Here is a 57671-nt window from a genome sequence, read left to right on the forward strand (position 1 = left end):
TCGCATGGTGGAATTCTCTGTGGTTGGGATGTATGGTGGTCTACTATTACAAACGTATCTATTTCAACAGCTGTTTCATCCACGTATAATTATAGTAAGGCGTGCCTTGTTTTTGTTGTCCTTTATATTCCTTGTATTTTCATTATGGAAGTTTAGTAAACGAAGGAGCTTATTAACTCTTATTATTGGAGTCATAGGAATTTATCTTTGGTTAAATATTCAATAAGGAGAGAAAAATGGCAACACCTAAACATATCGTGTCAGCAGCAACCATCGTATTGAATGATAAACATGAATTGTTATTAATTAAAGGGCCAAAAAGAGGTTGGGAAATGCCAGGTGGTCAGGTAGAAGAAGGTGAATCCTTAAGTGCCGCGGCCATTCGGGAAACACTCGAGGAAAGCGGTATACTTGTTGAAATTGAACGTTTTTGTGGAGTATTTCAAAATGTTGAGAAAAGCATATGCAATACTTTGTTTCTAGCAAAGCCAATAGGCGGAGAATTAACAACCTCACCAGAAAGTGTGGAGGTAGGATACTACAAAGTAGAAGATGCCCTTCAAATGGTCAAATGGAGCAATTTCAGTAAACGAATTGAAATGTGTCTTGACCCAACACAGGATCCATTCTTTATAGAATTTTAACTGAGAACGTGAAAAGAGCTTCCTATTTTTATTGGAAGCTCTTTTAGTAGAGTAGCCTGTCCCATGAATTGGTTAGGGTGATATATAGTGTAAAAGAGCTGAGGAAGGAAAAAAATATACTAATAATCTTACTAAAAAGTGAAATCGATTTTGTATCAATAAAAAGCTTTAGTGAAAAATAAAAAATGATGATAACTAGTAAGACAAATAGGGTAAGAAATATAAATTCAAATAATCCTAAAGGCAAGCTGAACATGTTATCGAATAGGTAAAAAGAAAAAAAATAAAGATAAAAACAAAGAAAAATTGAAATAAGAAAAAATAAGTAAAACGTTCATTGTAATTCTCCGTAGTTAGGCATATACGTAAAGTATAATGTATGACCATTAAAGGTGAAACAATTTTTTAGTAATACTATAAAATCAGACTATTTCAATTTATATTTTCCTAAGGGAGTGAGCAGGAATGAGTTTACTATCCGGATGTTTTTTATTTTTATTAGGAATTGCTCATATTCTATATGGTGAGAAGGTTCAGCTCCCTCAACTGAAAGCAGAAGGAGCAGGCAGTGAAAGCCTTTATTCGGTGAAGATCATGATTTTCCAAGGTGGTGTTTTACTATTATTCCTAAGTAGTTTTCAAATTCTATCTTCCTTGGGTATTTTCCCTTTCCTTATTCTTGCAACCACATTATACTCTATGGTGGTTAGTTTAAATTTTCTCACATTTATTTCTATCGCTCTTTTAAAAAGACAAGAGCTTCTTAAATCAGCCCTTCCTCAAATGATATTCGTAATTGTAGTCGTCTTACTAAACATTCTTTCTCTTCTAAATTAAAATAAAACCTTTGAACCTACAAATAGTTCTTTCATCATTCTCATTTCTCTTATAAGATAGTAAAAGAAAATGATTAACAAAGGAATGACACGATGGTGCAAGAATTAGCGAGGAAGAACATTATTTCTATTCTTCCTGAAGGTGGTACAACTAACTTACCTACGATGAAAATAGAGCAACCTTTAACCTCTAAAGATATTGTAAACAGCAGCGAAGCTGATTATCACTTTTTTATCCAACTAGAGAAACAAGGGTTTATTTAAATAAAGACCAAATCGAGGCTGTACGTCATGGCGATGGTCCAGCTCTAGTCATAGCTGGTGCTGGAGCAGGAAAAACGAGTGTACTTATTTCAAGAACAGGTTATTTAATTCAACAAATGAAAATATCCCCTATCATATATTATTAGTCACGTTTACTAAAAAAGCAGCTGAAGAGATGAAAGATCGAATTTCAATACTAACAGGTATTCAACCTAGTAGGAATGGGCTCACCATGGGTACCTTTCACTCCATCTTTTTAAAACTGCTAAGAGCTAAGGGATTTAATCAAACTATATTATCGAATGAAAAGTATAAGCACACGGCTATGAAAATGATCTTAAAAGGTAGTGGAGTGGCTAGAGATATGGAACCGGAAACTCTGCTATCTTTACTTTCTCATTACAAAAGTCATGATAAAAAAGTGGGAGACTTACCAGAACGAACTAGTACTGAGAAAGAGATAAAGAGAGTTTTAATACAATATGAAAAGTGGAAATCTGAACAAAATTATATGGATTTTGATGACATTCTAGAACTCTCATTAGACCTCTTACAGCAGGATGAAACGATTCTACAGCAAATGAGAGCTAGATTTACCCACATCCTTTGTGATGAGTTTCAAGATACTAATCCTGTTCAATATGAATTAATTAAACTGCTAGCTGAACCCACTAAAAATTTATTTGTAGTTGGAGATGATGATCAAACCATCTATTCATTTAATGGTGCAAATCAAGAGCACTTACTTAATTTTCATCGTGACTTTCCTGGGTGCAACGTTAAGAAGCTGACCATCAATTATCGTTCTAGCAATCATATCCTTACTTTAGGTAATGAGATTATTCAAAACAACACGTATAGACATCAAAAGAAATTAAAGGCGATTAGGGAGGCGGTTGAAAAGCCTTTATTCTTAAGGCCTGATACTACAGACGAAGAGGCTGAATGGGTTCTTGACCAAATAAGAAGCGATGTAAAGTTAAAGGGAAAGAATACCGTGATTTTGCCATCCTTTATCGAACAGCAAGTAATAGTCGCTCCATGTTTGAACAATTTGTACTAAAAGAGATACCCTTTAGTACATATCAAACCCAAGAATTATTTTACCAGCAAAGTACAATAAAAATAGCCCTTGATTATTTAAGACTAAGTTTGTACCCAAAAAACCTAGAGGCTCTAAGAAATATCCTTCCAACACTGTATGTGAATCGGGAAAAAGCCTTTTCCTATATTTCAGATAGTCAAAGACGAAACCCAATTGATTATCCACTTGAACATCTACTAAATTGGGAAGGGATTCGAGAGTTTCAACGCTTCAAGTTAAAAGAAAGAATTTCTTTAATCAATAGTTTATCAATCTATTCACCCCTTAATGGAATCAAGAAGATACGAGAATTTTATGATCGATACCTTGAAGCGGACGAGGTAAAGGTGTCCACCATTCACCAAGAAACATTAAAAGAAATGCTTGCTGAACTAGAATCTTCTGCTAAGCGATTTGGTACTGTAGCTGAACTATTAAGCTTTGTTGATCATTTGATTGAAAAGCATCAAACTCTTATAAAGAATCAAAACGGAGAAGGGGTTCAACTGCTGACCATTCATAAGTCAAAAGGATTAGAATTCAAGACCGTTTTTTTAATTGGGGCATCTGAAAAGATCCTTCCTCACAGTTCTGCATTGGATATAAATAATCGAACCGATTTAGTCATAGAGAAAAAGAAGGAATTAAAACAACAATTATTAGCCATAGAGGAAGAGAGACGGCTCGCTTACGTTGCGGTTACTCGTGCAATAGATGAATTATATATAAGCTCACCAAAAGTTTATAGAGGAGAAAACTTGAGGTTCAAGATTTTTTAGGGAACCATTTCGTGGTGGGGATAATGTTTCAAATTTGAAAAATGGCACCAAGTCGAGTACATCTACAAATCTATCGACTGAGAAGGCAATTGTTTGGGACTGTCAAAACATGGAGTGTATAGGATGGAAACGAATAACAGATGAAGTGACTTCTCCAACCTGTGCCCTTTGCCATTCAAGTATGGTTAAAAAAGAGAGAATGATCAGGTCAAGAATATGATGGCAGCGTTAGGTAAGCGAGCCAACCTATTGGTAGCTTTCCATATCATCTTGTAATAATATCTGAATAAGTTCATCAATACAGTCATAACTACCTATCCTATGTTCTTCCGTATATAAATTGAATTGATGGTGGGAATAGGATACCTTAACTGATTGACCACTTACTGATTTTTTACAAGTAAAAATTATATCTGACTCAGGATTTTGAATTAATATAGATAGTGAAGTTTTTAATTGATCGTAGGTCATGTCTTATTCCCCCTTTATTAGGCAGTAGGTTAACTAGTTGTTACTAACTGTTCAACATTCTTTTTGATGTTGGTATGGTCATTATATCATGTATAAATGTGGGAGAAAATTAAGTTAAGGTAACGAATCAAATAAGTTTATGACGAAACTTGTATAGTAATAATGAATAAAGAAATCCACTAGACCTAAAATCTAGCGGATTTCTTTATTTCTTTTCTTGTTTTTCTAAATCAAACCAAAGAGGATCTTGTATATCTACATCCCCATTGTAGTTAATTAAAATTTCTTCTCCCTCAGAGATGTCACGATATGCGTAGAACTCAAACGTGTGATGATCAAAATTAATTTCATAATAGGCATTTGGTGTATAGGAGTGGTTAAAGAGCATTCCATACCCTAACAAAATAGCGCTATGATTAATTCCATATTCAAAAGCATAATCACTGAGTAAGGTTTTCTCAATATGCTCATGTTCCTCGTTTGGATAGGCAAGGACAGGAGCTTCATGAATCAACGTATTCTTGGGAATAGATACAGTTGCAAATACTCCCCGATTAAATTCTCCATCGCTTAGAGGAGAGTTTTTTATTTCGATCAAACGATCACCTGCTTTATGTAAAAATAGTTACGATTATAATAAATACCATTATACAATGAAAATAGTATTCGTTTTCGATGAACCATACTATAGCATAATAAAGAATAAAAAGATAGGAAAGAGTAAGAGAACGTGCTTTTGTTAAAATTATAAAATAATATTAATTTTCTGTAAATTACTGTTATACTATAAGTACTGTTGAATGGAGGGGTTCGATGAAGGAGAAAAAAGCTCGCGAAATGTTCGAAGAAGGGTGTCACTATTTTAGCCGAATAAAAGTACAACTAAATATAGAACATGAAAAAAATAATAGAGTAAAGCTAATACTTCCTCAGCCGCTACAAAATGGTCAACGAGAATTAGGCTTTATTGCGAATGAAACAAAGGAATTAGTACCACGGAAAAAAACAGGTATCATCGTTCATCTTAATTATGATAGTTTAAAAGCTTTAAACATGGAGAAAGAATTAAAAAAAATAAATGAACAAATTTGGAGAGGGCCTAAGACTCAAATGTACGAAGCGTAAAGACATGGAAGAGGTTAAGAGAGTATGCTCAATCATTGAAAATGGGTTCATCTCTTACTATGGCCATGATTTTTTATGGGTTTCAATTAACGATCAATCAAGCGACATTACTCTTAAAAGATAAAGTGAAGCCTTACAGTCAACAAGAAGCTAGTAAAATAGTATCTGATTTATTGGTAGAAAAGGGTACTTTGTGAGTAGGAGTTTCAAGGTCATTCAAACTATTATTTAACAATCTCCAATGGGAAAGATAAAGCGAATATACTTGTGAGAAATCTTCAGCATGATCCTTCTTATAAAACTTCACCTCATCCCGTATATAAAATTGATGCTTTCTCATCAAGGGCAAGCCAAAATACGAAATATCCACTTTTAGATTTTATTGTAGGATATAATATGATGGACGAAAGTTTTGCCTGCTTACCCATTGAACAATTTAAAGTCAAGCGAAGTAAAATCGTTCATTCGAAAAATGGCCAAAACCATGAATTTTATCATTCATGGAAAGAATTAGATCATTTTTTAAGAAAACATGCTGTTTCACAGTAAGGTGGCCTAAACGGGCTGTGTTGAACAATGCATCACTAGTAATTGAATAGTAATAGGAGAAACCATGAACATAAATATATTAAAACTTAGAGATATAACAGAAGATTTACTCCATACATTCGATCGTTACCAAGAAACATGTAAGGTATACAGAGTAATAGATGGGATAGAAAGCGAAACGAAGGATTTCTTTGTAGAGGAATGGAGCGTAGAGAAAAAGCGTGAGATTTGTGCTCATATGAAATGAACACTAGCTCATCAAGGAGCCGTACTAACTATAGAAGATCAAAAGCAAATGATAGCCTTTGCGATTTTAGAGTACAAATCATTTGGGGGTAAAACATTCTTACTGTGAACTGTCCTATTTTCATGTAACCAAATTGTCCAGAGGGAAAGGGGTAGGGAGAGAATTATTTAGTGCAGTAAAGAAAGTGGCTAAAGGGATGGAAAGGGACAAACTATATATTGGGGCTCACCCTTCTGTGGAAACGATATCCTTCTACAAAAGTATGGGATGTACACTTGCGGAAGAAATGAATCAAGAAATTTATTTGAGAGAGCCTTTAGATATTCAATTAGAATGTCTACTCTAATTGTTCATTAGGGGACAGGGACCTTGTCTTCTACCTTAGCTAATCTAACGAACCCTATGATTCTACTGCCCCCTACCACTAAAATGCTAAAACGGATTTAACAAAAAACAAAAAGCCTTGATCCGAAGCTCAAGGCTTTTAATTAAGAGTAAGTAGGATTTCATTTGAGGTTCAAGTTCTTCAGCAGGACAAAGCCCCTGTCCCCTTGTCAGTTAACGGATTCTTTGAGAGGAACAAAGGTGAAAAATAATGAATTGGAAATACAAAACTTCTAATGCCTATTTTGAATACTTTAGTTTTCATGATTGTTTATTGAAAAAAATTTACCATCTTTATGATGCTGTTGTATTTGAATTTGAGTTCGTATATATTACTGAAGGGCATCCTCTAAATCCTTATAAAGTTGCTAAATCAACTGGAAAATCGAAGTTGGTATTTAATGGAGTAAGTTTGAATAAGGCTATTATTCATTTAGAAGATGGTTCAAATCAGCAAGTATTCATTACAGACTTAGGTGAGTTAGAGATATTAACATTAAACCAGAGCCCTATTGATGATTATTATTCGTTTGATATTTTATGTACCAAAAGTGATACAGGTCATTTATGTAGTATAAAAATTGAAACAGAAAGCTTTACATTAGAGTGGAACGAATTTTGTGAAAACGCTTGGTTTGTAGGGTGGAATAACTAAATATCTCCTAATACTCCATTAAATATTCCTCTAATTAAATTTATATTTACTAAATTACAAGTGAAAATAAAAAAGTTATGGAGTTGCTCGTATAAACTATAAAGATTTTAAAACAGTTAAAAAAGGCTATATTCTTTCAGTTGGTGTGTTCATAAAAAATGTGTACGTACTTGAAGTTCTGACAGGATTTTCAGACACTCCAGAATATCATAAAATTACAAAGGACGAATTCGATATCTTTGAGGTATGGAAAGATGAACATCTTTCTGACTGTTCAAGGACTTTCATCTTCCTTTCTTTTTTTATTTTTGACCTCCAATTCATCAGCCATTTCTGTCACGTAAGGAAAGGTCACTTGCTTATAATTCCTCGTTACTTTTTCTTTTACTGTTCGAAAAGAGACAACATAGGAATAGATGAAGACCTCGCTTAATGTAAGGAGGATGGCCGCTGTAATGCTGCCCCAAGCAATTTGCATGTAACTTTCAAGTAATATACCGCCAAAAATACCAAATAATACTATACACAGTGAAAAAATGAACGATTAATGTGCTGTTACTTCCAAGCCTTTTTAAAAGAATAACTATTCCAGTTAAGTAGGTCAGGATAGTTGAAAGAACGCTAAAAGATACCACTTGAGCTAAACTTGCTTCAAAAAAAAGATCTAGGCTGATCGCATAAACAACAAGGGATAGTACAAATTTTAAAGAAAGAAGTCGTAATGTATTCAAATCGTATTACCTCCTTTTTTTAGTTTGTAACACAATCCTTAGAAATATACAGAGTGGAATGGTATAACTTGTACTTTTTGTATAAATATTTCAAATAGTATGAAACTAACTTTCAATCCAAACGTCTATTATAAGGATAACGTTTTAAAAATAGAAAATAGAGTTAGGAATTTTGTTATTAGTTCATTTAACTACTAACATATGATATGGTAGTGATGTGAATAATTTACAAATATTTGAAATAATCGAAAGGTGAATAAGGAGGTCTGATGATGTGAGCACAAATCATAACTTTCATTATGGGGTAAACACACCAAATTTGAATAAAAAAGTATACAGTATGATTGGAATTTTCATCACTTTGTTAGGGTCATCATTTGTTGCCTATTCGTTATTTTTTGATATGGAACGTCTCCCTAAAGGAGAGCTTTTAACTGAATCAGCTTCTCCAAATGGGGACTATGTGATTAGAGCCTACGTGGCAAAAAACGATTCGACAGAATCACTTAGAGGAGAGCTTCTTTGCCATCAAGAAGGAACCATGAAGACTATCTATTGGAATAAAAATGAAAATACTGCAGTGATAAGGTGGATTGAAAAAGACACCGTCATCATTAATGGTCACATTCTACAAGTACCTAATGAAACTTATGATCACAGATGGGATTAATTCCAATCATAATGGAAAGCGAGGTTCTAAGGTTGATCAGACAAGCGACAAGAGAAGATGCCATTCATCTGGCAATTGTACATATACAAAGTTGGAGAACTACGTATCGAGGTATTTTAGAAGATGGATATATAGATAGCCTTTCATATGAAGAGAAAGAACGATTATGGAAAAACGTTCTTCAGTCACCAACTGGATTGAAAAATACATTTGTAGCATACAACCAAGATAATGAGATCATTGGCTTTATTAATGGAGGACAAGACAGAGAAAAAGCGGATGTTAAAATTGCAGAGATTTATGCATTCTATTTAGTAGAAGAGTATCAAAGACAAGGAATTGGTACGGAATTATTTCTGGCTATGTGGGATCATTTTTAAGTTGAATCAATATTCAGAAATGACGGTTTGGGTAATACAGAATAACCCATCCATACAGTTTTATCTCAAAAAAGGTGGAATAGTAGTAGAAAAGGAGAATGTTAAAATAGGAAATTCAGAGGTAGTAGAATGTAAGGTGGAGTGGTTTTTAAAATAATACTATTAAATATTTACCATATAAATATTATGTAAACATAAAATATACTATAAGACAAATAAAGAATCTCGCTTTAAAGAGATTCTTTACGATTCTGTATAAAATTATGAAACAGGTACTAATAAATTTTCAATATCCAATTCTATATCAATAGGGTCCGTAGTACATTCATACCTTTTTATTACTTCACCTTCACTATTAATCAGGAACTTTGTGAAGTTCCATTTAATAGAGTAATCATCTGCTAAGTATTCTGGATGCTTTTCGTTAATTAGTGGAATCAGGATTTTAGCTACAGGGTGAAAAGGATTAAATCCTTGAAACGGAATCGTTTGGGATAAATAAGTAAATAACGGGTGTGCTCCCTCATCTCGAACATTTGTTTTTTGAAATAAAGGGAATGTGACGCCATAATTCAATAAACAGTTGGTTTGAATTTTTTCATTATCGTCAGGTTCTTGGTGGTCAAATTGATTACATGGGAAGCCTAGAATGAAAAACCCTTTTTCTTTGTAACGATTATAAAGTTTTTGCAAATCTTCATATTGATAGGTAAATCCACATTTACCAGCAGTATTCACAATCAGTAAGGTTTTCCCTTTATATTCTGACAATGTTTTTTCTTGACCGTTCATTGACACTGCATTAAACGAGTGTACTGACATTATTATTCCTCCAAAATAGTAAAAAACAACTATATTCACTATGCTACTAAACTACTATAGGTGTTAATATATAATTAAGCAATGGTTAGTGTGCGATTTTCAACATAATTTTATATATTTTCATTGACAGCGGATACATTTATGGTATGATTCTAACTGAAAAATAAATAATTCCGTTTTACCCACTAGGGGAGCCCATAAATGATAGGGCTGAGATCAAAGTGATTCTTTGAGACCCTTAGAACCTGATCTGGATTATACCAGCGTAGGGAAGTGGATATGTGTATCGTTATCAATTTTAGAGAGCAATTTGTCTTTCTAAATTACTTTACCTTATCACCACTTTCTTCCTTCAGAAAGTGGTTTTTTGTTTGTCTTGAAACGATAGATTAAGAGAGAGGAGGAACTGTATGCAAAGGGAGCTTCATGTCATGACAAATGGAGTAGATTCTGTCTATACAACAATTGAAAAAATTGTAGAAGTTGAATGCTGGGTCGATAAAATTCATATTCGTGAAAAAGATAAATCTGCTCGAGACATTTGCACAATTGTAGAAGGATTACGTGATAAAGGAGTACGGTTAGATAAATTAGTGATAAATGATCGATTGGATATCGCATTATTGTACGGTCTTTCCTCCATACATTTACCTTCAAATGGAATAAAGGTTAAGGGTATACGAAAAATGTTTAAACACCTTGAAGTAAGTAGGTCTGTACATTCCATCTATGAAGCAAAACAATCGATTGCTGAAGGAGCAGATTACATTATGTTTGGCCATGTGTTCCCAACAAAATCAAAGGAGTATATGCCTCATAGGGGCCTAAATGTAGTAAGAACTCTCGTTGACGAATTTGATAGCAAAGTGCTAGCAGTAGGTGGAATTCATGCTAGCAATGTGATAGATGTTTTAGAAACTGGGGTGTTCGGAGTAGCTATTATGTCAGGAATCTTAGATGCAAACAATCCTGGTGCTGAAGCAAAAACTTCGAAACAGTATGAATGAGTGGAGGCAATAATATGCAACGATTCGACTCAATTATAGTTGGAGGAGGAGTGATTGGAGCTTCTATTGCTTTTGAGCTATCTACAAGGGGTCTGTGGCAGGAGCTGGGAACCCAGTAAAAATGGCAGAAGCTATGAAGCTAGGTATAAGAGCGGGAAGGTTAAGCTATGAAGCAATGAGAATACCAAAGAAAAAATATGCATCGGCGAGTAGCCCTGTTGAAGGGATGAGCAAAGTTTGACTAGATACTCTAGACAGGAACGTTTCAATCCAATTGGAAAAGTTGGTCAGCAAAAAATTAAGAAATAAACATGTGCTGCTTATTGGGATTGGTGCTTTAGGGACATCGTTAGCAGAGGGATTAGTTCGAGCAGGAATTGGCAGATTAACCATAATGGATCGAGATTATGTAGAGTGGAGTAATTTGCAGCGTCAAAAGTTATTCACTGAAAACGATGCAATTGACCATACCCCTAAAGTGATTGCAGCAAAAAAATGCATTACAAAAGATGAATTCTGATTGCGAAATTGATGCTTATGTTTGTGATGTGGGACCAGTAGAATTAGAGCAACTTAAAGCCAAAATGAATATTGACTTGATCTTAGATGGAACAGATAATTTTGAAACCCGCTTAGTTATCAATGACTTTGCCCAAAAGTATCATTTGCCGTGGATATACGGGGCTTGTGTTGGTAGCTATGGTATATCTTATACGATCATTCCAAGAGAGACACCTTGTTTATACTGTCTTTTAGAAGCTATTCCGTTAGGGGGGGCTACATGTGACACAGCGGGAATTATAAGCCCAACTGTTCAATTAGTGACGTCATTGCAATTGGTGGAATCTTTAAAACTATTAACAGAGAATAGAAATGCAATGAGAGACACTTTGTATACGTTTGACCTTTGGGAAAATTCAACAAGAGAACTAACTATCCAACCTCTAAAGAAATCTGATTGTCCATGCTGTGGAGATGAGAAAACGCATCCCTTTCTAGACGTTCAAGCAATGTCTAGGTCAGCTGTATTATGTGGGCGGGATGCTGTACAGATTAGACCTTCTCACTATCATCAAACGGATTTAGAGATAGTGGCTAATAAGTTACGCGAAATTGGTTTGGTAGTTAAAAAGAATGATCAACTATTGATCATAGAAGAAAATCGTCATCGAATTGTTTTATTTAAAGATGGTAGAGCGATTGTCCATGGTACAACAGATAAAAATGAAGCGAAATCAATTTACCATCGTTATTTAGGATAGGAGTGGGATAGGTGATCGTGAAGAAAGCACTAACCATAGCTGGTTCTGATTCAGGAGGAGGAGCAGGAATACAAGCGGATTTAAAACATTTCATGAAAGGAATGTTTTTGGAATGTCTGCGGTGACTGCTGTCACAGCTCAAAATACGTTAGGTGTCCATGGTGTTCACCCAATACCAGTTGAAATGATTTATGAGCAAATCTCTCGTATCGAACAAGATTTGACACCAGATAGTATAAAAACAGGGATGCTCTTTAGTGTAGAAATTATTGAAATGATTGTTTTTTGTGCCAAACAATATGACTGGGATAAGTTAGTGGTAGATCCTGTTATGATTGCGAAGGGAGGAGCGTCTTTACTACAACCTGATGCGATCCAAACCATTCAGAGAAAGTTAGTACCTGTCTCCTTTTTGATTACTCCCAATCTACCTGAATGTGAAATTTTAACCAATATGGAAACTAAGACGATAACATGCAAAAAAGATGCAGCCAAAAAATTACATGATTTAGGTGCTAAATATGTCCTACTTAAAGGGGGACATGGGATGGGAGATGTATTGGTTGATCTTCTTTTTGATGGAAAGAATTTTTATGAATGGGAAAGTCAGAAAATAGAGACAAAACACACGCACGGAACGGGATGTACTCTATCTGCAGCAATAACTGCTGAGCTCGCAAAAGGCAAGGATGTGGTGAGCGCAGTTGAGGTCGGGGTAAGATTTATTCAAAATGCAATCCAGCATTCTTTACAACTAGGCTCCGGAAATGGACCAACTAATCATTGGGCGGACAGGCAGGTTTTAATTAAATGATTCATAACCGAAGTTTAATTGAGCAATTATCTCTTTATTTTGTTTGTGGTAGTCACAATTGCCTTAATGATATAGAGAATACGATCAGGGATGCCATTATGGGTGGGGTTACCATGATTCAATATCGAGAAAAAGGCGAAGGTGCCTATAGTGGAGAGGAAAAGTGATCGTTGCACAGAAAATTAAAACGATTTGCGAACAATTTTCTGTCTCTTTTATTGTGAATGATGATCTACAATTAGCAACCATATTAGATGCAGATGGTCTCCATGTTGGCCAGGAGGATGGTGATTTAATAGATATTCGTAATCGATGGAGAGGGATATTAGGGATTTCTACTCATAATGTGGAAGAAGCTCGAGATGCACAAAACATTGGTGCAGATTATATTGGTGTAGGTCCCATGTATCCTACCTTTTCAAAGGAGGATCATGCTGAAGTAAAAGGCCCTATGATGATTAATAATATACGAAATGCTGGAATAAGAATCCCTCTTGTGGGAATTGGTGGAATAAATCAAGAAAATATGCGTAACGTTTTGGAAGTGGGAGCAGATGGTGTAGCCGTTATTTCCGCCATTAGCCGAGCTTCAAATCCCTTTCAGGCAGCTTTAGAGCTATCTCTTTCAATGGAAAAAATAAAGAAAGAGAATTAGTATATCATAGTTATATTATGTAATCTTAAAAGACCAAAAAAAGAACCAATGATTTTGGTCTTTTCTTTCATTTTCATCTATTAATTGTGGACATAACTTGATTGATGAAGTTTTCGTAACCCGTGTAAATCTACTATACTAAAACCTACTTTTGAAAAGATAGGTAAGATAATAAATACGAGAACCTCTGTTAATTCCTGTGCTAAACCTAACCCAGAGGGACCTAATAGCCATGCAGTTGGATAGCATACCCATAAAACCGATAAGTAGATGGCTACTCTGGTATAATGACGTGCTAACCTTGTACCATTTGAAATAGCGATTCTTCTTAGAGGTCCAAACGTAATGACTAGGATTATAATAAGAGCGATAACGCCTAAGCTATACCAAATATATTTTGTAGTACCAATTGATAAATCTGCTACAAATCCTGTGATAATCATAAAAACATCTAGGGCTACAAGAGAAAAAAGGAGAGTTAAATTCTTTTTCCACCAAACATAGCGGTTAAGGCTAAAGCAGCTAATAACAAGGGAGTGGAAATCACCCAATCAATATACCTAGCATAATAGATGGTGGTATCATCATATTGAAATAATCCTTGACCAAGTGCAATAGACAAATAAGCAGCCCCAGACCACAACGGGATGACCATAGCGATCAAATATTCCGAAGCAGGAACCCCTTTTGGATCTTTACTTAAAAGGTAGAAATACAATGCCCCTAGTAACATAATGAAGGAATAACCATAGTGAAGTATAGAAATCATAAAAAAAATCCTCCTAATTTAACAATAGAACTAGTATATCCAAAATTCGTCAAGTTATAAGGAATAGTGGTTTTATTACTGTACCATTTATGCCTATAATGAGAGAGAACAGAAAATACACGTAGAAAGTAGGGAGATTATGACATCATTACATCAATTAACTGAGGAAGAACAAAACAACTCCTATTAGTGATTAAAAATCTTTGCAACATACTGTATCCCACGAACAAATCAACGCAGTAAAAGTAGAAAAATTAGATGTGTTAGTTCTAGCGTCTAAGCAAAATGATCAGGTACATCTTCAATTATTCAAGCTTTCAGAAATAGAATGGGAAAACGGTTCACCGAAAAATTTATCTACCCCTCTATACATAGCAACTGTTCATCAAGATAGAACAGTGACCTCTAAAGCGAATACGAATGTAAAAGGAACCAAATTCGAACATGTTATTCAATATGTCGAAAAGGTACTAAATCCTTAAGGTGCAATCAATATGAAAAGGGCCCACTTTTATAAGTTTGGGCCCTTTATACTTTGTATTTTATTCAGATATTAATTTCCACTTATCTAATAATCCTTGTGGAGGATATGACTCTTGAATTTCATCGTCCACATAATAAACTCTGATCCGATTCCCAGTAGCTATAGAATAGGTCTCTCCTTCTCTAAGTGTTACAATGGTTATATCTCCGCTTTGTTCTTTTTCAAGTAACAATTGGTCCAAACCTTTCGTTTCAACCTCTTTTGAGCTAGAGTTTTTAATTAATGTAAGAGAATTTTCGTTAATGGATCCGACAAATCCTTCTTCATAAAATCGATTGGGTTCATCCCAAACATTCTGAAAGATTAAGATAGATACAACAGGAATAATAAAACTAAGTAAAATAATGCAGACAATCAGTATTTTGGCTTTCATTCGTTACATTCCCCTTTTTTCATGCGGTCAATATTGTACATTCATAGTAACAGATTTTTAGAATATAGGACAGGAGGGAAGCGCTTGAATTATACTAAAATCGCATTTATAACTGATATTCACGGTAATCCCTATGCATTAGAAAGTGTATTAAATAAGATTGATCAATTGAATGTAGATCAAATATTTTGTGGTGGCGATCAGGTTGCCATTGGGCCATTCTCTAATGAAGTGATGGAGATTCTTACTAGTCGTGAGGATGTTCAGTGTGTTCATGGGAATCATGATCTATGTGTTCTAGCTATTTTTCATAATCAGCCATACCCTAGAAGTCATGCTCATGCGTATTCCCACCATGAATGGATAGCAAGAAATTTGGACCCAAAATGGATACCTTTTATGAATTCATGGAAACGTGAAATACAAATTAAAGTTGGAGGGAAACCAACACTTGTTACTCACTATGGCTATGTGAAAGAGCTTCTTCATGCTCCCATTGACCGTGAGCCATACAAAAATATCGTAGAACCTTCAAAAGAAAATATGGTAGAGCTATATAAAAGAAAAAAATGAAGACATCCTATTATTTGGTCATCATCATCCTCTACATTATTTTCAAGTGAATGGTACTTATTATATAAATCCTGGAGCTTTAGGATGTCACAACAAAGGTGAAGCCCCTTTTTGTATCCTTACTGGTCGTGATGTTAAGTTTTATACAGCAACTTATCCTTATGAAGCATTTATAGAATCATATAATAGATTAAACGTCCCTAGTAAAGAGGAATTGCTATCTATTTTTTTCTCTTCCCATGCAGAGTAGCTAAAAATTCCTGGCAAGTATAAACTAATCATGCATACTATTTAGAAGTGTTTGTAAGAAATCATCAGGTAGGTTTTTAAATAAATGAGCATGATAGTAGGAGGGTGACAATTTGGATTTAGAAGGTCAAAAAGTTCTCCCTGCGATCCATTCAATGAAGGATTTTGAGAGAATGCTAGAAAGTAAGTATACGTATGGAGTATTTTTAGATTTGCATATCAGTAGATTGAGATCAGTTTTTCAAATGGCTAATAGTCAAAATAAGAAGATGTTCTTACATATGGATTTAATCCAAGGACTTAAAAATGATGAATATGCTACAGAATTTATTTGCCAAGAGTTAAAGCCATATGGAATTATTTCAACAAAAAGCAGTGTGATAAAAAAAGCGAAGCAAAAAGGTGTGCTAGCAACCCAGCGTACGTTTATTTTAGACTCTAATGCGTTTAATCGAAGCATTGAACAAATAGAGAAGAACAGCCCAGATTTTATCGAAGTCTTACCAGGTGTTGTGCCTAAAGTGATTACTCGATTAAAAGAAGCTACCGGAACGCCAATATTTGCTGGTGGACTAATTGAAACAGCAGAAGAAGTAGAAAATGCAATTCATGCAGGTGCAATTGCTGTAACAAGTTCTAACCATGACTTATGGAAACTATATGATCAATAATAGGGATTTCATTGTATGATGTTATGTACCAGTATTTTTTTAGCTTATTCATAATAAGTTATAAAAATAGAACCTATTCGTACTAATGCTAATTCAGTTCAAATAGGTCATGAAGAAAGGGAGAATGTTAGATCTTAAACTTTTCATCCCGTAGTGATTATGGTATGATACAGTTAAGTTAATAAATCGGTTAGAGAATGAGAGAGACCACACGAACGCAAAGAACGTAGTACTTTGTGTTTGTTGTGGTCTTTTTGTGTTAAATATAGCTAGTAAAGGGAGAGATAATCTCATGATGTCATCAAAAAATCGAAACAGTTTACTAAATCAAATGAGTCAAAATGAATTTGATGTTGTTGTCGTTGGAGGAGGTATCACTGGTGCTGGAATTGCGTTAGATGCATCCAGTAGAGGGTTGAAAGTTGCTCTAGTTGAAATGCAGGACTTTGCATCAGGCACATCTAGTCGCTCAACCAAGCTAGTCCATGGTGGCTTAAGATATTTAAAGCAGCTAGAAGTGAAGATGGTTGCAGATGTAGGGAAGGAGCGAGCGATTGTTTATGAAAACGGTCCTCATGTGACGACTCCAGAGTGGATGTTATTGCCCATTTATAAAGGAGGAACTTTTGGTAAATTCAGCACATCCCTTGGATTACGAGTATACGACTTTCTAGCAGGTGTGAAAAAATCTGAAAGAAGATCCATGCTGTCAAAAACCGAAACTTTAAAGAAGGAGCCTTTAGTAAAACAAGAAAATCTGCTCGGCGGCGGTTATTACGTAGAATACCGAACAGATGATGCTAGGTTAACGATGGAAGTATTAAAATCTGCTGTCAGTTATGGTGCAACCGTACTAAATTATGTGAAAGCAAATGAATTCTCTTATCATACCAACAGAGTGAACGGTATTCATGCAACGGATTTAGTTAGTGATACACCATTCTCCATTAAAGGAAAATACGTTATTAATGCGACAGGACCTTGGGTAGATGAGGTTAGAAAGAAGGATTATTCTACAAATAATAAGAATCTTCGCTTGACCAAAGGTGTTCATTTAGTGTTTGATCAAAGTGTCTTCCCTTTAAAGCAAGCAATCTATTTTGATACACCGGATGGCAGAATGGTATTCGCGATTCCACGTGATGGAAAAACCTATGTAGGAACCACAGATACTTTCTATAACTCCGAAAAGGCTACACCTAAGATGACAAACGAGGATAGGGAGTATATTCTAGAAAGTATTCGTTTTATGTTTCCAGAAGTGAACGTACATGAAGAGGATGTTGAATCTAGCTGGGCAGGTATACGTCCATTAATCTATGAAGAAGGGAAGGACCCTTCAGAAATTTCTAGAAAAGATGAAATATGGGAGCACGAAAGTGGGTTAATTACGATTGCAGGTGGTAAATTAACAGGCTACAGAAAAATGGCCGAACAAGTTGTAGATCTGGTGGTTTCCAGAATGAAGTTAAATGAAGGCATCATTTACTCTGCTTCCAATACGAAAAACATACGTATATCTGGAGGAGATGTCAATGGTTCAAACGGATTTCAGAAATACATCGAAAAAATTAGTAAACGAATGCAAGAATGAGTATTTAGAAAAAAAACAAATAGAGGCATTAACCAGAATGTATGGTTCCAACATTCAACATGTACTCTCTTTTACTAAAAATATCTCTTACACTATACCGGTCGATTATTACGCTCAGTTAATGTATAGCATTGAACATGAAATGGCTTATACCCCAACTGATTTCTTCGTGAGAAGAACAGGTGATTTATATTTTAATATTGAAAAGGTCCTATTATACAAGGATCAGGTCATTACCATAATGTCTCAAGAGCTAAATTGGACAATAGATGAAACGAAAAGATATACACAAGATCTTGAACGAGAATTAACCGACGCAACCGAACCTATTAATCTTCACTAAATCAAAGGTAAGAGACTATTTCTTCAAATGGAGGAATAGTCTCTATTTCTTTACAAGTATTGTATACTAGAATAAATAATTTCAACATGAAAGAGTTGCTTAAAATAATGAGGAGGATGATAGAATGTCAACACAACAATCATATGTTAAAATGTCTGATGGTCACTCGATCTATATGACAATTTGGGATTGTAAAAATCCTAAAGGTGTCATTCATATCCTTCATGGTATGGCGGAGCATATCAACCGTTATGATTCATTTGCGAAATTTTTAGTAACTGAGGGGTACTGTGTAGTAGGCCATGATCATAGAGGTCACGGGAAAACCGCTGAAAAAAATGGGCAATTAGGGTATTTCTCAGATTCTGATGGTTTTGAACGAGTCGTTCGCGACGTTGGGGAAGTTCAAGAAAAAATAAAACAGCTATATCCAGCAAATCCGATCATTTTATTTGGTCACAGCATGGGTTCCTTCATTGCAAGGAGGTATATTCAAGTCAATGATACAGTGTTAAGTGCCTGTGTTCTTTCAGGGACCGGAGGAGATCCTGGAATCCTTGGTTTACTAGGTAGAGGGATTGCTAAAATGGAAGCGAGAATCTATTCAAAGAAAAAAGTTAGTCCACTTCTTGATGCTCTATCTTTTGGGGGATTTAATAATAAATTTAAACCAACCAAAACGAAATTTGATTGGTTATCTCGAGATGAAGAGAAAGTAAAAGAATATATTGAAGACCCCTTATCTGGAAATATTTCTACAGTAGGTTTTTTTATCGATTTACTTGAAGGTTTAAAGACCATACATAAGGATGAAGAGGTAAAAAAAGTAAATTCTTCTCTGAAGATACTCCTGATTAGTGGTGATCAAGACCCTGTTGGAAACGGTGGAAAAAGTGTTTGGCAAGTTGCCAATCAATTCAAAAAGAATGGTATCCAAGATGTAGAAGTTAGGCTTTATGAAGGAGCGAGACACGAGTTGTTACATGAAACCAATCATGAACTCATTTATCAAGATATAGTTCATTTTATAAAAAGTGTTAGTGAATTGAATAAATAATACATTGGAAGGGAATACTATATTAGTGTTTCTTCTAATGTAATGTATATACTCGAGAAGATTGATAGAAGGCAGTGAGTACATTGACAAAAGAAAAGCTACTCGTCATTATAGGTCCAACAGCTGTTGGAAAGACTGAACTAAGTATAGAAGTGGCGAAAAATTATAATGGAGAAATTATTAGTGGTGATTCTATGCAAATTTACAAAGGGATGGACATAGGTACCGCTAAAATTAAAGAAGAAGAAATGCAAGGGATTCCTCATCATCTAATTGACATCAGGGACCCTTCTGAAAGCTTTTCTGTGGCTGAATTTCAAAAAGAAGTAAGAACAAAAATTAAAAGAAATAACCTCTAGAGGGAAATTGCCTATTATAGTTGGAGGTACTGGTCTTTATATTCAGTCCGTCCTTTTCGATTATCAGTTTTCAGAGGAGCCTAGTAATCATCCTATAAGAGAATCTCTTGAACTCAGATTACAAGAACAGGGGATTGATCCATTATTTAGAGAATTAGAGCAACTGGATCCAGCCTCTGCACGAAACATTCATCCGAATAATTATAGAAGAGTCGTTCGTGCTTTAGAAGTGTATCACACAACGGGAAAAACCATGAGTGAGCATCAAGCAAACCAATTGAAGGATCCTCTTTATAACGTAACCCTTATTGGTTTAACCATGGACAGAGAGAGACTGTATGAACGAATAAATTATCGTGTGGATTTAATGATGGAAGAAGGGCTTTTAGAGGAAGTTACACGTCTATATGAAGCTGGCGTAGAAGGAGTGCAGTCCATTCAAGCCATTGGATACAAAGAGATCTATGACTATTTGGAGGGTAGAGCCACATTAGAAGATGCTATTTCTACCTTAAAACATAACTCAAGAAGATATGCAAAGCGACAATTGACGTGGTTCCATAATAAAATGGATGTTCATTGGTTCGATGTAACCAAATTATCAAATAAGGGAAAAAAATGAAATCATTTCGTCCTTTTTAGCAGGAAAGCTTTAAGAAAAAGCGAAATATACAATGTAGAGAGAATAGAGGAGGATTTTTCATGAAACAAGGGATTAATATTCAAGATCAATTTTTAAATCAGTTAAGAAAAGATAATACTTCTGTTACGGTATTCTTATTAAATGGGTTTCAAATTAGAGGGGTAGTTAAAGGATTTGATAATTTTACCGTATTATTTGAATCTGAAGGGAAACAGCAATTAGTGTATAAGCATGCCATTTCTACATTTGCACCTCAACGAAATGTCCAAATCAATTTTGAAGAATAAATCAGGGGTAAAAACAGTTGTCTTACATCAAGACAACTGTTTTTTATTTGCCGCAGCTATCTTCCTAAAAACACCTAACCTTCATAAAAAGCGGAGTGATGTCATAATATTAATTGAATCTCTACGACTTATTTTTATTATTATAGAATAGGATAATAAGAGATGAATATTTCTCGGGAAAGCGCAGGAGACGACAATTCACGCGTTATGCTAAAAAAACGTCAAAACATGTCTATTTATGCACACTCTCAAAAGGTTGGTGAGGTGAGGGATTTGGCTGATTCTAAGCGTTACTCCAATAAAAGTCAAATAAATATTGTTCTGCAAACCAAAAATAATCATGAAATAAAAGAACCTCCAAAAATTGAACGATCAAGCATACAAGACATATCTTCAGAGCATTCCATCCTGAAAGAAGTAGAAGCGGAGCTTGAAAAATTAGTAGGAATGAATGACATGAAAAAAATGATTAAAGAAATATATGCGTGGCTTTATATTAATAAAAAGAGAGAAATGTTTGGGCTTAAAGCAGGAAAACAAGCGTTACACATGATGTTTAAAGGGAATCCTGGTACCGGAAAAACGACTGTAGCGAGAATAATTGGTACACTATTCAAAAGATGGGAGTTTTATCTAAGGGACATTTGATTGAAGCAGAACGAGCGGACTTAGTGGGTGAATATATTGGTCACACAGCTCAAAAAACAAGAGATTTAATAAAAAAAGACACATGGAGGCATTCTATTTATAGACGAAGCTTACTCATTGGGGAGGGGTGGAGAGAAAGATTTCGGTAAAGAAGCAATCGATACACTAGTCAAACATATGGAAGATAAGCAGCACGAATTTATTCTAATATTAGCAGGATATGTTCGTGAAATGGATCATTTCCTTTCACTTAATCCTGGATTGCATTCACGTTTTCCTTTAGTATTTCATTTTAAAGATTATAGTGTCAATCAATTAATGGAAATTGCAGATAGAATGGTAGAAGAAAAGGATTATAAGTTGAGTAAGGAAGCCGAGAGAAAGATCATTGAGCACTTAACGGAAATGAAAGGTATTCATTATTCTTCTACTTTTTCAAATGGACGATATGTACGAAACATTATTGAAAAGTCTATACGTGCCCAAGCGATGAGATTACTGATGCTTGATCATTATGACAGAGATGATCTAATGTACTTGAGAAGTAGTGATATCGTATTAAAAGATTAAAATAAGCCTTTTGGTTGAATATATACCTACATGGGTATATAATTTACAAGCAACCTAAAGGAGGCAGAAAATATGAATAGTATAGATACGAAAGAATTAAAAACATTACTTGATAATGGGAGTCCAATTGAGCTTTTAGATGTCAGGGAGGCAGCTGAAGTTCGTGAAGGAAAAATACAAGAGGCTAAGAATATTCCCCTTAGTTTATTAGAGTTTAGACTGCATGAATTGGATAAATCAAAAGAATACCACGTCATTTGTCTCTCTGGTGGTAGAAGCCAAATGGCTTGTCAAACTTTAGAAAACCAAGGATTTAAAGTGGTAAATGTCATGGGTGGTATGATGAGCTGGGATGGCAAAACCGTTTAATAAGGGAATGGACTTTGTTAATTTAATAAAAAGAATAGAACGAGCCTTAATCTGAATAGAGATTAAGGCTCGTTCTGATTGTATTCATTATGCTGTTAATCCCCACCTAACATATCAAATGTGCGACGAAGAACACTTCCTTCTCCTTCATTTCCACCGTTATGGGGCATACTTGAGAACACTCTTGAAGCTAAACGGCTAAATGGTAACGATTGAACCCATACAGTTCCTGGTCCTTTAAGTGTGGCAAAAAATAAACCTTCTCCTCCAAATAAAGCGGTTTTAATGCCTTTTACAAATTGAATATCGTACTCTACATCTTTGTTAATGCCACTAAACAACCAGTGTCCACACGAAGCGTTTCACCTTGCTGTAATTCGACCTTATGTAATGTTCCACCTGCATGTACAAAGGCCATTCCATCTCCTTCAAGCTTTTGCATGATAAAGCCTTCTCCACCAAAGAAGCCTGTCCCTAATTTCTTTTGAAAGGCCACCCCAACGGATACTCCTTTTGCAGCACAAAGAAAGGCGTCTTTTTGACAGATCACTTTACCGCCTAATTCACTTAAATCAAGGGGAATTATGCTACCAGGATAAGGAGAAGCAAAGGAAACTTTCTTTTTAGAACCTCCATCATTTGTGAAAGCGGTCATAAATAAGCTTTCACCTGTTAGTAGCCTCTTCCTGCGCCCATTATTTCCCCATAAATCCACCTGACTGACTTGAGCCATCTCCAAAAATTGTTTCCATTTCAATAGAATCTTCCATCATCATTAAGCTACCTGCCTCAGCAATAACCGTTTCCTTTGGATCTAATTCAACTTCTACAAACTGCATGTCATTTCCATGGATAACATAATCAATTTCATGATTATTCATTACAATCCCTCCTATTCATTATTAGTGTACTAAATATGAGAGAAGATATTTGTCAAAATTTTGTGAAGAAGTTAAAGTCAACAAAAAAACCTCTAAAGTGAGGTTTTCGGTTGTTGCTCCTGTAATGTTCTGTTTGGGAGTCTCCACTTAAATGTATAACTGAACACCCTTAAAATTACTGTTAAGATAAATAAAAGATAGAGCTCTAGGGGAGAGTTTACATAGTCTAAACCAATTAACACTCCACATAAAATGGCCCATGCTGCATATATTTCTGCTCGAAGAACTAATGGCTTTCGACCAGCTAAAACATCCCGAATCATTCCACCACCGCTACCAGTTAATACAGCTGCAACAATAATGGCGCTTAAGGGATGATTCATATCAGCAGCATATAAAGCACCTTGAATAGCAAATGCAGATAAACCAATGGCATCGAAAAAATTCCCCCATCTTTTCCATGTCTTTAAGAAGCCTTGTGGAAATAAAAAAACAGCGGTAATAGAAAGAAGGGCAATTTGAAATAATAAACCTTGCTCCCATAATGCAGATACAGGCACACCAATTAGCAGATTTCTAATAGCACCTCCACCAAAAGCAGTAACAATTCCTAATATATAAACTCCTAAAATATCATATTCTTCTTCTATTGCAATAAAAGCACCAGAAACAGCAAATGCAATAGTCCCAATTATGCTCAACATTTCCCATGTCATGATCCATTTCTCCTCAAAGGTTCCACAATAATGTGATTTACATCCTAGAAAATTTTATCATGTGAAGAGCGGTTTGCAACCCTTTTCTTACAATATTTTAAAAGAACTTAACATAGTGTTATGAAAAGAAATTTGGTATGATGAATTTTAATATGTTGGAAAGAAGAGAGGGCACAATTTGAGTAGTGTACTAAATGAAAAAGTTATTATAGTTGGTGTAAATATTGGACTGGATGAAGAACGATTTCTTTATTCATTAAGTGAACTTTCCTCATTAACTAATACTGCAAATGGCACTGTTGTAGCAACGGTTACACAAAATCGCCACCGAGTCGATACGGCAACATACATAGGTAAAGGTAAAGTAGAAGAATTAGTCATTTTAGAAGAAGAGCTTGAACCAGATTTAATTATTTTTAATGATGAGCTAACTCCAAGTCAAGTTAGAAACATTTCAACCTTTGTAAAAGCAAAAGTTATAGACCGTACCCAGCTGATATTAGATATTTTTGCTCAAAGAGCGCGGTCAAAAGAAGGGAAGCTGCAAGTTGAGCTAGCTCAGCTTCAGTATTTACTCCCTCGGTTAGGAGGACAGGGGTTAGTATTATCCAGGCTTGGTGGAGGAATTGGGACAAGAGGACCGGGTGAAACCAAGCTTGAATCTGATCGGAGGCATATTAGGAGAAGAATTGATGATATAAAAGCTCAATTGTCTTCAGTTGTTAAACATAGAGAACGATATAGAGCGAGACGAAAAAAATACATGTCTTTCAGGTCGCAATCGTTGGATACACTAATGCGGGAAAATCGACATGGTTTAATATTCTTTCTTCAGCTGAATCGTTTGAAGAAAATTTATTATTCGCAACGTTAGATCCAATGTCACGAAACATGTCACTCCCTTTAGGCTATCAATGCATATTAACAGATACAGTTGGGTTTATCCAGGACCTTCCTACTACGTTAATCGCTTCATTTCGTTCAACCTTAGAAGAAGTAAAAGGTGCAGATTTATTAGTCCATATCGTCGACAGTTCTAATACCGAATTTGCACATTTAGAGCGCACAGTACTAGATTTATTAGAAGAATTAGAGATGAATACGATCCCATTACTAACAGTCTATAATAAGAGTGACCAAACGGCTGAAGGATTTATTCCGATTGCTTCAAATGATCATATTCATGTATCTGCAAAGTCTGATCAAGATCCAATCATTTTTAAAGAAGCCATTCAAACACAAGTGTTGAAACAAATGGACCGCTATACAGCATTAATTCCTTCTAAAGATGGGGACATTTTAGCTTATCTTAAAGCGGAAACCATCATAAAAGCTATGGAGTACCAAGAAGAATCCAATTCATATCAACTTATTGGATATTGTTTAAAAGACCATCCTGTAAATGGAGTTATTAAGAAATATAGTTAAGAGGAGAACAAAATGTATACGTTTTTACAACATGGTAGTAAGCTTCAATCAATCATTGAAAAAATAGAGAAAAAAATTAGAACTCCATCATAAAGATATCGATCTTCGAAGTGAGGAGAACCAGTTTAGAGTTTTAAATAGTTATAGAAAGCATAAAGTAAGTGATAGTCATTTTATTCCAACAACTGGATACGGGTATGATGATAACGGAAGAGACACGTTAGAATCAATTTATGCTGATGTTTTCGGTGGGGAGGCAGGATTGGTAAGACCTCAAATTATCTCCGGAACGCATGCAATATCCACTGCCCTTTTTGGTGTGTTACGACCTGGTGATGAACTTCTCTATATGACCGGTAGACCGTACGATACATTAGAAGAGATTGTTGGAATTAGGGGGAAAGGTACAGGATCACTGAAGGAATACCAAATTGGGTACAAATCTATTCCTCTTCTTCCAGATGGAAGAGTTGATTTTACCAGTGTACAACGTGCCATTAAACCTACTACAAAAATGATTGGTATTCAAAGATCAAAAGGATATGCTAATCGTCCTTCGTTTTCTATTGCAGAAATTCAAGAAATGATTTCATTTGTAAAAGAGATTAAACCCGATGTGGTTGTTTTTGTTGATAATTGTTATGGTGAGTTTGTAGAGACAAAGGAACCTTGCCATATTGGAGCAGATTTAATTGCTGGATCTCTTATAAAAAACCCTGGTGGCGGCTTAGCAAAAACAGGTGGATATATTGTAGGAAAGAAAGAATGGGTAGAAGCTTGTTCGTATCGTTTAACATCACCTGGAATTGGGGCAGAAGCAGGTGCATCTCTATATAGCCTTCAAGAGATGTATCAAGGTTTTTTTATGGCACCTCATACGGTTGCGCAATCACTTAAGGGTGCTATATTTACAGCAGCCTTTTTAGAAGAATTAGGGATGAAAACCGAGCCAAAGTGGAATGTAAGAAGAACGGATTTAATTCAATCCGTCGAATTCAACGACAGAGATCGAATGATTGCTTTTTGCCAAGCTATTCAATCTGCATCACCGATTAATTCTCATTTTCTACCATTACCTAATTATATGCCGGGATATGAAGATGACGTCATCATGGCTGCTGGAACGTTTATTCAAGGAGCAAGTATTGAACTTACTGCTGATGGTCCATTACGTGATCCGTTTGTTGCTTACGTTCAAGGAGGACTTACATATTCACATGTAAAAATTGCTGTAACCATAGCAATTGATCAATTACTTGAGAAAAAATTGATAAATATTTAGGTTATAGAAGTAAAAACAGGGTAGCTTATTAATGCTACCCTGTTTTATTTCAACGTGTTATATTTCCTAACATATTGTTGACATATTTTCTAACATTACATATAATAACTTATGAAAGGGAAGAGAAAGGAAGGATGCACGATGGGTGGTAGCAATATTCGTCGCACAATGCCTCTATTTCCAATGGGAATTGTGATGCAGCTAACGGACTTAACAGCTCGTCAAATCCGTTATTATGAAGAGCATGAACTAATTCATCCGGCTCGTTCTGATGGAAATCGACGCCTCTTTTCCTTAAATGATATTGACAAGCTGTTAGAAATTAAAGATTTATTAGACGAAGGAATGAACATGGCTGGCATAAAGAAATTTATGAATGTCAAGCCTACTAAAGAACAAAAGAGTGAAGCAAAAGAAAATGAGAAAGCTAGACGTGACCTTTCTGATGAAGAATTAAGGAAATTATTAAGAAATGAATTTCTTCTTCAAGGCCGATATCAAAAAGGCATCAGACCTGGGGATATGTCACGCTTCTTTCATTAATAGAGGTAGTCGTTTTTAAACAACGAAATCTACCATTTATAATTTAGAGGAGGAATTTAGGATATGGGTAAGTATACTCGTGAAGACATTACGCGCATAGCACAAGAAGAAAATGTAAGATTCATCCGTTTACAATTCACTGACATTTTAGGGACTATCAAAAACGTTGAAATTCCAATGAGTCAATTAGAAAAAGCGCTTGATAACAAAATGATGTTTGATGGTTCATCCATTGAAGGGTTCGTACGGATTGAAGAGTCTGATATGTATCTTTATCCAGATCTAGATACTTGGGTAGTGTTCCCATGGACTGCAGAAAAAGGTAAAGTCGCTCGATTGATCTGTGATATTTACAAACCAGATGGTACACCTTTTGATGGAGATCCTCGATCAAATTTAAAACGAATTCTCAAAGAAATGGAAGAACTAGGGTTTACAGACTTTAATCTTGGGCCTGAGCCTGAATTTTTCTTATTCAAGCTTGATGCAGCTGGTGAGCCTACGCTTGAGCTAAACGATAGTGGTGGTTACTTCGACTTAGCTCCAACTGATTTAGGTGAAAACTGTCGCCGTGATATCGTTCTTGAACTAGAAGAAATGGGATTTGAAATTGAAGCTTCTCACCATGAGGTTGCTCCTGGACAACATGAAATTGATTTCAAATATGCAGATGCAGTAAGAGCATGTGATGACATCCAAACATTCAAACTAGTTGTAAAAACAATTGCTCGTAAACATGGTCTTCATGCAACATTCATGCCAAAACCATTGTTTGGCGTTAATGGATCTGGAATGCACTGTAACCTTTCTCTATTCAAAGATGGGGAGAATGCATTTTTCGATGAAAAAGGCGATTTACAGTTAAGTGAAACAGCCCGCCAATTTATCGCAGGTGTTATTAAAAATGCAACAGCGTTTACGGCTGTAACAAATCCAACTGTTAACTCTTACAAGCGTCTAGTTCCTGGTTATGAGGCACCTTGTTATGTTGCTTGGTCTGCAGCTAACCGTAGCCCGTTAATCCGTATCCCGGCTTCACGTGGACTTAGTACACGCGTTGAAGTACGCTCTGTCGATCCATCTGCTAATCCGTATTTAGCAATGGCCGTATTATTACGTGCGGGGCTTGATGGTATTAAAAATGGACTAAATGCTCCAGCTCCAGTTGACCGTAACATTTATGTTATGAACAAACAAGAGCGTGAAGCAGAAGGAATTGCTGATCTTCCTGCTACATTAAAAGAAGCGTTAGTTAACTTACAAAACAATGAAGTCATCAGTGGAGCTCTTGGTGAGCACATCCTTGAGCATTTCATTGAGGCAAAAGAAATAGAATGGGATATGTTCCGTACGCAAGTTCACCCTTGGGAGCGAGAGCAATACATGCAGCAATATTAATGATAAAAAGGCTAACTCGATTGCGATTGAGTTAGCCTTTTTATTTACTTGTTTTCGACTGTCAGTTGAAAAAATAAGTTAAAAACTGACGAAGTGATAGTTTTTATTATTTTTAATGGTTATCGTATGACAACTTCTGTCCCGATAGAAATAATAGTTGCTAACTCCACAACATCTTTGTTATACATCCTAATGCATCCAAGTGAAACATTTTTTCCTATTGATGAAGGATTATTTGTTCCATGGATCCCGTAATGCTCCTTAGAAATACTCATCCACATCGCACCGAAGGGCCCGCCTGGGTTAGGAGCTTTATTAATGATAATATAGTTCCCTATAGGAGTTTCTGAGGCTATTTTTCCAACGGCAATGGGATATGTTTTATAAACGGTATTGTCCTTGTATAATGTTAAGGTATGGTCTTGCCTATTGATTAATATTCGAAATGGGTTTGACGGGGAGTAAGGGATAGAAGGAATAAGAATACGTTGACCTATGATAATCATATCAGGGTTTATTTGTGGGTTAGAGGAAAGAATAGATGAGATTGGGACTCTGTAATCTCTCGAAATCTGATAGAGAGTTTCTCCCTTCTTAACTATATGGGTAAACATAATGCCCTCCTTAGAATAAAGATACGATACTTAAATGTATGAAAGAAAGTTTAACTTAGAATAAAAAAAGACAGCTTTAGGCTGCCTCTTTTAGAAATACTCTATTAAAAAACGGTACGATATAAGCCGATCACTTTACCCAATATTGTTACATTTTGTAGAAGAATTGGTTCCATTGAAGAATTTTCAGGTTGTAGGCGAACAAAATGTTCTTCTTTGAAGAAGCGTTTACATGTTGCTTCATCTTCATCTGTCATAGCAATAACGATATCGCCATTATTTGCATTTTTTTGTTTGTTTTACAATAACATAATCGCCATCTAAAATACCTGCTTCAATCATACTGTCTCCCATAATTTCAAGCATGAACACTTGCTCGTCTATTGGAGCCATACTTTGGGGGAGAGGAAAAAATTCTTCTACATTTTCTATAGCAGTAATAGGTAATCCTGCTGTAACTTTACCGATCAAAGGTACGTTTACCACTTGTTGCTTAGGAATTAGGTCTTGCTCTAAATCTAAAATTTCAATCGCTCTAGGTTTAGTAGGATCTCTTCTAATCAATCCTTTGCTTTCTAATCTAGCTAAATGACCATGAACAGTAGAACTTGATGCAAGCCCCACGGCTTCTCCAATTTCTCTTACGGAAGGGGGATATCCCTTTCCTTTAACTTCATCTTTAATAAAATCAAGAATTTCTTGTTGACGCTTTGTGATTTTTGTCATGAAACCCACCTCGACTATTCACTTTCTATTACTATTAGTATATCATGCTATATTAATAGACACAAACATAAGTTCGAATATTTGTTGACAACAAACATTTGTTCGTATATCTTTATTATAGAAAGGCGAACAAATATTCGAGGTGATAGAAAATGTTAAAATACCAATTAAAAAAGAATGGGTTTATACTTTCATTCATAATCGTAACTGTTCTTCTAAGTATCTACATAATAGAAAAAGATAGGATTGATCAACCAAATCAATCAGAATATATTACAGTAGCAGTTAAGTCAGGAGATTCACTCTGGTCAATTGCCAACCGTTTTTCAACTCTTCATGGACTAAATTATGATCAATTTGTTACGTTAACAACTCAGCTTAATCGACTTTCAACAAGTGAAATTCAAGCCGGGCAAGAAATCATACTTCCTATCAAAAGGACAGACTATTTACAATCTGAAAAAAAAGATGTTCAATTAGTATTACAACAAGAATAGAGGGTATTTCATGAATTGCATCATTTACAGTAGGGTTAGTACTACTAAAGATACTCAAGAAACATCATTAGAAAGACAAGAACAAGAATTGTTACATTTGGCCAATATGTGGGCATTTACTGTAATTGATTGCATCCAAGATCAATCTAGCGGATATGATCTTGAAAGAGAAGGACTGTATTCATTATTAGATCAAATTAAAGAGGGCAAAATAGATGCTGTTCTCATACAGGATGAAACGCGTTTAGGCAGAGGTAATGCAAAAATAGCGTTAATTCATTTTCTCCGAAAGGAAAATATTAGACTTTTTAGTATATCTCATAATGGTGAACTTCAATTATCTGAGTCTGATTCAATGGTATTGCAAATTGTCAGTATGGTGGAAGAACATCAGAGAAAATTACATAATATTAAAATTAAAAGAGGAATGAATAGGGCGATTCAAAATGGTTATACTCCTCAAAATAACTTAAAAAACAAAGGGAATTTGGAAGGAAGAGAACGAATCGAATTGCCAATTGAAGAAATTGTGAAATTAAAGCAAAACGGACTTACGTTTAAAGAAGTAGCAGCGACGTTAAGAGGGTTTGGATACAATGTGTCGAAAGCAACCGTTCACAGAAGGTACAAAGATTGGGAACAATCTAGAGTAGATGAGTTGTCAGAGTAACTAATTTCTAGTAACATGACAACATCACGTTTTATTTGTGAACGAAAGGGTGAAAATATGCTAAATCCAGATAAGCTGGCTAGGTTAAACGAATTATCTAAAAAGTCTAAGACTAAAGGATTATCTTCTAGTGAATCTGCAGAACAAGCAGAATTACGACAACAGTATCTTTCCAATTTTAGGAAATCTATGAAAAATACAATTGAGAATACCCGAATAGTAGATCCAAACGGAAATGATGTTACACCGGAAAAGGTTAAGAAAATTCAAAACCAACGTAATTTACATTAAATAACTGTTCCTGTTACAGGAACAGTTATTTTTCTTTTTGTTATTTTAGTTGGAATTTGTCAAATTTCTAGTATTTATACCTTGATTCATAACTACATTTTTACGGGGAATACTAATTTCGTCAATCATACTAGTTGTCAGACAACTAAAAGAAGATTATAGTAAATGTAAGTTCATATTTTATGACAATGAAAGGATGTAGCACTATGTTTGATAAAATTGATCAACTTGCAGTTAACACCATTCGAACACTATCAATTGATGCAATTGAGAAAGCGAATTCAGGACATCCAGGGATGCCAATGGGAGCAGCACCTATGGCGTACGCCCTTTGGACGAAAGAAATGAATCATAATCCTTTAAATCCATCGTGGTTTAATCGCGATCGATTTGTACTTTCAGCAGGACATGGTTCCATGCTTTTATATAGCTTGCTTCATTTATCAGGATATGATTTACCTATGGAAGAAATTAAAAATTTTAGACAATGGGGAAGTAAAACACCCGGTCATCCAGAATTTAAACATACTGTTGGAGTTGAAGCAACTACAGGTCCTTTAGGGCAAGGAATTGCGATGGCAGTAGGTATGGCGATGGCAGAAAGACATATGGCAGAAGTATATAACAAGGATAATTTTAACCTTGTAGATCACTATACATATTCTATATGTGGCGATGGCGATTTAATGGAAGGTGTATCAGCTGAAGCAGCTTCATTAGCAGCACATCTTCAACTGGGTCGACTTATTGTTATGTATGATAGCAATGATATTTCTTTAGATGGTGATTTAGATAAATCATTCTCTGAAAGTGTAGAAGGACGTTTTAAAGCATATGGATGGCAATATATCCGTGTAGAAGACGGAAACGACTTACACGCTATAACAAAAGCTCTACAAGAAGCTAAAGCAGATCAAACTAAACCTACATTAATTGAGATTAAAACAGTTATTGGGTTTGGTTCGCCTAATAAATCAGGTACAAGTGGAGTACACGGTGCACCATTAGGTAAAGATGAAATCTCTTTGACGCGACAAAGCTATACGTGGGAATTCGAGCATGATTTCCATGTACCTAATGAAGTATATGATAGATTTAAACAAGAGATTGTTGAAGATGGTGAAGCAAAAGAGAAAGCATGGAATGATATGTATGAAACATACAAAGAAAAACATCCAGAGCTTGCACATCAATTTGAAGTTGCTTTAAAAGGAGAATTACCTGAAGGATGGGATTCAACTATCCCTACTTATGAAGAGGGTTCTAGTTTAGCTAGCCGTGCATCTTCTGGAGAAGTACTTAATGCTATAGCTAAAAATGTGCCTAGCTTTATTGGTGGATCAGCTGATTTAGCAGGTTCTAATAAAACCATGATTAAAAATGAAGCAGACTATACTCCAGAAAACTATGGTGGACGTAATATTTGGTTTGGGGTAAGGGAGTTTGCAATGGGAGCTGCAATGAACGGGATGGCTCTTCACGGGGGTGTGCATGTATTTGGTGGTACATTCTTTGTATTTAGCGATTATTTACGTCCTGCCATTCGATTAGCCGCTCTTATGGGACTACCTGTAACATATGTATTTACTCACGATAGTATCGCTGTTGGAGAAGATGGTCCTACACATGAGCCAATCGAACAATTACCATCACTTCGCGCAATGCCGAATTTATCGGTTATTCGCCCGGCAGATGGAAACGAGACAGCGGAAGCTTGGAAATTAGCTCTAACATCGAAGGACCAACCAACCGTTCTAGTTTTATCTAGACAAGATCTACCAACAATGAAGAATTCCGCTGTATTAGCAAAAGATGGAGTCGCTAAAGGCGCATACATTGTTGATGCAAGCGAAAAAGAAACACCCGATGCCCTATTACTTGCATCAGGATCAGAAGTAGGTCTTGCTCTTCAAGCCAAAAAGCTTCTACTTCAGCAAGGGATTCATGTTAATGTTGTCAGTATGCCATCTTTTGACCGTTTTGAAAAACAATCAAAAGAATATAAGCAGTCAGTGTTACCTAAAGGGGTTAAAAAGCGACTAGCTATAGAAATGGCAGCTCCATTTGGTTGGGATCGCTATGTTGGAGATGAAGGAGAGATCTTAGCCATTGATGGCTTTGGTGCTTCAGCTCCTGGTGAAAAAATTATGGAAGAGTACGGATTTACACCAGAAAATGTGGTGGCTCGAGTAAAATCACTATTATCTAATTAAGTATGGGAAGAAGGCTAATCCAATAGATTAGCCTTCTTTTATAGATAGGACAACCATACATATTCGACAAAAGAAGAAAAACTTTTCTGCATTCTTTGACAACCTCTTTTAAACTTACTCCGTATAATAGTAGGAAAGGATAAAAGAGGTGGAAAAATGAGAAACTATCGAATTTATTGGATAAAAGAAGAAGTCGCTCATTTCTTTCATGGTAGAGAAAGGTTATTTTTTCTTTATTTCAAGATTATGAAATAACAAAACACGAAGCTCTTCGTGATATTTTAGCAAGTCAAATTAATTATATTTCAATTCCTCTTCCATACTTACCTACTTATCGATTTATACATCAACAGTTGCACGGTTCTGAAGAATTTTCAATGAAACAGCAATCCTATGAAATACTATTTCCTGAATATAATAGCGGGGCAAGATTAGTGATTTTTGAACGTTATTTTCTTATCAACGCATGGGGATACTATGATGCAGAAGCTTACTTTTTTTGAAAAGACTAAAAAGTTTGAAGGTAAGCTCCTAGCTATAAATCTAGAGCAGGAGGAATTTGGTTGGGTAAAGCCAATTAAACAAAGAAAATTCGTATAAGGGAAGAAAATCCGAACGAACTATTGTATAATACAATAGTGTTTAGTACACTGTCTTATAGACAACATGAAGGAGGAAATAGAATGCTTTGGTTATACATTCTAGTAGGTCTGCTATCTCTTATTGCGGGTCTTGCACTAGGATTTTTCATAGCACGTCGTTACATGATGAACTATCTTAAGAAAAATCCACCTATCAATGAGCAAATGCTACGCATGATGATGATGCAAATGGGTCAAAAGCCATCTCAAAAGAAAATCAATCAAATGATGAGTGCAATGCAAAAACAAATGAAATAAGCGAAAAACACCCCAAATTGGGGTGTTTTTTACGCTCGATTGCAAACCACTTAAAATTATAGTATCTTCCCAATTATTAAACTATTTGGTAAACTTATCTAGATTTAGTTTCAAATAAATGGGGTGGATACATGAGAATATTTAAAGATTTATGGTGGTTTTTTGTTCAAGAGAAGAAAGCTTACGGTATTGGTATTCTTATGCTCCTTTGTGTGGCTCTATTAGAACTTGTACCACCTAAAGTTATTGGAATTGTAGTAGATTTAATCATTACAAACGAATTGACCACTAGAAATTTATTTCTGTGGAGTATTGTTCTCATTAGTGCAGGAATCTTCATGTACGGACTTCGATATGTTTGGAGAGTTATGATATTTGGAGCGTCCGTTAAACTTGCTAAGCAATTAAGAGATGACATGTTTTCTCATTTTACAAAAATGCCCCCCTCATTTTAACCAAAAAAAACGTACAGGAGATTTAATGGCTCATGCCACAAATGATATCCAAGCGGTTAGAGAGACGGCAGGTGCAGGAGTATTGACGTTAGTTGATTCTTTAGCAGTCGGTGGATTTGTGATCATTACTATGGCGTCCACCATCAGTTGGAAATTAACAGTCATCGCATTACTACCAATGCCTATAATGGCTATACTTACAAATTACTACGGAACACTGCTACATAGTCGGTTTCATTTTGCTCAAGAAGCGTTTTCCCACTTAAATGATAAGACTCAGGAAAGTATTAATGGAATAAAAGTAATGAAGACATTTGGGCAAGAATCAAAAGATGTGGAATCTTTTTCAAAGCAGTCAGAAAACGTTGTTGAAAAGAATATGTCTGTGGCAAAAGTGGATTCTTTATTTGACCCAACCATCTCCATTATTGTTGGGATATCTTTCTTTCTTTCGATTGCATTTGGTTCTCGTTTTGTCATGAATGATGAAATGACTCTAGGAGAGCTCATTTCATTTACAACTTATTTAGGTTTGTTAATCTGGCCAATGCTTGCGTTTGGTTGGTTATTTAATATTGTTGAGAGAGGGAGAGCTAGCTATGATCGAATCCAAACTCTTCTGAGGGAAAAATCGGATATAAAAATGGGGGAAGATCTTGTTGATAATCAACCTATTGGTTCTCTGGAGTATCAAGTTGAGGAATTTTATTACCCAGATTCAGAAACAAAAGCTTTATCCCAAATCTATTTTACTTTAAATAAAGGACAAACCTTAGGGATTGTAGGAAAAACCGGAGCAGGAAAAACAACATTATTAAAGATATTGATGAGAGAATACAGTCTTACGAATGGATGCATTATATTCGCGAATAAAAGCATTGAGCAATATACGTTACGTTCATTAAGGGAGTCAATCGGTTATGTTCCTCAGGATCATTATTTATTTTCAATGAGTGTACGAGATAATATTGCCTTCGGCGTTCCGAATTCAACGGATGAAGAAGTCTATTCGGCGTCGAAGCTAGCGCATATATATGAAGACATCCAAGACTTCACCCGCGGGTTTCATACGATGGTAGGAGAGAAGGGTGTATCACTTTCTGGTGGACAAAAACAAAGAATTTCAATAGCTAGAGCCATCCTGATGCAACCGGAACTACTTGTTTTAGACGACTCACTAAGTGCAGTGGATGCAAAAACGGAAGAAGCCATACTAACTTCTTTAAAAAATAATAGGAAAGACCAAACGACCATCATTACAGCACATCGTATGAGTGCTGTCCAACATGCGGATCTCATTATTGTGTTAGATAAAGGAAAGATTGCTGAAAGAGGTACACATGAAGAATTAATGAAATTAAAAGGAATGTATTATGATATGTACTTATTACAGCAGTTGGAATCAAAAGTGGAAGAAGGTGATCGCCATGAATAAGCAAGAGGAGCTTTCACCTAAACATCAACGGGGGGTATTCTTGAGGTTAATGACCTATGCATTACCGCATAAGAAAAGCATAGTTCTTGCTTTTGTATTATTACTAATAGCTACTTTAGGAGAGGTGGCAGGTCCACTACTAGTCAAAGTGTTTATTGATGATTATTTATCTCCTAAAAATTTCCCCTTTACACCATTAATACTCTTAAGTGGAGTCTACATAAGTATTCAGGTACTGAATTCAGTTGTCAGTTACTTTCAGTTAGTAAAATTTCAAGAAATAGCTCTTAAAATTATTCAGCAGTTAAGAATCGATGTATTTTCCAAGGTTCAAAATTTAGGGATGAGCTATTTTGATAAAACGCCTGCAGGTAGTATCGTGTCAAGGGTAACAAATGATACAGAAGCCATTAAAGATATGTTTGTCAGTGTGCTTGTAACTTTTATCCAAAGTAGTTTCTTAATGATAGGAATTTTTATTGCCATGTTTTCATTAAATAGGACATTAGGTTTAATATGCATCGTCTTATTACCTATCATATTATTAATTATTCGAACATACAGAAAATTAAGTTCGATTTTTTATTCAGATATGAGGGAGAGATTAAGTGAACTAAACGCAAAATTAAGCGAGTCCATACAGGGAATGAAGATGATTCAAGCGTTTAGACAAGAAGATAGATTAGTAAAAGAGTTTTCACAGATAAACGGCCGCCACTATGAATCAGGTTTAAAAAATATTAAAGTAGATGGATTATTATTAAGGCCCGCAATGAATTTACTTTACGTTAGTATTTTAGTCGTTATTCTTAATTATTTTGGAGTGACTCATTTACAAAGTGGTATTGAGATTGGAGTATTGTATGCTTTTGTAAGCTATATCGATCGTTTTTTTGAACCCGTAAATCAAATTATGATGAGACTTTCGCTGTTTCAACAAGCAATTGTTTCTGCATCTAGGGTGTTCAAACTACTAGATGAGAAAGAATTAAGTCCACAGCAAGAAAATAAGCCATTTGTAATTGAGCAGGGGACAATTGAATTTAAGAATGTATCATTTTCGTATGATGGTAAAAAAGATGTGTTAAAATCTATTTCATTTAAGGCGAGCCCTGGACAAACCATAGCTTTAGTAGGTCATACAGGAAGTGGTAAGAGTTCTATCATTAATTTATTTATGAGGTTTTATGAGTTTGATCGAGGAGACATTTTAATAGATGGTATATCCATTAAACAATATCCACTTCAAGAACTACGGCAAAAAGTAGGGTTGGTGTTACAAGACCCTTTCTTATTTTATGGTACAATTATGGACAATATTAAATTATATAATGAAACTATAACAGATGATATGGCAAAAGAAGCGCTAACTTTTGTTGAAGCGACTTCTTTTGTAGAATCATTACCGGGTAAATACCTTCATAAAGTGGAAGAACGTGGATCCACATTTTCAAGTGGACAACGGCAATTACTAGCATTTGCACGTACGATGGCGGTGTCACCGAGTATTTTAGTATTGGATGAAGCAACTGCAAATATTGATACGGAAACAGAGGAACTCATTCAGTCTTCTTTAAAGAAAATGAGGTATGGGAGAACGACCATTGCCATTGCTCATCGATTATCTACCATTCAAGATGCAGATGAAATTCTTGTGTTGCATAAAGGAGAGATTGTAGAAAGAGGTAATCATCAGCAATTATTAACTCATGAAGGACTATATTACAACATGTATTTATTACAAAACAAACATAAAAGTAGTACCTATTAATTTATATGGAAAGAGGCTGGTTCCTATATAGGAATCAGCCTCTTGTATTATAAGTTTACTTAAGTTGTAGGGGATAATTTTTTTGATAAGTATAGCTTATTATATTCATTAAGTAATTGATCAAGTTCTTGACTTACTTCAATAGCCGCAAGAGAAGTAAGACCTTGCTCTGCTGCTATACTCAATAATTCTTTTCTCTTGCTTTCTATTTTATCAAGAAGAATAAGTTTCGTCACAGCAAGTTTCCCTTTCTCTCAAACGAAATACAGTACAAAATCTGTAAGTATAGTATAATAGAAAATAAAAGATAGTTCAAAGTAAAATTGTATCCTTTATAAAATTGGGGAACTTGTATGACGAGGATGTCACAAATTGTTCACAGGTGATGCAGGTCTATTTTTATTTTATCTCTGTTAAAATAAAAGGAACTGCATAGATTAGGGGTGTGTATTTTTAAATGGAAAATGTATCAATCATAGTAGCTTTAGGAGCAGGGTTTCTTAGTTTTATCTCACCATGCTGCTTACCACTTTATCCAGCTTTCTTATCATATATTACTGGAATGTCTATACAAGAATTAAAAGATGAAAACCCCATGCTTAAAAAAGAATAGCTTATTACATACTTTATTCTTTTTGTCAGGGTTTTCTATTATATTTATTGCTTTAGGCTTTAGTACCTCTTTCATAGGAAGAGTATTTATTGAAAATCAAGATTTCATTAGACAAATTGGTGGTATTATTATTGTTGTGTTTGGGTTGGTTATTGTTGGTGTGTTTACCCAGGTTTTTAATGAAGGACCGTCGTATTGAATTTAAGAATAGACCTAGCGGATATTTTGGGTCGGTTTTAATAGGACTTGCCTTTGCTGCAGGATGGACACCGTGCACAGGCCCAATATTAGGGACTGTTATAGCTTTAGCTGTAGAAAATCCTGAACTAAGTACTGTGTATATGTTTTCTTATTTTCTAGGTTTTGCTATACCGTTTATCTTGCTTTCTTTCTTTGTTGGACATATGAAAGTCATTAAACGACATAGCCAAAAATTAGTCAAAATAGGTGGTTACATTATGATAGCATTTGGTATTCTGCTTTTCTTTGATCTTTTTACTACAGTAATTAGTTATCTAACGACACTTACTGGTGGCTTCCAAGGGTTTTAATGATAATTGAACCAATCCGAGGAGGATTTAGTTTAATTAGAAAAATAGGTTTGAAGTCCTGTGGTGTGTGGTGTTATAGTAAAAAAGTATTAATTGTAAGTTAGGTTAGTAATAAGGAGGATTTCATCATTGGCAAGAATACTGATTGTAGACGATGCGAAATTTATGCGACTAACGCTAAAAAATATGTTAGAGAACGGTAGTCATGAAATTGTTGGTGAAGGTGAAAATGGTCAAGAAGCAATAGATCTATACCGTGAGTTTAAACCAGACCTCCTTACATTGGATATTACAATGCCAGTTAAATCAGGTTTAGAAGCATTAAAAGAAATACATACAGAGTTTCCTGATGCAAAAGTTATTATGTGTTCTGCTATGGGGCAGCAAAAAATGGTGGTAGAAGCCATAGAAAGCGGTGCCAAAGACTTTATTGTGAAACCATTTGATCAAGCCAGAGTCTTAGATTCAATATCCCGTGTTTTAGAATAAGGTAGCTAGAGCCATAAAACGGCTCTTTTTTTATTTATTTTCCTTTGATACAATGGAGAATAGAATGTAATCAAATAAGGATGATGGACTATGTATATAGCTATTTCTAGTATATTTGCTATACTAATGGGTGTTTTAGTGTTAATTATTAGAATGAAGGCAAGTGAGAAACCAGTAAACGAAAAGAAGATTATTCTGCCTCCATTATTTATGAGTACAGGTGCTTTAATGTTTGTCTTTCCCTTTTTTCGAGTGAGTTTAATCGGTATAGCAGAAGCACTGTTAGTGGGAATGCTCTTTTCTATAATCTTAATACGTACAAGTAAGTTTGAAGTAGTAGGGAATGACATCTATTTAAAACGCTCTAAAGCATTTATTTTTGTATTAGTAGGTTTATTACTAATCAGAATTGTTATGAAGCTTTGGTTAAGCTCTCAAATTGACTTAGGTGAATTAAGTGGCATGTTTTGGATTCTAGCTTTTGGGATGATTGTTCCTTGGAGAATTGCTATGCTTCTCCAATATAAGAAAATTTTAAGATCACATAATCCAATACAACCAACCACAATCTAACCACTGTATACTCAGTGGTTTTTTTGTTGTCTATTTATCCACCTAGGTTAAGCAGCTTGTATAGCTTTTAAGGTAAATGGAAAACTAACCAAAAAGAATGCAATATAGGAGGAGAAGTTAGTGAAATCGATTTTTGGGATTCTTTTGTTACTATTCATACTTATAGTACAATCAGATGTTATCGTTGCAAAGGAAACGAAAGAGTTTGCCATTGTTATAGATGATTTAGGAAATAATATGAAGGGAACAGAAGAGATACTTCAATTGCCAACTATTCTTACTGTAGCAGTGATGCCTCATTTGGAAACAAGTAAAGAAGACGCTGAAAAAGCTCACAAATTAGGTCATGAGGTCATTATACATTTACCACTTGAGCCGGTACGGGGGAAAAAAAGCTGGTTAGGACCAGGTTCCATTACAACCGACCTATCGGACGAAGAAATAAGAAAAAGAGTACGATTAGCTATTAAAAGTGTACCTCATGCGGTAGGGATGAATCACCACTTAGGTTCAAAAGCTAGTGCAGATGAAAGAGTGATGAGAATTATTTTAGAAGTATGTAAAGAAAACAATCTATATTATCTAGACAGCAAAACCTCTACGCAAAGTGTTATTCCAAAATTGGCGAACGAATTAGGTGTTTCCTATTTAGAAAATGAAATATTTTTAGATCACGTTGGAACGATTGAACATATGGTTGGAAAAGCAAAGCTACTGGAGAAAAGGCTTGCCCGAGAAAATGAGTTAATTGCAATTGGTCATGTAGGGATTACAGGAGATAAAATGGCAGATGTATTACGAGAATTCATTCCAGAATTTGAGGAAATTGGAGATGCAGTACCATTGTCTAAGCTATTATCAGAATACGATACGATTCAAGGTCCTTTAAATAAATGACGCCCACGTTAAAGTACGTGGACGGAATTTATTTAAAAATAAACTTCATAAGGTTCAGTATTAATTTTCATTTCATCTTAATTTTTTTCGTTAAAAATTTTTGGTCTCTCTTAGGTGTGGCTAAAATATATCCTCTAATTAATAGTTCTTGTGTAATTTTATTTGCCCCTTCCTGTAAAGCCAATTCTCCTATTTTGCCTGCAATTTTCTGGCGGGCAACATCACGAAAAAGCTCAGGTACAGGACTTACTAGTTCTTCTAATAAAGATTTTTCATTCTGCCCCCATAATGATCTAGTTTCATTTACATAGTGCTCTTCCCAGTCTAAGATAGATTTACCATCATCTTTTGGAAGTCTTTTCAAAAACTTTCTGAACATAAAATAACCACCAATTGCAAAAGAAGAGACAAGCACTAGTCCCCAAAATAATATAAATAACATAAACCAACCTTGTAGCATATATAACCCCACTCCAAACCTTTTGATACTTGGTTTTATCCTTATAATTATAGTAGAGAAAAAGAGTAAACTCAAGGAGTATCTATCCCTCATTACTCTTGTATGATACTATTTTGATGAGGTGTGAAACAGTGAAAATATTTATTAGAGGGATCGTTATTATGTTGTTTTGTACATATCTTACTATTTTGTTCTATCTGTTATTTTTTTCTTAATTATAGAACGGCAGTCTCAAGTGGGCAATTTCAAGGAACGGGAATTAATTTAATTCCATTTAAAAGTATTTATGAACATATACGCACAGCTGAATCGTATCATTATACAGATAATTTAATTGGCAATATCCTTGCATTTATCCCCTTTGGTTTTTCTTACCGGTACTAAAGAAAACATATGTAATAATGATTAAATTGATTTGTATTACCTTTGCTTTCTCTGCGAGTATTGAATATTTGCAGTATGTATTCAAAGTTGGTGCTTTAGATGTTGATGATATCTGTTTAAATGTGATAGGTAGTCTAATTGGCTACACCTTTTTTCTACTAGGTGTCTATAAACTGAATGAGAGAGTAGTCAGTTAATTTTTAATATTTAAACTTTCGTGTCTCGAAGGATATTCTCTTTACCACTTGGTACTCTAATGATAAGATACTTTATGGTAACTGAAGGTTTTAAATAGTGGTAGCTTTCAGTTAATTATACCTGCACTTATGGAAGGGGATACCATCATGAAGAAAATGAAATGGTTAGGATTTACTTTTGTAGCAATTTTAATGCTAGCTGCATGTGGAAGTAACGAGGAAGAGGCTACACCAGCAGAAGAGACTGCAGAAGTTGATACAGCAGAAGTTAAATCAGCAATTATGCGTGAATACTTAAATATGACAACAATCGTAAATGGTGTGGATAAAGATTTAACAGATTATATGGTGAGTGAAGCTACATTAGAAGGTGAAGAACTACAAACTGCTAAAGACTCAGCGTCTGTTGCTGCTGCAAATGCGGCAGCTGAATTAAGAAAAAATTGAGCTTTCTGATGAACTTGGTACTTATAAGGAGCAAGTAGAAGGAGCTTTTACTACGTTAAAAGAATCGTATGAAATGAAAGCAGAAGAACTACGTAAAGATGAATCCAATATGGATGCCGCAAATGAAAAATTTGCAGAAGCAGAAAAAACTCTTGGAGATCTTCTTGAAGAGGTTGGGTTAGTTCGTACGAGCTTAGATAAAGACCTTAATAGCTAATGAAATCAAAAGCGAAAAGCGGCGGATCAGTATACTGGTTCCGTTTTTTTTTATTTATAACGTACATATCATGACGTATTGATTCACTTTGATATAATAGAATCAGTATTTTTTAATGAGGTGGAATTATGAAAATTATACATACCGCAGATTGGCATTTAGGAAAACTGATACATGGATTATACATGACCGAGGATCAAAAAATTGTATTACATCAATTGGTTGATTTAGTGGAAGAAGAACAACCTGATGCCGTTATAGTGGCAGGTGATCTTTATGATCGAAGTGTTCCACCGACTGCGGCCGTTGACTTACTGGATGAAATATTTTACAAGATAAACGTGGAACTTCAAACGCCTATCGTGGCCATTTCTGGAAACCACGATAGTGCAGAGCGTTTGCATTTTGGGAGTTCATGGTAATAAAAAAAAATCATCTATACTTGCAAGGGAAATTAAATCCTTCATTTGAACCTATACGTATCAAAGGAGTTAATTTTTATACGATTCCATATGCCGAGCCAGGATTGGTTCGGCAGCTCCTCCAAGATGAATCAATTTCAACCCATCATGATGCCATGAAGGCAATATCCGGTAGAATTGAAGAAAAAATGAATAGGAACGAACCCAATGTATTAATTGGTCATCATTTTGTTTTAGGAGGGAAAGAAACAGATTCAGAAAGGGTTCTAAGTGTAGGAGGTTCAAGTTGTGTTGGACAAGAAGTGTTTGCTCCATTTACTTACACAGCTTTAGGTCACCTTCACAGTCCCGATGCGATTAAGCATCCATCTATAAAGTATTCAGGTTCTTTATTAAAATATTCTTTTTCAGAAGCTTCGCAAAGAAAGAGTGTATCCATTGTAACAATTGAAAAAGGGAGTATCTCAATAGAAGAAAGAGAACTTAAGCCTTTGAAGGACATGCGAGTGATTGAAGGATTTTTAGAAGAACTGTTAGAACCTAGTTTTTACCAATCTCAACAAGTAGAGGATTATTTAAAAATATCCCTACTAGATGAAGGGGCAATAATAGACCCTATCAATCAATTACGCAAAGTATATCCAAATGTTTTACATCTCGAAAGAAGAATTGACCGTCTAGATATTAAGCGGAATAACGAGGTTGGAACCTTGAAAAATAAAAAGAAAACAGAACTCGACTTGTTTGAAGAATTCTATTCTTCAATGACATCTTCAGAGTTTACTACAGAAAAAAGAGAATATATTCAGCATATAATGAATCAAGTAAAGTTGGGAGCGGAAGAATGAGACCCTTACAATTGATTATGACGGCTTTTGGGCCGTATGCAGATGTAGAAAAAATCGATTTCCGTTTACTCGAAAATAGAACGATGTTTGTCATTTCTGGAAAGACAGGAGCAGGGAAAACTACAATCTTCGACGGAATTAGCTTTGCTATTTATGGGAAAGCAAGTGGAGAAGACCGTTCAGGACAGGACCTGCGAAGTCATTTTGCGAATGAAGATGTAGAAACTGAAGTAGAGCTAACATTTATGCTAAGAGGAACCACTTATCGAATTGTTAGAAAGCCACAGCAGGCAAGAAAGAAAAAAAACGGTAGAAGGATATACAACGATTCCAGCTATGGCGGAATTGTACGAAATATACGAAGGGCAGGAAAAATTACTTGCTTCTTCTATTCGAGATGTAGATGAGTTAATCAAAGAAATTATGCAATTAGATGCAAATCAGTTTAGACAAATATTAATGATTCCACAGAATGAATTTAGAAAACTTTTAACATCAGATAGTAAAGACAAAGAACTAATATTACAAAGATTATTTCATACAGAATATTATCAGCTAATACAAAACCGACTAAAAGATGAAGCAAAGAGACTCCGCGAACTAGTTGAACGCAGTCTACAGGATAGAACCTTATTATTGAAATCTATTGAACCGAGAAGAGTGGATGAACTTTCTCTGCTAGTAAAAGATGAAACTTTACATGATATAAAGATTCTATTTTTATTACAGGAAGAAATAAAAGAAGAATCAAATTTTTGAAATACCGTAAAGCTGAGTTGTCCCAATTACATCAAAAAAGAGACAATATCAATACTAAATTAGTTGAAGCTGAAGCTTTACTGGATCAATTTAAAAGAAAAAGAACACCTTGAAGAAAAGTAATAAAATCATCCAAAGTAAAGAATTAGAGATGGCCCGAAAGGAAGAGCAGTTACAAAAAGGTCGTAAGGTTCAATTACTTCAGCCTCAAGAACAGTTCTGCCTTCGACTAAAAGAAGATTTGCACCTCTTACACGAACAAAAAGGTGAAAAGCATACCTTAATGATTCAACAAACAAAAAAATGTAGAAATGGCAAAAGTAGAATTAGACGAGCAAATTCATAACGAAGATTCTAGAAACGAAATAAGAAAAAAAGTTTCATTATCTTCAGAATTTGAAAGAAGATGTCTATGCTATTTCTTCGACTAAAAAAGAAGTAAACGATGCTATGAAGCACCATCGGATCATACAAAAAGAATTAAAACAGCAACAAGAAGAACTTGATAAAGTCACGACAAAAATAGAAGAAATAAGAAAAAGTCATCAAATCACTTGATGAATACCAACGAGCGAAGATGAGGATTGAAAATCGTATAGAAAAAAAGCGATATGAATATAGAGAGTTAAGGACTATGAATGATTTACTATTTAAACAGAATGAAATTTCGAAGTTAGTAAATCAAAGAACGTTGGAATTAAATGCATCTCGTAAACAAGTTGAAGATAAAGAGGCTACGTTAAAATTTCTCCAGGAAAAGTGGCGAGATAGTCATGCCTATCAACTCGCACAATCTCTTGTAGCAGGAGAGGCATGTCCTGTATGTGGTTCTACTCAACACCCTTTAAAATCTATGGCAAAGAAAGAAATGGTTAACCAGGAAGACTTGAAACAAGCTGAATTAGAGGTTCAGGAGTTTCAAAAGTTAACTCTTGAAGCAGAACGAGAATTCACAAAAACTAGTACACTATACGATTCAATATGTGATCAGGTGAAAGATAAAGAAGAAGTTTTAGAAGGAATCATTGATCAATATACTCTCATTGACACAGAAATCTTACTTGAATCAGCCGTTTCAGCTGGTAAAGAATTAGCGGAAAAGTTAAAAGAAATTAATCTTTTCTTAGAAAAAAATAGTCGAGTAAATCAAAAACAAGCGGAATTGTCAATAAAACAATCAGAATTGACAAACTCCATTCGAGAATTGGTAGAAAATGAAAGAAGGTCATATGAAAAACTATCTTCTGTAAAAGCTACACTAGAAAATCTTGAAAAGAAGATACCTGAATCTCTTAGAAAAGAGAAGGAATATGAAACGGAAGTAACGAAAGTAACAGTAGAAAAAGATAAGCTTTTTCAGATGTTTGAACATGCGAAAATAAACTATCAAGATTCCATTGATGCATACAAACAAGTAGAATTACATTACCATTCCATCATGGAGAATATTGATAAACAAACAAAAGCTTATCATCATGAGTTAGAGAAATGGGAAAAAGCTAAAGTAGCACAAGGCTTCAAAACAGATGAAGAGTATTATCAATCCTTGAAGATTATTGATCAGCTACAATATTTAGAACTTGATATTAGTACTTATCGAGAGGACAAACGAAGTGTGGAAGATAGGTTACAAGATAGTATAAAGCGTCTAAATAAAGTGGAATATCCACATATAGATAAATTAAGAGAGTCTAAAGTAGATTGTATTAAGGAAATTGAAATGAAAGAATCTGAAGTTTTTTCTAGTCAATCAATTCTCACTCATCATCAGCAGCTCCTTACTAAAGTTACAATGATTAATGAAGAAGTAAAGGAATTAGAAACTCAATTTAGTTTAATTGGTCATTTAGCAAGCATTGCTCGGGGTGACAATGTTCATCGCCTTACATTTGAACGTTTTGTATTGGCATCGTTTCTTGAAGATATTTTAGTTGTTGCCAATCAGAAATTAACCAAAATGACATCTGGACGATATTTGTTAATGAGAAAAAGGGAGCGATCAAAAGGTAATGTGCAAAGTGGTCTAGAACTTCTTGTTTTTGATCAGTATACCTCACAAGAGCGTCATGTAAAGACTTTGTCAGGTGGAGAAAGTTTTAAAGCTTCTCTAGCATTAGCTCTAGGATTGGCTGAAGTCGTTCAACAATATGCAGGAGGAGTCTCTTTAGAAACGATGTTTATAGATGAAGGATTTGGAACATTAGACCCAGAATCATTAGACCATGCAATAGAAGCATTGTTAGATGTTCAGTCAACTGGAAGACTAGTAGGAATCATATCTCATGTACCAGAATTAAAAGAAAGAATTGATGCTCAATTAGTCGTGAATTCTTCTCAAACAGGAAGCTCTACTACATTCCAATTTATTAATTAAGAAGTAAAGCAAGAGGTGAGAAATTTGGCGAATATTGGAGTGGACGCTGGAGGTACTTTATGTAAATTAGTCATTGAAGACAATGGAAAATTACATTATAAAAGGTTTCCTACTGAACATATCAACATGATTAAGAGTTTAGTTTCTTTTGATTCATTCTCTACTATTCATATAACAGGAGGAGCGTCCCATAAGCTAGTAGATATATTTCCACGTGCCGTTCAAGTCTCAGAATTTAAGAGTATTGCGCTTGGGACTAACATACTACTACAAAAAGAAAAATGGAGTGCCAGTTCTTTCATGTTAGTAAGTGTTGGAACTGGAACCTCTATCCATTTTGTATCGGAAGAAAAAGTAGAAAGAGTAACAGGCACAGGGATAGGAGGAGGGACGCTTGTCGGCCTCGGAACTCTTCTAGGTGCAAAAGACTTTGAAGAAATAATGAAATGGAGCAGGTTAGGAGATCGAACAAAAGTGGATCTTACAGTTAAAGACATATATGGTAATGGAGAAGCGCCGTTAAATGCGTTACTTACTGCCAGTAATTTCGCAAAAACAGTTCATCAGTCGACATCGAGAAACGACCATATGGTTGGGATAATCAATATGGTTGCTGAAGTGATTCTAGTTTTAGCGTTAGAGGCAGCAAAAGCTTATGAAGTGAATGATTTTGTATTTATTGGTTCAACTTTTTATCAAAATGATGTGTTAAAAGAAAGAATCGCTATGCTCCAGACAGAGTTTAAATTTCATTCCATAATTTTAGAACAAGGAATGTATGCTGGTGCATTAGGAGCATTATGCTGGAATCAAAATAAAATATAGACCGTTCACATTTTGTACATTGTTATTTTTTAAAATAATTGACTATCATGGAATTGTTTTGGTTTTTGAAATGGAAAAGGGGGATTATGATGAAATACATAAAAAACGTTGGTTTTGTATTTGTACTTACAATCATATTAAGTGCTTGTAGTAATGGTGGATTTCATTCCGATTATCAATATGAAATAGAAGATTTTGAAGCAACAAATCAACGAGGAGAGCCCATCAATCAGAACGAATTTAAAAAACGGTAAAGTTACGTTAGTCGACTTTATCTTTACTAATTGTATAACGGTTTGTCCTCCCATGACGTATAATATGTCTCAAATTCAAGGAATGTTAGATGAGGAAGGTGTAACAGATTATCAAATTGTTTCATTTAGTGTAGACCCTGAAAATGATAGTCCTGAAGTATTATCAGAGTATATAAGTAATTATGAAGCAAATGAAGATAATTGGCATTTAGTAACAGGGTATAAACAGGAATTCATCTCACAGCTTGCGCTAAACTCGTTTAAAACAATTGTGCAAAATGATCCAACGTCAGACCAAGTGATTCATGGAGTGAATTTTTATTTAGTTGATCAAAAATGGAACCGTTGTAAAAGATTATCAAGGAAATGAAGAAGTACCTATGGATATGATTGTCTCCGATGTTAAGGCGCTTATAAAAGCCGGTCCAGTAGAGTAATTAAACAAAAGATTTAATGATTCCCTTTTACATGAATATAGGAGGCACATAAATATGTTATATACAGCTAGAGGTCGATTCGTATTGCTAAGTTATGGTGAAGCCATTTCTTATTTACTATTATTAGGAATTGCGATGCCATTAAAATATATGGCTGGTATTCCAGAAGTGGTATCTGTTGTGGGTGCCATTCATGGTGGGCTGTTTACGTTTTACATCGTTGCAGCGATTCACTTATTTTTTGTTGATAAATGGTCAATCATTCAATTTGGACTTGCTGTGGTTGCAGCATTTTTGCCTTTTGGACCATTTATATTCGATAAGTATTTTCTAAAAAATCCCTAAATCTGTTTGCATTTTAAAGGTGAAATGTTATAATTAAATTAATTATTGTTGTTCAAGCGATTCATGCAAGAAGAAATATATCTTCGTCAAAATGAGTATGTTGAGAGCAAGAATAGTAATATTTTTACGTGAACAGCTGTTCACACAGGAGGAAAAACAATGCTACAAGGTAAAGTAAAATGGTTCAACGCAGAAAAAGGTTTCGGTTTCATCGAAGTTGAAGGTCAAGACGATGTATTCGTTCACTTCTCAGCTATTCAAGGCGAAGGTTTCAAATCTTTAGAAGAAGGTCAAGAAGTTTCTTTCGAAATCGTTGAAGGTAACCGTGGACCTCAAGCTGCTAACGTTACTAAATAATATAACCAATTAAAGAAGACTCCTTTTTTAGGAGTCTTTTTATTTTGTATATAGGTGAAATGGTCTTTTGGGATTGAGTGAACTATCCATTCTGATTATCAACTGAAGTGGATAATGATGGATGTGTTGTCGGGTTAGGCATTAAATACTTGTTAATATTTAAATAAACAACGCCTGCGATCATACATCCGATTCCAAGAGCCGTAAACATAATATCTCCCAGTTCTTTATTTAATAGATATCCAGAAATAATGGGTCCTACTGCACCACCAATGATCCATTGTAAGCCAGCAGCTCCCATATAAGTTCCACGTAAATGATCAGGTGCAATATTTGATATAAATGTCATTTGTACCGGGGTGATAAGCATTTCACCAAGCGTGTACACGGCATAAACAACTAACAAAAGTAATAATATGGGAAGAAAATCTAACCTAGCTTCATAAAATGTGGAAGGTAATAATGCTATTCCAATTTGTCCAAGTCCAAATAAAATGGACCCCCATAACATAACCGCTCCGATTCTAAACTTTCCACTCCAACTAGCGATTGGGAATTGAAATAACACGACAAGCAATCCATTAAATGCTAATAAGTAAGGAAATGGATTTAATGTTTCAGGTAAGTGCTTCATTTCAATATCAAAATGAATTGGGAGCATTCCTTCTGTCTGGGAAAAACTCATACTGATTACTACACCAGTTAAAACGAAAACCAACAATAGGCGGTCTTTCCATAAAACAGAAAAAGGAGAAGGGATTTTCTCAGCAGATTGTTTTGCATGTTCCTTTACGAGATCGCTTTTTGGTAGGGTTTCTTTAATAGATATAAACACAATGAACGCATAAAAAATAACAGTGCTTGCTGTGATTAAAAAGATGATGCTTTTAGAGAAAAATATAATGGATGCACCAAGTAAGGGACCTATTGCCGCTCCTATATTATGCCCCATACGTAATAGGCCAAACGCTTCATTGCGCTGCTCTGGTGTTGTGACATCTGCAACCATTGCAGATGCTGCTGGGTGAAAAAGTGAGTTGAAAAATCCTAACAATGCGCTTAACACCGCGAACATAATAAATGTATCAAAAAAAGACAAATCCTAACATTACGATTCCATTACCTAACATTGACCAGATCATAATAGGTCTACGACCATATAAGTCAGCTAGTTTTCCTCCTATCATAGTCCCAAATATTGAGAAAATAGGAGAGATTGCCATCACAATTCCAACATAAATGAGTGAATCGACTTTATCCGCTAGATAAAGAGCAAAAAATGGTTGAAGCATCATAAATGCAATCCCATTAAGTGATTCACCAAAGAAGCGAATCCATACATTCCGATTCATACCTCGTAACTTTTTAAACATAAAGATGCCGCCTTTCCTTAACGTACTCCTATCATATTATGAAACCTCCTTCATTCCTTATTTTCAGAATACTTAATTTTTACAGCATGTTCCTTCATTTGTATGGTACAATCAATACGTGCTTTTACAATGTAAAAGAGGAAAACGATGAAAAACCCATACTTTATATAGACACAATATTTATTGTATATGGGTATATACTAATGGTTACTAATCATTTAAATTCAGTTATTCTAGTAGGATTTATCTTAGTAGGTTGTAGTAAATTATTTTTAATAACCAGTCTATTCGATCAATTGCCCTATTAGAAAATTATTTTGTAGGATTTAGTAGAGAAAGCATAACGGTGTCATGAAACTTACCGTGCTGCTTCATGTACTGTCTTAGAATACCTTCATTTTGAAATCCTAGTTTTTCAAGTAGATTAATAGAAGCGTTGTTCTGTACATATACAATTGCGCCAATTCGATTTATATTACACTGTGTAAAAAGATGTTCTTGCATTGCGGATATTGCTTCAGTGGCATACCCTTTTCTCCAATGTTCTTCAGCAATTTCATAACCGATTTCGCATCTATTAAACTTTTGCACCCAGTTATGTATACCGCATGTACCAATGCAACGGTTATTTTCCTTTATTACGATGGCCCAGCGAATCATTTTTTCGTTTTCAAATCCGATTTTTGCTTGATCGATAAATTGTTTAGCCTGCTCTATTGTTTGGAAAGGTTCCATACCAAAATATTGAAGCAGACGTTCATTAGTAAAATTAGTAAATAAGACTCTTTTATCTTCTGCTTTTAACTCTCTTAAAAGAAGTCGTGAAGTCTCAAGTTGAGGAAACTCTTTCATATCCATTTCACCTCTATTAATAATTTGTTCGTAAGTAGCATACCATATGAGGTTGAATAAAGATGGATAATTGTAGAAAAATTAGGAGAAGGTTCTATGATCATCATACTTAAGGAATTTAGTTATGTCATTCCATTGTTTTTTAATTAGCATGATTATGATGTTTTTGTTTTTAAGAATATGGATAAGAGAGCGTACATATTTTACGTGGAGAAAGTTGCTGCCATATATCGTCTTCTTTCTTGCCACCATCGGCATTGCTCTTGTCACCTTAACTCCTCAAGAAGGGAATGACCAATGGAAGAACTATAATTTTATCCCATTCAGTAACTTTATTTTACACATCCAATATAACGGGAATATTTTTATTCCACTTAGAAGTTTGATAGCAAATATTCTATTATTTTTACCCTTTGGAGCAGCTTGTTGCTGGATATTTATAAAACAATCACGCCCTGTCTTCGTAAGTATATATTTTGGTTTTTTACTGTCATTAACTATTGAGGTAACACAATTTTACTTACCACTAGGAAGATCTATTGATATTGATGATTTATCCATGAATACGCTAGGGAGTTTGATTGGAGCAATTATTGTGCTACTAATCGCTAAGCATATTGAAAAGGAGACTGACAATTAACTCTCAGTCTCCTTTCATTTTCTAATCTATAGCTCGTTTATTCTTTCTAAAACGGTAGAACACAAAGTATAAGCCAGGAACAATTACTAACGTTAAGATTGTAGAGAATAAGATCCCTGCGATAATTGTAACGGCTAGAGGAGTAAATAATGCATCTCCACTAACAGCTATTGGAATTAAAGCTACGATTGAAGTTAATGCAGTTAAAAGGATAGGTCTAATTCTCGCTCTACCTGACTCCATCACCGCTTCTAACAAGCTCATTCCTTTATTTATTCCTTGCTCCATAAATTCTATTAACACAACAGAATTTCTAACAACAATCCCAGTCAATGATACCATTCCCATTACCGCTAAGAAACTAATCGGAGTTTGAGTAACAAATAACCCAAAAATAGCTCCTGCAATTGCTAGATATACGGCTACTAATACAAGGAAAGGAAGAGAAAGGGAATTAAATTGAAAAGCGATTAACAAGTAAATTAGAAAAATTACGATGGTAAACAACACAATAATCTCTGCAAAAAAATCATTTTGAGCTTGATTTTCTCCGCCCATTGAAATTTGGTAATTTTCATCATCTAAATTACTTCGTTCGTCTTCAACAATGGTTGTAACCTTTTCCTTAAAGTTTTCAACTTCTCCTGGGAATGCTCTTAAGACAATGGATCTCTCTCCTTGAAGGTGAGGGATTCTTTGTAATTCTTCTGTCTTATTTTCTTCTAGTAACTCATCCAAAGTCAATATGGATGGTGGGCCAGTTGGAGCTGGAGCAAAAATTTCAATATCGGATAGTTGTAGAGAATCTTCTGGTTGTAATCGATCAATGAATAGAGTCATATTCTTTTTTTGTTTATTCCGTTATCAAAGGATGAGAGGGGAATACCGTCCGTTGTGAGTCGGATTTGTTCACTTATTTGATTGATAGATACTCCGTATTCTTCCATTATTTCTCGATTTGGAGAATAGGATATGGTTGGTTCTGGTTTCCCAATATTATCTAATACAAGTTCAGTACCCAATTCTTCAATTCTGTCTTGTAAAGAAGCTTGGATAGATGTCAATTTTTCAATATCAGGCCCTGAAATGGTTACAGTAACAGGAGCACCTGAAGGGGGACCTTGTTCAATCGTATTCATAAAGATAGTCGCATTACTAAATTCAGAACGTAATGGTTCAGTCCATTTGTCGATCAATCCTTTAGCAGTTTGGTTCTCTCTATCCACTCTTACAACAATTTGACCTGTGTAATCACCGGTAATATCCATTGAACCAGTGAATAAACCCGGAACTCCTGTTCCTGCAAAGATGCTTGTTTCGAATACACCCTCGTCTTGTGATAGAACATCTGCCATATCCGATAATTCTTCATATGTTTCTTCTAATGTAGTTCCAATAGGTAAGGTCACGTCAATGGTTACTTCTTCACGGTCTGCTGCAGGGAAAAATTCAAAAGGAGTGAAGGCTACCAAACCAAAGATTCCAGTTGTAATCATGAGACCGACAAGAGAAATAACGACCGGACGCTTTCCGATAGATCTTAAAACCCTATCTGCATACCAATCTGCTAGCATATTTAATGGTTGCCAAGAAGTCCAGGTGTATCTGAAATCATTTTATTTGAACGCTTGTATAATTGGTAACGAACCATTGGCACGAAGAATAGGGCTACAATAGTTGAAGCTAATATTGTAGTAATTAATACGGTTGGTAAAGCACGTATAAACGCCCCGTTGCCACCACTTAAGAAAATTAGTGGAGAAAAAGTAAAAACAATAGCTAACGTAGAAGTGACAATGGAAACCCAGATTTCCTTCACGCCATTGACTGCACCAGCTAGAGCTCCATCACCTAAACGATATCGTCTCTGAATATTATCGTTCACAACGATACTATCATCTACTAAAATTCCAAGTGCAATAATTGCGCCAATAATTGAAATTTGATTTAGATCTACATTTGCAAATGGTAAAGGAATTAGTCCTATTAATACAGATAAAGGGACAGCTAATGCCATGACAAATGCTCCAGATAAAGATAAACCCAAAGATGAAGTTAAAATAACTGCAATGACAGCAATGGCTAAACTCATATATAACCCTTTGAAAATGTCTGTTACTAAAGTAGCTTGAGAGTAATATTCATTAAATTCAATAGACGAAGGTAAAGAGTTTGAAAGCTCCATCATTTTTATTGATACACTTTCATCAACTGACGGGATATCTTCACCTGGTTTCACATTGACTGTGAAGGAAATGGCTGGAGTATCATTATAAGATATAAGGTCCTTTGCAGGCTTAGATTCTAAAAGTATTTCACCTACATCTGAAAGATAAATAGAATTACCATCTGTGGAAGTGCCCACATATTAATTTTTTTAATTCTTCAATTTGTCCATAGGAATCTATTGCTAATTGAACAATCTGTCCATCTTGTTCTTTCTTTCCAAGTGGAGTTGGTGAAAATTCTTCATTTATAGATGTAAGTATTGTAGGGAATTGAATGCCATACTCACTAAGTTTTTCTGAGTCTAAATTTATGGTGATTTGTTCATCCGTTACACCTTTGATTTGAACCATACTCACTCCTGGAATGGATTCAATTTCTTCCTTCCATCTAGCCATCTCATCCTTTAAATCGGATAATTCATTTCGATTATCACTTGTTAGAGTGTAAGACGAGATAGCAGTACCTCCAGATATAATGGTTACGTTAGGCTCTGTTACACTATCAGGAAATGTGCTTGCAGCATCTGAAACCGCTTGACGCACATTACTAAACACTTCGTTTTTGTCTTGGCCATCTTCAACTGTTAGTATAATAGAAGAAACTCCGGCAGCTGAAGAAGATGAATATTCATCAATTCCATCTATGGAGGACAGTTTTTCTTCAATGGGATTCGTAATATCTCTTTCAACAGCTTGAACTGTTGCACCGGGATAGATGGTTGTAATCGTGCCGGCGTTTACCGAAAATTCAGGTAGCTCTCTTTGAGGTAAAGAAATAAACGTATAAATACCGACGATCAAACATAATAGAAAAAGCACCATGAATATTTTTGATCTCTTTAACATCCAACTTAACATACATTTCCTCCTAAAAAGTTGACTTTAAAGTCAACTAAAAAATAATAACTAATTTAGACGTGATCATATTTAGTTTTCTTAACTGACTCATGAGTCATTTTTTCATGAACTGACTTTTAAGTCAACTCAGAGTGTGTTATTCAATGTGTTTTATTAAGGTGAAGAATAGGTGAGTAAATGGATAAAAGGCAACAAATACTTGAAGCTGCTACAAAATTATTTGCAATGAATGGGTATACAGCAACATCTATGCAACAAATTGCTGATGAAATAGGAATATCAAAAGGGTCTGTATATTTCTATTTTCCTTCAAAAGAGGATCTAATCATTTCGATTTATGAGCATTATCAACAAATCGTTTTTGAACGTTCATTTGTTGTTTCACTACAAAAGGAACTATCAACAGAAGAAAAATTAATCAAACAGTTTTCTGTGCAATTTGAAGGTATGTTCGAATATCGTTCTTATATGATTATGCATATGAGGGGAGAGGGTCCTAAGAATAACGAAAAGATTAAAGGGTTAGAACATAGAATGAGAGGTCGTTTTTTCTCATGGTTAAATGAGGCAATATATGATTTGTTCGGCGATGAAATAACTCCATATAAATGGGATTTATTATGGATGAGTCAATCATTATATACTGCCTATATGACTCTTTATTTATCGGAGGACCATGAGATATCTTCTGGTGATTTAGCCCGTCACATGGTGACACATATCAGAATGTATGGAGAAGTCTATTTGAAAGGTGAATCTAAGCCTTTATTGGATCACAGTAAAATGGAAAAATACTTTGTTAAAAAAGATAAACAAGGTAGCTTTGTACAGTTTGAGGAAAGAGAGAAAATTTGGAAACGATTGGTGGATGAAATTATATCACATTCACTTCCACTAGAATTACAAAAAGAGCTTTTAGCATGTGTTGAAAAAATTTCAGTTGAAATTAAAAAAGAAAAACCAGATAAATTAATTGTGAAAGCATTATTTAATATGATTACACAGGAGAGTTCATTAAAAAAAACCGCTACTCAATTGTATAAGTTGTTATGAGACGCCTTGACGGGGCGTTTTTTTAATGAATGAGAATCTTTTCTACGACTTCAGATGTAGAAATAACTATATCTTTGGATTGTTCCTTTTAAAAGAATGTTCCTCTATAGTAAAGATAGAATGAATAGAAGAGACCAAAAACGTTATATATGTTTGAAGATTATTAAGATTTAGTTAAAAAAGTCGTGTTGATTTTTCGTTCTGTTATGATAAGGAGGAATTGTATTGATGAATTTATCAAAAGAATCAGAAGAGATTTGGACGAAAGAAAAATATCTAAATGACATACAATCGTTGATTATGACGTATCCAGAAGAAAAAATGAAAGAAGTTATGATGCATTACGATAGACGATTTGATTTAGGGGTAGCCTACGGAAAATCGCCGAATGAGATCGTAACCTACCTTGGAACTCCAAAAAGGTTGTCGATTCATTAAGTGAGCAGCGGATATCTATCCAAAACAATCACAGTAGTAATCAGTATATTTCCTTGGGAGACAAAGATTTAGGAAGATTAAGTCAAAAAAATAACGGATAACTATTCAGGCAGATCTAAAGTTGAAACAATCGTCATTGGAATTGCTTTACTTTTCTTTTAATTTAACGTTTATTGTAGGTCCTTTCTTGGGAATGATTGGGGTACTATTAGGATTTTTTGGAACAAGTATCGTATTAATTTTTTCAGCAATTATTGTCCCATTTGCAGAGCCTGTTTTCTCAACCTTGAATTTAAATTCAGAGTGGGTCACCTATTCGACTGCATTCCCGTGGATAGGCACAGTATTTGTTAGTATGATTTGCTTAGGTTTCGGAATTTTATTTAGTATTGTGACATGGTTTCTTTCAAAAGGGTTATTTTATATTTCTCGAAAGTATATAGTGTGGAATATAGAAGTTATTTCTCCAAATAGAAAGGAGGAGAAGTAATTGAAGAAACTTATTGGAGTATCTGTATTTTTGATTTTGGTTG

66 protein-coding genes, 19 pseudogenes and 1 riboswitch (2 of these 86 cut by a window edge) are annotated in these 57671 nt (G+C 34.9%); of the genes and pseudogenes, 66 read left to right on the top strand and 19 right to left on the bottom strand.

Annotated features, from left to right (window positions below; genetic code table 11):
- The 8 genes and pseudogenes from M44_RS08110 to M44_RS28815 form a co-directional block, all read left to right on the top strand.
- Window positions 1-226, top strand: the 3' portion of a protein-coding gene (locus tag M44_RS08110; protein WP_010172604.1) for a hypothetical protein. Its footprint begins 125 nt before the window's first position; only the last 226 of its 351 coding nucleotides appear in the window; its start codon lies beyond the left edge, outside the window; the stop codon is at window positions 224-226.
- Window positions 227-236: 10 nt separating this feature from the next.
- A complete protein-coding gene (locus M44_RS08115) occupies window positions 237-644 on the top strand; it encodes an NUDIX hydrolase (protein ID WP_010172605.1) in 408 nt (135 codons plus the stop codon).
- Between the two features lie 465 nt (window positions 645-1109).
- On the top strand, window positions 1110-1481 hold the full coding sequence (locus M44_RS08120; RefSeq protein ID WP_010172606.1) for a hypothetical protein: 372 nt from the start codon (window positions 1110-1112) through the stop codon (window positions 1479-1481).
- A gap of 92 nt (window positions 1482-1573) precedes the next feature.
- The gene (locus M44_RS26885; RefSeq protein WP_010172607.1) at window positions 1574-1744 is read left to right on the top strand and encodes a hypothetical protein; all 171 of its coding nucleotides are present in this window, start codon (window positions 1574-1576) and stop codon (window positions 1742-1744) included.
- 50 nt (window positions 1745-1794) lie between these two features.
- Window positions 1795-2453: pseudogene (locus tag M44_RS29380) on the top strand (UvrD-helicase domain-containing protein); the annotation flags it as partial.
- Between the two features lie 84 nt (window positions 2454-2537).
- Complete coding sequence (locus tag M44_RS29385) at window positions 2538-2807, top strand: 3'-5' exonuclease (protein WP_337444060.1); 270 nt, start codon at window positions 2538-2540, stop codon at window positions 2805-2807.
- Window positions 2753-3607, top strand: coding sequence for a 3'-5' exonuclease (locus M44_RS28810; RefSeq protein ID WP_081447456.1), 855 nt, complete (start codon window positions 2753-2755; stop codon window positions 3605-3607). Before M44_RS29385 ends, M44_RS28810 begins: the two co-directional genes overlap by 55 nt.
- Window positions 3608-3641: 34 nt before the next feature.
- Complete coding sequence (locus M44_RS28815; RefSeq protein ID WP_081447457.1) at window positions 3642-3827, top strand: cold-inducible protein YdjO-related protein; 186 nt, start codon at window positions 3642-3644, stop codon at window positions 3825-3827.
- Between the two features lie 26 nt (window positions 3828-3853).
- Here M44_RS28815 and M44_RS08130 read toward each other — a convergent pair whose 3' ends face one another.
- Entirely contained in the window at window positions 3854-4078 is a 225-nt protein-coding gene (locus M44_RS08130; RefSeq protein ID WP_010172610.1) for a hypothetical protein, read from the bottom strand.
- Window positions 4079-4283: 205 nt separating this feature from the next.
- Window positions 4284-4676, bottom strand: coding sequence for an SET domain-containing protein (locus M44_RS08135; RefSeq protein ID WP_010172611.1), 393 nt, complete (start codon window positions 4674-4676; stop codon window positions 4284-4286).
- Between the two features lie 215 nt (window positions 4677-4891).
- Between M44_RS08135 and M44_RS08140 the strand changes: the two genes are divergently transcribed.
- The 6 genes from M44_RS08140 to M44_RS08165 all read left to right on the top strand — a co-directional run bounded on the left by M44_RS08140 (window position 4892) and on the right by M44_RS08165 (window position 7038).
- Complete coding sequence (locus M44_RS08140) at window positions 4892-5203, top strand: hypothetical protein (protein WP_010172612.1); 312 nt, start codon at window positions 4892-4894, stop codon at window positions 5201-5203.
- A 35-nt stretch (window positions 5204-5238) separates the two neighbouring features.
- Window positions 5239-5400 (top strand): hypothetical protein, encoded by a 162-nt coding sequence (locus M44_RS26890; RefSeq protein ID WP_010172613.1) that lies wholly within the window; start codon window positions 5239-5241, stop codon window positions 5398-5400.
- A gap of 70 nt (window positions 5401-5470) precedes the next feature.
- Complete coding sequence (locus M44_RS08150) at window positions 5471-5752, top strand: hypothetical protein (protein ID WP_010172614.1); 282 nt, start codon at window positions 5471-5473, stop codon at window positions 5750-5752.
- 64 nt (window positions 5753-5816) lie between these two features.
- Window positions 5817-5999, top strand: a complete 183-nt coding sequence (locus M44_RS08155; RefSeq protein WP_010172615.1) for a hypothetical protein — start codon at window positions 5817-5819, stop codon at window positions 5997-5999.
- An 82-nt stretch (window positions 6000-6081) separates the two neighbouring features.
- A complete protein-coding gene (locus tag M44_RS21535) occupies window positions 6082-6345 on the top strand; it encodes a GNAT family N-acetyltransferase (RefSeq protein ID WP_010172616.1) in 264 nt (87 codons plus the stop codon).
- A 249-nt stretch (window positions 6346-6594) separates the two neighbouring features.
- Window positions 6595-7038 carry a hypothetical protein gene (locus tag M44_RS08165; protein WP_010172617.1) on the top strand — a complete coding sequence of 148 codons (444 nt, stop codon included), beginning with the start codon at window positions 6595-6597 and terminating at the stop codon, window positions 7036-7038.
- Window positions 7039-7312: 274 nt separating this feature from the next.
- Here the strand turns inward: M44_RS08165 and M44_RS25040 are convergent, their stop codons facing one another.
- Together M44_RS25040 and M44_RS25045 are read right to left on the bottom strand one after the other, a co-directional pair.
- Complete coding sequence (locus tag M44_RS25040; RefSeq protein WP_010172618.1) at window positions 7313-7516, bottom strand: DUF2512 family protein; 204 nt, start codon at window positions 7514-7516, stop codon at window positions 7313-7315.
- Window positions 7517-7523: 7 nt separating this feature from the next.
- Window positions 7524-7769 carry a DUF2512 family protein gene (locus M44_RS25045; RefSeq protein ID WP_010172619.1) on the bottom strand — a complete coding sequence of 82 codons (246 nt, stop codon included), beginning with the start codon at window positions 7767-7769 and terminating at the stop codon, window positions 7524-7526.
- A 274-nt stretch (window positions 7770-8043) separates the two neighbouring features.
- Between M44_RS25045 and M44_RS08175 the strand changes: the two genes are divergently transcribed.
- A complete protein-coding gene (locus M44_RS08175) occupies window positions 8044-8439 on the top strand; it encodes a DUF5412 family protein (RefSeq protein WP_010172620.1) in 396 nt (131 codons plus the stop codon).
- Window positions 8440-8471: 32 nt separating this feature from the next.
- Window positions 8472-8819, top strand: coding sequence for a GNAT family N-acetyltransferase (locus M44_RS21545; protein WP_237705238.1), 348 nt, complete (start codon window positions 8472-8474; stop codon window positions 8817-8819).
- A gap of 261 nt (window positions 8820-9080) precedes the next feature.
- On the opposite strand, the gene M44_RS08185 is transcribed toward M44_RS21545, so the two are convergent.
- On the bottom strand, window positions 9081-9641 hold the full coding sequence (locus tag M44_RS08185) for a glutathione peroxidase (RefSeq protein ID WP_010172623.1): 561 nt from the start codon (window positions 9639-9641) through the stop codon (window positions 9081-9083).
- A 177-nt stretch (window positions 9642-9818) separates the two neighbouring features.
- Window positions 9819-9930, top strand: a riboswitch (TPP riboswitch).
- 121 nt (window positions 9931-10051) lie between these two features.
- Here M44_RS08185 and M44_RS21550 point away from each other — a divergent pair.
- The 5 genes and pseudogenes from M44_RS21550 to thiE all read left to right on the top strand — a co-directional run bounded on the left by M44_RS21550 (window position 10052) and on the right by thiE (window position 13379).
- Complete coding sequence (locus M44_RS21550) at window positions 10052-10648, top strand: thiamine phosphate synthase (RefSeq protein WP_010172624.1); 597 nt, start codon at window positions 10052-10054, stop codon at window positions 10646-10648.
- 91 nt (window positions 10649-10739) lie between these two features.
- Window positions 10740-10889 (top strand): annotated as a pseudogene (locus tag M44_RS26100) (thiazole synthase); the annotation flags it as partial.
- Window positions 10886-11910, top strand: a pseudogene (locus M44_RS21555) (ThiF family adenylyltransferase). The pseudogenes M44_RS26100 and M44_RS21555, both read left to right, overlap by 4 nt.
- Before the next feature lie 14 nt (window positions 11911-11924).
- A pseudogene (gene thiD / locus M44_RS21560) lies at window positions 11925-12724 on the top strand (bifunctional hydroxymethylpyrimidine kinase/phosphomethylpyrimidine kinase).
- A pseudogene (gene thiE / locus M44_RS21565) lies at window positions 12721-13379 on the top strand (thiamine phosphate synthase). Before thiD ends, thiE begins: the two co-directional pseudogenes overlap by 4 nt.
- 80 nt (window positions 13380-13459) lie before the next feature.
- On the opposite strand, the pseudogene M44_RS29870 reads toward thiE, so the two are convergent.
- A pseudogene (locus M44_RS29870) lies at window positions 13460-14148 on the bottom strand (bacteriorhodopsin).
- A 203-nt stretch (window positions 14149-14351) separates the two neighbouring features.
- Between M44_RS29870 and M44_RS08225 the strand changes: the two are divergent.
- Window positions 14352-14630, top strand: a complete 279-nt coding sequence (locus tag M44_RS08225) for a hypothetical protein (protein WP_010172632.1) — start codon at window positions 14352-14354, stop codon at window positions 14628-14630.
- A 60-nt stretch (window positions 14631-14690) separates the two neighbouring features.
- Here M44_RS08225 and M44_RS08230 read toward each other — a convergent pair whose 3' ends face one another.
- Window positions 14691-15065: a DUF3221 domain-containing protein gene (locus tag M44_RS08230; protein WP_010172633.1), complete on the bottom strand. Its 375-nt coding sequence runs from the start codon at window positions 15063-15065 to the stop codon at window positions 14691-14693.
- Between the two features lie 84 nt (window positions 15066-15149).
- Between M44_RS08230 and M44_RS21575 the strand changes: the two genes are divergently transcribed.
- From M44_RS21575 to M44_RS08275, 9 genes and pseudogenes are all read left to right on the top strand, one after another.
- Window positions 15150-15638, top strand: coding sequence for a metallophosphoesterase family protein (locus M44_RS21575; protein ID WP_010172634.1), 489 nt, complete (start codon window positions 15150-15152; stop codon window positions 15636-15638).
- Between the two features lie 46 nt (window positions 15639-15684).
- Entirely contained in the window at window positions 15685-15888 is a 204-nt protein-coding gene (locus M44_RS29875; protein WP_420167101.1) for a hypothetical protein, read from the top strand.
- Between the two features lie 112 nt (window positions 15889-16000).
- Window positions 16001-16558 carry a glycerol-3-phosphate responsive antiterminator gene (locus tag M44_RS08240; RefSeq protein WP_010172635.1) on the top strand — a complete coding sequence of 186 codons (558 nt, stop codon included), beginning with the start codon at window positions 16001-16003 and terminating at the stop codon, window positions 16556-16558.
- A 292-nt stretch (window positions 16559-16850) separates the two neighbouring features.
- Window positions 16851-18495, top strand: a pseudogene (locus M44_RS08245) (glycerol-3-phosphate dehydrogenase/oxidase).
- Between the two features lie 124 nt (window positions 18496-18619).
- Complete coding sequence (locus M44_RS08255) at window positions 18620-19552, top strand: alpha/beta hydrolase (protein ID WP_010172638.1); 933 nt, start codon at window positions 18620-18622, stop codon at window positions 19550-19552.
- Between the two features lie 74 nt (window positions 19553-19626).
- Window positions 19627-20533, top strand: a pseudogene (miaA, locus tag M44_RS21580) (tRNA (adenosine(37)-N6)-dimethylallyltransferase MiaA).
- An 80-nt stretch (window positions 20534-20613) separates the two neighbouring features.
- Window positions 20614-20841, top strand: coding sequence for an RNA chaperone Hfq (hfq, locus tag M44_RS08265; RefSeq protein ID WP_010172641.1), 228 nt, complete (start codon window positions 20614-20616; stop codon window positions 20839-20841).
- 228 nt (window positions 20842-21069) lie between these two features.
- A pseudogene (spoVK, locus tag M44_RS21585) lies at window positions 21070-22059 on the top strand (stage V sporulation protein K).
- Between the two features lie 72 nt (window positions 22060-22131).
- Window positions 22132-22428, top strand: a complete 297-nt coding sequence (locus M44_RS08275; RefSeq protein WP_010172642.1) for a rhodanese-like domain-containing protein — start codon at window positions 22132-22134, stop codon at window positions 22426-22428.
- A 95-nt stretch (window positions 22429-22523) separates the two neighbouring features.
- Here M44_RS08275 and M44_RS21590 read toward each other — a convergent pair.
- Both M44_RS21590 and M44_RS08285 read right to left on the bottom strand, forming a co-directional pair.
- A pseudogene (locus tag M44_RS21590) lies at window positions 22524-23309 on the bottom strand (TIGR00266 family protein).
- A gap of 92 nt (window positions 23310-23401) precedes the next feature.
- A complete protein-coding gene (locus M44_RS08285) occupies window positions 23402-24025 on the bottom strand; it encodes a trimeric intracellular cation channel family protein (protein ID WP_010172644.1) in 624 nt (207 codons plus the stop codon).
- A 178-nt stretch (window positions 24026-24203) separates the two neighbouring features.
- On the opposite strand from M44_RS08285, the pseudogene hflX reads away from it, so the two are divergent.
- From hflX to glnA, 4 genes and pseudogenes are all read left to right on the top strand, one after another.
- Window positions 24204-25453: pseudogene (gene hflX / locus M44_RS21595) on the top strand (GTPase HflX).
- 12 nt (window positions 25454-25465) lie between these two features.
- Window positions 25466-26735, top strand: a pseudogene (locus M44_RS21600) (methionine gamma-lyase family protein).
- Window positions 26736-26876: 141 nt separating this feature from the next.
- Window positions 26877-27278: a MerR family transcriptional regulator gene (locus M44_RS08300; protein ID WP_010172648.1), complete on the top strand. Its 402-nt coding sequence runs from the start codon at window positions 26877-26879 to the stop codon at window positions 27276-27278.
- 63 nt (window positions 27279-27341) lie between these two features.
- A complete protein-coding gene (gene glnA, locus M44_RS08305) occupies window positions 27342-28676 on the top strand; it encodes a type I glutamate--ammonia ligase (RefSeq protein WP_010172649.1) in 1335 nt (444 codons plus the stop codon).
- A 119-nt stretch (window positions 28677-28795) separates the two neighbouring features.
- Here glnA and M44_RS08310 read toward each other — a convergent pair whose 3' ends face one another.
- Window positions 28796-29290, bottom strand: a complete 495-nt coding sequence (locus M44_RS08310; protein ID WP_010172650.1) for a L,D-transpeptidase family protein — start codon at window positions 29288-29290, stop codon at window positions 28796-28798.
- 104 nt (window positions 29291-29394) lie between these two features.
- Window positions 29395-30016: pseudogene (gene lexA, locus M44_RS21605) on the bottom strand (transcriptional repressor LexA).
- 152 nt (window positions 30017-30168) lie between these two features.
- Between lexA and yneA the strand changes: the two are divergent.
- From yneA to M44_RS08360, 8 genes and pseudogenes are all read left to right on the top strand, one after another.
- Window positions 30169-30513, top strand: coding sequence for a cell division suppressor protein YneA (gene yneA / locus M44_RS08320; RefSeq protein ID WP_010172651.1), 345 nt, complete (start codon window positions 30169-30171; stop codon window positions 30511-30513).
- Window positions 30514-30523: 10 nt separating this feature from the next.
- Window positions 30524-31183, top strand: coding sequence for a YneB family resolvase-like protein (locus tag M44_RS08325; protein ID WP_010172652.1), 660 nt, complete (start codon window positions 30524-30526; stop codon window positions 31181-31183).
- Between the two features lie 57 nt (window positions 31184-31240).
- Window positions 31241-31474 (top strand): DUF896 domain-containing protein, encoded by a 234-nt coding sequence (locus tag M44_RS08330; RefSeq protein WP_010172653.1) that lies wholly within the window; start codon window positions 31241-31243, stop codon window positions 31472-31474.
- Between the two features lie 206 nt (window positions 31475-31680).
- Complete coding sequence (gene tkt / locus M44_RS08335; protein WP_010172654.1) at window positions 31681-33687, top strand: transketolase; 2007 nt, start codon at window positions 31681-31683, stop codon at window positions 33685-33687.
- 224 nt (window positions 33688-33911) lie between these two features.
- Window positions 33912-34190: a sporulation inhibitor of replication protein SirA gene (sirA, locus tag M44_RS29880; RefSeq protein ID WP_081447462.1), complete on the top strand. Its 279-nt coding sequence runs from the start codon at window positions 33912-33914 to the stop codon at window positions 34188-34190.
- Between the two features lie 180 nt (window positions 34191-34370).
- Complete coding sequence (locus M44_RS08350) at window positions 34371-34586, top strand: YneF family protein (protein WP_010172658.1); 216 nt, start codon at window positions 34371-34373, stop codon at window positions 34584-34586.
- 131 nt (window positions 34587-34717) lie between these two features.
- Window positions 34718-36476: pseudogene (locus M44_RS21615) on the top strand (ABC transporter transmembrane domain-containing protein).
- Window positions 36469-38247, top strand: a complete 1779-nt coding sequence (locus M44_RS08360; protein WP_010172661.1) for an ABC transporter ATP-binding protein — start codon at window positions 36469-36471, stop codon at window positions 38245-38247. Before M44_RS21615 ends, M44_RS08360 begins: the two are co-directional and overlap by 8 nt.
- 59 nt (window positions 38248-38306) lie before the next feature.
- On the opposite strand, the gene M44_RS21620 is transcribed toward M44_RS08360, so the two are convergent.
- Complete coding sequence (locus M44_RS21620) at window positions 38307-38483, bottom strand: aspartyl-phosphate phosphatase Spo0E family protein (RefSeq protein ID WP_010172662.1); 177 nt, start codon at window positions 38481-38483, stop codon at window positions 38307-38309.
- Between the two features lie 221 nt (window positions 38484-38704).
- On the opposite strand from M44_RS21620, the pseudogene M44_RS21625 reads away from it, so the two are divergent.
- The 4 genes and pseudogenes from M44_RS21625 (at window position 38705) to M44_RS08385 (ending at window position 41370) form a co-directional block, all read left to right on the top strand.
- Window positions 38705-39411, top strand: a pseudogene (locus M44_RS21625) (cytochrome c biogenesis CcdA family protein).
- Between the two features lie 129 nt (window positions 39412-39540).
- Window positions 39541-39900 (top strand): response regulator, encoded by a 360-nt coding sequence (locus M44_RS08375; protein WP_010172663.1) that lies wholly within the window; start codon window positions 39541-39543, stop codon window positions 39898-39900.
- Between the two features lie 90 nt (window positions 39901-39990).
- On the top strand, window positions 39991-40473 hold the full coding sequence (locus tag M44_RS08380) for a CcdC family protein (protein ID WP_010172664.1): 483 nt from the start codon (window positions 39991-39993) through the stop codon (window positions 40471-40473).
- Window positions 40474-40593: 120 nt separating this feature from the next.
- On the top strand, window positions 40594-41370 hold the full coding sequence (locus M44_RS08385) for a divergent polysaccharide deacetylase family protein (RefSeq protein WP_010172665.1): 777 nt from the start codon (window positions 40594-40596) through the stop codon (window positions 41368-41370).
- 70 nt (window positions 41371-41440) lie between these two features.
- Here M44_RS08385 and M44_RS21630 read toward each other — a convergent pair.
- Window positions 41441-41830: pseudogene (locus tag M44_RS21630) on the bottom strand (DUF2621 family protein); the annotation flags it as partial.
- A gap of 177 nt (window positions 41831-42007) precedes the next feature.
- Between M44_RS21630 and M44_RS29885 the strand changes: the two are divergent.
- From M44_RS29885 to cspD, 14 genes and pseudogenes are all read left to right on the top strand, one after another.
- Window positions 42008-42411, top strand: a pseudogene (locus M44_RS29885) (VanZ family protein).
- A 147-nt stretch (window positions 42412-42558) separates the two neighbouring features.
- The gene (locus tag M44_RS08395) at window positions 42559-42858 is read left to right on the top strand and encodes a hypothetical protein (protein WP_010172668.1); all 300 of its coding nucleotides are present in this window, start codon (window positions 42559-42561) and stop codon (window positions 42856-42858) included.
- A gap of 73 nt (window positions 42859-42931) precedes the next feature.
- A complete protein-coding gene (locus M44_RS26895; protein ID WP_010172669.1) occupies window positions 42932-43075 on the top strand; it encodes a hypothetical protein in 144 nt (47 codons plus the stop codon).
- A gap of 128 nt (window positions 43076-43203) precedes the next feature.
- The gene (locus tag M44_RS29400; protein ID WP_010172670.1) at window positions 43204-43497 is read left to right on the top strand and encodes an exonuclease subunit SbcD; all 294 of its coding nucleotides are present in this window, start codon (window positions 43204-43206) and stop codon (window positions 43495-43497) included.
- Window positions 43491-44345 (top strand): exonuclease SbcCD subunit D C-terminal domain-containing protein, encoded by an 855-nt coding sequence (locus M44_RS21635; protein WP_010172671.1) that lies wholly within the window; start codon window positions 43491-43493, stop codon window positions 44343-44345. The genes M44_RS29400 and M44_RS21635 overlap by 7 nt, the downstream gene beginning before the upstream one ends.
- Window positions 44342-44752, top strand: coding sequence for an AAA family ATPase (locus M44_RS28055; protein ID WP_010172672.1), 411 nt, complete (start codon window positions 44342-44344; stop codon window positions 44750-44752). The genes M44_RS21635 and M44_RS28055 overlap by 4 nt, the downstream gene beginning before the upstream one ends.
- Window positions 44682-45104 (top strand): hypothetical protein, encoded by a 423-nt coding sequence (locus M44_RS28060; protein WP_237705239.1) that lies wholly within the window; start codon window positions 44682-44684, stop codon window positions 45102-45104. The genes M44_RS28055 and M44_RS28060 overlap by 71 nt, the downstream gene beginning before the upstream one ends.
- Window positions 45105-45213: 109 nt before the next feature.
- Window positions 45214-45450 (top strand): hypothetical protein, encoded by a 237-nt coding sequence (locus M44_RS25070; protein ID WP_010172674.1) that lies wholly within the window; start codon window positions 45214-45216, stop codon window positions 45448-45450.
- A gap of 1455 nt (window positions 45451-46905) precedes the next feature.
- A pseudogene (locus tag M44_RS29890) lies at window positions 46906-47478 on the top strand (SbcC/MukB-like Walker B domain-containing protein); the annotation flags it as partial.
- A 24-nt stretch (window positions 47479-47502) separates the two neighbouring features.
- Window positions 47503-48303 carry a type II pantothenate kinase gene (coaW, locus tag M44_RS08415; protein WP_010172676.1) on the top strand — a complete coding sequence of 267 codons (801 nt, stop codon included), beginning with the start codon at window positions 47503-47505 and terminating at the stop codon, window positions 48301-48303.
- A gap of 89 nt (window positions 48304-48392) precedes the next feature.
- Complete coding sequence (locus tag M44_RS29405; protein WP_010172677.1) at window positions 48393-48557, top strand: hypothetical protein; 165 nt, start codon at window positions 48393-48395, stop codon at window positions 48555-48557.
- The gene (locus tag M44_RS21645) at window positions 48499-48927 is read left to right on the top strand and encodes an SCO family protein (protein ID WP_337444058.1); all 429 of its coding nucleotides are present in this window, start codon (window positions 48499-48501) and stop codon (window positions 48925-48927) included. Before M44_RS29405 ends, M44_RS21645 begins: the two co-directional genes overlap by 59 nt.
- 121 nt (window positions 48928-49048) lie before the next feature.
- Window positions 49049-49339, top strand: a complete 291-nt coding sequence (locus tag M44_RS08425; protein WP_010172679.1) for a DUF3817 domain-containing protein — start codon at window positions 49049-49051, stop codon at window positions 49337-49339.
- A gap of 159 nt (window positions 49340-49498) precedes the next feature.
- Complete coding sequence (cspD, locus tag M44_RS08430; RefSeq protein ID WP_010172680.1) at window positions 49499-49696, top strand: cold-shock protein CspD; 198 nt, start codon at window positions 49499-49501, stop codon at window positions 49694-49696.
- Between the two features lie 82 nt (window positions 49697-49778).
- Here cspD and M44_RS21650 read toward each other — a convergent pair.
- Window positions 49779-51069 (bottom strand): annotated as a pseudogene (locus tag M44_RS21650) (MDR family MFS transporter).
- Window positions 51070-51381: 312 nt separating this feature from the next.
- Entirely contained in the window at window positions 51382-51921 is a 540-nt protein-coding gene (locus tag M44_RS08440; RefSeq protein ID WP_010172681.1) for a GNAT family N-acetyltransferase, read from the bottom strand.
- Window positions 51922-52045: 124 nt separating this feature from the next.
- On the opposite strand from M44_RS08440, the gene M44_RS25080 reads away from it, so the two are divergent.
- Window positions 52046-52561, top strand: a complete 516-nt coding sequence (locus M44_RS25080) for a VanZ family protein (RefSeq protein ID WP_050770942.1) — start codon at window positions 52046-52048, stop codon at window positions 52559-52561.
- A 21-nt stretch (window positions 52562-52582) separates the two neighbouring features.
- Here the strand turns inward: M44_RS25080 and M44_RS28840 are convergent, their stop codons facing one another.
- Genes M44_RS28840 through M44_RS28855 form a run of 4 tightly spaced genes read right to left on the bottom strand, consistent with a single transcriptional unit; the run spans window position 52583 to window position 55647 of the window.
- Window positions 52583-53401: an efflux RND transporter permease subunit gene (locus M44_RS28840; RefSeq protein WP_010172683.1), complete on the bottom strand. Its 819-nt coding sequence runs from the start codon at window positions 53399-53401 to the stop codon at window positions 52583-52585.
- Window positions 53398-54135, bottom strand: coding sequence for an efflux RND transporter permease subunit (locus M44_RS28845; protein WP_010172684.1), 738 nt, complete (start codon window positions 54133-54135; stop codon window positions 53398-53400). Before M44_RS28845 ends, M44_RS28840 begins: the two co-directional genes overlap by 4 nt.
- A gap of 2 nt (window positions 54136-54137) precedes the next feature.
- The gene (locus tag M44_RS28850; RefSeq protein WP_010172685.1) at window positions 54138-54926 is read right to left on the bottom strand and encodes an efflux RND transporter permease subunit; all 789 of its coding nucleotides are present in this window, start codon (window positions 54924-54926) and stop codon (window positions 54138-54140) included.
- A complete protein-coding gene (locus M44_RS28855) occupies window positions 54904-55647 on the bottom strand; it encodes an efflux RND transporter permease subunit (RefSeq protein WP_010172686.1) in 744 nt (247 codons plus the stop codon). The genes M44_RS28850 and M44_RS28855 overlap by 23 nt, the downstream gene beginning before the upstream one ends.
- Before the next feature lie 177 nt (window positions 55648-55824).
- On the opposite strand from M44_RS28855, the gene M44_RS08470 reads away from it, so the two are divergent.
- From M44_RS08470 to M44_RS08485, 4 genes are all read left to right on the top strand, one after another.
- On the top strand, window positions 55825-56700 hold the full coding sequence (locus M44_RS08470; protein ID WP_010172687.1) for a TetR/AcrR family transcriptional regulator: 876 nt from the start codon (window positions 55825-55827) through the stop codon (window positions 56698-56700).
- Between the two features lie 225 nt (window positions 56701-56925).
- Window positions 56926-57138, top strand: a complete 213-nt coding sequence (locus tag M44_RS08475; protein ID WP_155814930.1) for a DUF1700 domain-containing protein — start codon at window positions 56926-56928, stop codon at window positions 57136-57138.
- A 121-nt stretch (window positions 57139-57259) separates the two neighbouring features.
- A complete protein-coding gene (locus M44_RS08480; protein WP_010172689.1) occupies window positions 57260-57628 on the top strand; it encodes a DUF1700 domain-containing protein in 369 nt (122 codons plus the stop codon).
- Window positions 57629-57671: the beginning of a DUF4097 family beta strand repeat-containing protein gene (locus M44_RS08485; RefSeq protein WP_010172690.1), read on the top strand. The gene runs 839 nt beyond the window's last position; the window shows 43 of its 882 coding nt (coding positions 1-43); its start codon is at window positions 57629-57631; the stop codon falls past the right edge of the window.

The organism is Bacillus coahuilensis m4-4, assembly GCF_000171615.1.
In the GTDB taxonomy this organism is placed as follows: domain Bacteria; phylum Bacillota; class Bacilli; order Bacillales; family Bacillaceae_K; genus Bacillus_T; species Bacillus_T coahuilensis.

Coding starts and splice junctions, on each gene's coding strand:
- M44_RS08310 (WP_010172650.1), bottom strand. CDS start 29,290: ATGTTTACCCATATAGTTAAGAAGGGAGAAACTCTCTATCAGATTTCG.
- M44_RS08155 (WP_010172615.1), top strand. CDS start 5,817: ATGAACATAAATATATTAAAACTTAGAGATATAACAGAAGATTTACTC.
- M44_RS28060 (WP_237705239.1), top strand. CDS start 44,682: ATGGCGGAATTGTACGAAATATACGAAGGGCAGGAAAAATTACTTGCT.
- M44_RS08130 (WP_010172610.1), bottom strand. CDS start 4,078: ATGACCTACGATCAATTAAAAACTTCACTATCTATATTAATTCAAAAT.
- M44_RS08395 (WP_010172668.1), top strand. CDS start 42,559: ATGAAGAAAATGAAATGGTTAGGATTTACTTTTGTAGCAATTTTAATG.
- cspD (WP_010172680.1), top strand. CDS start 49,499: ATGCTACAAGGTAAAGTAAAATGGTTCAACGCAGAAAAAGGTTTCGGT.
- M44_RS08330 (WP_010172653.1), top strand. CDS start 31,241: ATGCTAAATCCAGATAAGCTGGCTAGGTTAAACGAATTATCTAAAAAG.
- M44_RS08380 (WP_010172664.1), top strand. CDS start 39,991: ATGTATATAGCTATTTCTAGTATATTTGCTATACTAATGGGTGTTTTA.
- M44_RS08185 (WP_010172623.1), bottom strand. CDS start 9,641: ATGTCAGTACACTCGTTTAATGCAGTGTCAATGAACGGTCAAGAAAAA.
- M44_RS29405 (WP_010172677.1), top strand. CDS start 48,393: ATGAAATACATAAAAAACGTTGGTTTTGTATTTGTACTTACAATCATA.
- M44_RS21635 (WP_010172671.1), top strand. CDS start 43,491: ATGGTAATAAAAAAAAATCATCTATACTTGCAAGGGAAATTAAATCCT.
- M44_RS21550 (WP_010172624.1), top strand. CDS start 10,052: ATGCAAAGGGAGCTTCATGTCATGACAAATGGAGTAGATTCTGTCTAT.
- yneA (WP_010172651.1), top strand. CDS start 30,169: ATGTTAAAATACCAATTAAAAAAGAATGGGTTTATACTTTCATTCATA.
- M44_RS08165 (WP_010172617.1), top strand. CDS start 6,595: ATGAATTGGAAATACAAAACTTCTAATGCCTATTTTGAATACTTTAGT.
- M44_RS08360 (WP_010172661.1), top strand. CDS start 36,469: ATGAATAAGCAAGAGGAGCTTTCACCTAAACATCAACGGGGGGTATTC.
- M44_RS28055 (WP_010172672.1), top strand. CDS start 44,342: ATGAGACCCTTACAATTGATTATGACGGCTTTTGGGCCGTATGCAGAT.
- M44_RS08425 (WP_010172679.1), top strand. CDS start 49,049: ATGTTATATACAGCTAGAGGTCGATTCGTATTGCTAAGTTATGGTGAA.
- M44_RS08115 (WP_010172605.1), top strand. CDS start 237: ATGGCAACACCTAAACATATCGTGTCAGCAGCAACCATCGTATTGAAT.
- M44_RS28840 (WP_010172683.1), bottom strand. CDS start 53,401: ATGACTCTATTCATTGATCGATTACAACCAGAAGATTCTCTACAACTA.
- M44_RS08275 (WP_010172642.1), top strand. CDS start 22,132: ATGAATAGTATAGATACGAAAGAATTAAAAACATTACTTGATAATGGG.
- M44_RS08140 (WP_010172612.1), top strand. CDS start 4,892: ATGAAGGAGAAAAAAGCTCGCGAAATGTTCGAAGAAGGGTGTCACTAT.
- M44_RS08285 (WP_010172644.1), bottom strand. CDS start 24,025: ATGACATGGGAAATGTTGAGCATAATTGGGACTATTGCATTTGCTGTT.
- M44_RS08300 (WP_010172648.1), top strand. CDS start 26,877: ATGGGTGGTAGCAATATTCGTCGCACAATGCCTCTATTTCCAATGGGA.
- M44_RS08255 (WP_010172638.1), top strand. CDS start 18,620: ATGTCAACACAACAATCATATGTTAAAATGTCTGATGGTCACTCGATC.
- hfq (WP_010172641.1), top strand. CDS start 20,614: ATGAAACAAGGGATTAATATTCAAGATCAATTTTTAAATCAGTTAAGA.
- M44_RS28855 (WP_010172686.1), bottom strand. CDS start 55,647: ATGTTAAGTTGGATGTTAAAGAGATCAAAAATATTCATGGTGCTTTTT.
- M44_RS08440 (WP_010172681.1), bottom strand. CDS start 51,921: ATGAAAGAGTTTCCTCAACTTGAGACTTCACGACTTCTTTTAAGAGAG.
- M44_RS26895 (WP_010172669.1), top strand. CDS start 42,932: ATGAAAGCAGAAGAACTACGTAAAGATGAATCCAATATGGATGCCGCA.
- M44_RS08350 (WP_010172658.1), top strand. CDS start 34,371: ATGCTTTGGTTATACATTCTAGTAGGTCTGCTATCTCTTATTGCGGGT.
- M44_RS08120 (WP_010172606.1), top strand. CDS start 1,110: ATGAGTTTACTATCCGGATGTTTTTTATTTTTATTAGGAATTGCTCAT.
- M44_RS08470 (WP_010172687.1), top strand. CDS start 55,825: ATGGATAAAAGGCAACAAATACTTGAAGCTGCTACAAAATTATTTGCA.
- M44_RS25080 (WP_050770942.1), top strand. CDS start 52,046: ATGTCATTCCATTGTTTTTTAATTAGCATGATTATGATGTTTTTGTTT.
- M44_RS29400 (WP_010172670.1), top strand. CDS start 43,204: ATGAAAATTATACATACCGCAGATTGGCATTTAGGAAAACTGATACAT.
- tkt (WP_010172654.1), top strand. CDS start 31,681: ATGTTTGATAAAATTGATCAACTTGCAGTTAACACCATTCGAACACTA.
- glnA (WP_010172649.1), top strand. CDS start 27,342: ATGGGTAAGTATACTCGTGAAGACATTACGCGCATAGCACAAGAAGAA.
- M44_RS08325 (WP_010172652.1), top strand. CDS start 30,524: ATGAATTGCATCATTTACAGTAGGGTTAGTACTACTAAAGATACTCAA.
- M44_RS28845 (WP_010172684.1), bottom strand. CDS start 54,135: ATGCTAGCAGATTGGTATGCAGATAGGGTTTTAAGATCTATCGGAAAG.
- M44_RS08230 (WP_010172633.1), bottom strand. CDS start 15,065: ATGAAAGCCAAAATACTGATTGTCTGCATTATTTTACTTAGTTTTATT.
- M44_RS26885 (WP_010172607.1), top strand. CDS start 1,574: ATGGTGCAAGAATTAGCGAGGAAGAACATTATTTCTATTCTTCCTGAA.
- M44_RS25040 (WP_010172618.1), bottom strand. CDS start 7,516: ATGCAAATTGCTTGGGGCAGCATTACAGCGGCCATCCTCCTTACATTA.